The organism is Rathayibacter sp. AY1A7, from assembly GCF_002930845.1.
GTDB lineage: Bacteria > Actinomycetota > Actinomycetes > Actinomycetales > Microbacteriaceae > Rathayibacter.
Genome location: NZ_PSTL01000019.1, coordinates 1 through 55,672, shown reverse-complemented (window position 1 = coordinate 55,672; position 55,672 = coordinate 1). Strand labels below are relative to the sequence as shown.

The following is a 55,672-nucleotide window of genomic DNA, read 5'->3' as shown; positions in this document are numbered from 1 at the left end:
TGATGGCACGGACTCCCGCGTGTCGCGCGGCCGATCGCCGGACTGACGCGGAGGGCCGTCGACTCGATCCTCGTCGACCTCCCGTTCACGGATCCGGAGCGCTCGAGGGCGTTCTCCACGGCGCTCGGCCGGAGCCTGAATCCTCTGTTCAGGCCTGAATCCTCTGTTCAGCGACGACGCCGCCTGCTCCGTCGCCTCCGAGCACGTGTCCGCGATGGTCGTCCCGCACCCCTCCTTCTCGACCTCCAGGTCGAGGGGGATCATCGACGCGCGCTCCCGGGTGCAGAGCCTCTTCGCGGTGAGCGTCGGCAGCCGGGAGGAGGTCGGCGAGGTACTCGGGAACGGGCCGGCCTCCGGCGGCGCCGAGCCGGTCGCGGTGCAGGACCTCGGCTCCATGCGGGCGCGGCCTCGAGGACCCTGACGGGCACGTCCGGGAGTCCCTGTACACGGATCCGGCCGCGGCCGAGGCCGGTCCGCCCCGGGAGTGAGGGGTCGGCGCGCTCAGCAGGAGCGGGTGTCGGGGTCTCCGAGCGAGGAGCGCACGGCGTCGACCGTCATCCTGCCCTCGGGGTCGAGCCGGGCGAGCATGCGCGACATGATGTCGGCCAGCTGCGGGATCTGCTCGGCGTCGAGCGGATCGATGACGTCGGCCAGCACGGTCGCGACGTGACCGGGCGCCGTGTCGACGATCTTCTGGAGGCCGGCGTCGGTGAGCACCGCGTTCGTGGCGCGGCCGTCGGAGGCGCAGGGGCGGCGCTCGAGGTAGCCGCGGGCGACGAGGCGGGTCACCACGTGCGAGAGCCGGGGCAGGGTCGCGTTGGTGCGGGCGGCGAGCGTGGTCATCCGGAGGGCGCGGTCGGGCGCCTCGGACAGCATCGCCAGCGTCAGGTACTCGAAGTGCGTGAGCCCCGCGTCGCGCTGCAGCTGCGTGTCGAGGGCGCCCGGCAGCAGTTCCACGACCGCGATGAAGCGCAGCCAGGCGTCGAGCTGATCGGGCGTCAGCCAACGTGTCTCGGGCGCACTCATCCCCCCACCCTACCCACTACTTGCCGCGACAAGTAAGTCCCCCGCGCCTCGTCGAGCCGCGTCCCGGGGCTCCGTCGGGAGGCCGACCCGCGCCAGCCTGATCCCACCATCGTCGCGAGCACCGCCCCCGAGGCGAACCAGCGATCCGCGTACCAGCGGATCGCAGTAGCCGAACGCACCCCGCCCCTCAGAACGCACCCCGTCGCGAAGCCGACCGCGCCACGCCCGTTCACACCATCCCCGCGAGCACCGCCCCCGAGGCGAACCAGCGACCGCATACCAGCGGATCGCTGCAGCCGTACGCACCCCGCTCCTCAGAACGCACCCCGTCGAGAAGCCGACCGCGCCACACTCGATCCACACCATCCCCGCGAGCACCGCCCCCGAGGCGAACCAGCGATCCGCGTACCAGCGGATCGCTGTAGCCGAACGCCCCCCGCTCCTCAGAACGCACCCCATCGAGAAGCCGACCGCGCCACGCCCGTCAGGGACGGGCGTGGAATCGACTACAGCACGTCGTCGCTCAGATCGATCGGGTTGCCGAAGCGGTGGTTCGTGATCGAGATCGCCTGCTCGCGGAGGAAGGGCAGCAGTTCGACGCGGCCGGCGGGGGTGACCGGGTCGGCGTAGACGGCGGTGTCGAGGGCGCCGCCGAGGGCTTCGGCGAGGGCGGTCGCGAGGGGGACGCGGGATCCGTCGGCGCGGGTGAGCGGGACCGGCGTGCCCGTGCTGCCGCGGGTCATGCCGGCGACGACGTCGGTGAAGGAGCCGGTCGAGTCGGACGATCGGCGGACGACGGCCTGCTGTCCGTGGGTCGGACTGCCGGGGGCCTGCGGGCCCGCGTAACCGTCGACGCGGTCGGAGACGATGTCGCCGATGATGCGGATGCGCGGCGCCGTGATGCGGCCGGCCGCGGCGCGCTCGAGCCACTGGGCGTCGGTCTCGACGACGATGCGCGGGACGAGGCCCGCCATCTCGGCGAGCTCGTCGCCGCCGAGCATCTCCTGGACCCGCGGCGGGAGCGGGAGGGACGTGGAGATGTCCATTCGGGAGCGGGTCAGCAGGCCGGCGGCGATGACGCGGAGGAGCTCTCCGAGGTCGCCGCCGTCGGCCAGGCGCAGCGCGATCGGCACGCGGAGGTAGCGGAACAGGTTCCGCTCGACGCCGACCTTCGAGATGTCGGTGACGACTCCGAACTCGGTCGCCCAGGCGAGCTGGTCGGAGAGTGCGGAGCGGCGGAGCAGGTCGAACTGCTCGAACCGGAGCGAGGACTGGGCCGCCTCGATGAACTGGCGCGCGCGGTCGTCGAGGCCGCGCAGGTGCAGTGTCGAGGAGGAGCGCGCGGGCGAGGGCTTCCAGGAGCCGAGGCCGATGAGGTGGTTGGGTCCGCCCGCCTTCGCGCCGCCGCCGACGGACGAGCGCTTCCAGCCGCCGAAGGGCTGGCGCCGGACGATCGCTCCGGTGATGCCACGGTTGACGTAGAGGTTGCCCGCCTCGACCGAGTCGATCCAGAGGGCGAGCTCGTCGGCGTTCAGGGAGTGGAGCCCGGCCGTGAGCCCGTACTCGGTGCCGTTCTGCATCCTTACGGCGTCCTCGAGGGTCGCCGCGTGCATGATCCCGAGCACCGGGCCGAAGAACTCGGTGAGGTGGACGTAGCTGTCCTCGGTGACGCCCTCGCGGATCCCGGGCGACCAGAGCGTGCCGCTCTCGTCGAGGCGCTGCGGCTCGACGAGCCACGACTCGCCTCCGCCGAGCGTGGTGAGCGCGTGCAGGAGCTTGCCGGTGGGCTCCTCGATGAGCGGCCCCATCACCGCCGACGGGTCGTCGGGCCGGCCGACGCGGAGCGACGTGACGGCGTCGACCAGCTGGGCGCGGAAGCGCTTGGAGCGGGCGACCGAGCCGACCAGGATCACCAGGGAGGCGGCGGAGCACTTCTGGCCGGCGTGCCCGAAGGCGCTGCGGACGATGTCGGCGACGGCGAGGTCGTAGTCGGCGTGGGGAGTGACGATGATCGCGTTCTTGCCGCTGGTCTCGGCCTGCAGCGCGAGGCCGGGCCGCCAGGAGCGGAAGAGGCGGGCGGTCTCGTAGGAGCCGGTGAGCAGCACGCGGTCCACGAGGGGGTCGGTGATCAGCGCCCGTCCCAGCTCCTCCTCGTCGAGGTCGACCAGGGCGAGGAGCTCCTGCGGGACGCCCGCGTCCCAGAGCGCCTCGACGAGCACAGCCGCCGAGCGGCGGGCCTGGGGCGCCGGCTTCACCACGACTCCGGAGCCGGCGGCGAGCGCCGCGAGGATCGATCCGGCCGGGATGGCGACCGGGAAGTTCCACGGCGGAGCGACGACGGTGACCCGCGCGGGGACGAAGGTGGCCCCGGTGACGGCGTCGAGCTCGCGGGCGCGGGTGGCGTAGTAGTGGGCGAAGTCGATGGCCTCGGAGACCTCGGGGTCGGCCTCGGCGATCGTCTTGCCGGTCTCGGAGGCCATCACCTCGATCAGGCGGTCGCGGTTCGCGGCGAGGACGAGGCCGGCGCGGTCGAGCACGGCCGCTCGGTCGTAGCCCAGGCGCTCGCCCCAGCGCTCCGCGCGGCGGGACACCGTGCGCAGCACCTCCTGGAGCTCCGCCTCGGTGCTCACGCGTGCGGCGTCGGCCGTGCCCGCTCCGATGGTCGACCCGGCGATGCGCTCGGTGATCAGGCGCGCCCAGCGTCGGTTGCCGGGGAGGGCGGGGTCGGTGTCGGGCTCGTTGTGGAAGCCCGCGGTCGCGGCGGCCGCACCGGAGCCGCGGCTGAGGCCGAGGACGGCCTGCGTCAGGCCCGCGGCGGCCGGGTCCTGCGCCCGCTCGCCGGCGCGGGCGTGCTCCTGCACGAGGCGGCGGCCGGAGCCGGAGGACCACTCCCGCAGGCGGTCCTGTGTGCGGTTCGGCGGCGGGACGGAGTCGTCGAGGGCCTCGAGCGAGGCGCGGAAGCGGCCGAGCTCCCGCTGCAGCACCTCCTCGTCGTCGAGGCGGAACGCGGCCGACAGGAAGTTCTCGGGGCTGCTGTTCTCCTCGAGCCGGCGGATGAGGTACGAGATGGCCACGTCGAACTCGTGCGGGTGCACGACGGGCGTGTAGAGGAGGAGGCGTCCCACGTCCTCGCGGACGGCGCGCGCCTGCCCGGTCGCCATCCCGAGCAGCATCTCGATCTCGACCGCGCCGGTCACCCCGCGCTCGGTCGCCGTGAGCCACGCCCAGGCGAGGTCGAAGAGGTTGTGCCCGGCGACGCCCACGCGCACCGCGTCGACGCGCTCCGGCCGCAGCGCCCGGTCGAGCAGGCGCTTGTAGTTCGTGTCGGCCTCCACCTTGCTGCCGACGGTCGCGAGCGGCCAGTCGTGCAGGGCCGCGTCGACCCGCTCCATCGCGAGGTTCGCGCCCTTCACGACGCGCACCTTGATCGGGGCTCCGCCGCGGGCCCGGCGCTCCTGCGCCCACTCGGTCAGCTCGTCGAGCACGCGGACGGAGTCGGGCAGGTAGGCCTGCAGGACGATGCCCGCCTCGAGGTCGAGCATGCCCGGCTGCTCGAGGAGGCGCCGGAACACGGCGACCGTCAGGTCGAGGTCGCGGTACTCCTCCATGTCGAGGTTGACGAAGGTGGGGTCGGCTCCGGACGCGGCGGCCTGGTAGAGCGGGGTGAGACGCTCCACGACGCGGTCGACCTCCTCCTCGAAGGCCCACATCGACAGCTGGCTGACGACGCTCGAGACCTTGACGCTGACGTAGTCGACGTCCGGCCGCTCGAGCAGGCGGAGGGTCCCCTCGAGGCGGCGGCGGGCCTCGCGCTCGCCGAGCACGGCCTCGCCGAGGAGGTTGAGGTTGAGCCGGTCGCCGCCCTCGCGCAGCGCGGCGACGGCCGCACCGAGACGCGCCTCCGAGGCGTCGACCACGAGGTGCCCGACGAGGCGGCGGAGGACCCGGCGGGCCGCGGGCACGACCACCCAGGGCAGCACGGGGCCGACGGCGCCGCCGGTGCTGATCGCCGCGCGCAGGTAGGAGGGGAGGAAGGCGGGCGTCTTCGCGGTGAGCGCCGCGAGGTTCTCGGCCGCGACCGAGAGGTCCTCGGGCCGGGCGACGCCGTCGACGAACCCGACGGTGAAGTCGAGTCCGTTCGGGTCCTGGAGCACGCCCGCGAGCCGCTGGGCGGCGGGCTCGACCGGGAACTCGCCGCTGCGCGCGATCCAGCGGCGGACCAGGGACTCGACGCGCTCGATCATCGGGCGGTCGTCGACCTCGGGCTCGGCGGCGGCGGGCGCGGCGTGCTCCGACTCCGACGCGGCGTCGGGCCCGCGCACGACCTCGTCCTCAGCATCGCGCACGACCTCGTCGTCGGCATCGGGCTCGCTCACGGCCGCGTCCTGAGCGTCGCGCACGACCTCGTCCTCCTCCTGAACACCGGGCTCGCGCAGGTCCTCGTCCTCAGCGTCGGACTCCTGCTCGTCCTGAGGCTCGGCCACGTCCTCGGACGCGGACTCCGGCGCCGGCACGACCTCGGCCCCGCTCACGGAGTCGCGCGCCTCACCGGCCTCGACCTCGTCGTCCGACCCCGTGCCGCCCTCCGGCGTCCGACCACCGATCGTCGCGTCGACCCCGCTCCGCACGGCCGCGTCGTCGGGCTCGCGCTCCGGGTCGCTGCCGGGCACACCTGGGGTCGTCGACTGCTGCATCCTCCGAGGCTAAGCCCGACCCGCCGCGCGAACGCGGCGTGACGCGGTGGTCGCGCCGACTCGCCCGCGAGCCGCCCCTGTGGAGGAGCGGATCAGTGCCGGCGGTGGTCCTGGATGGTCATCCGCGGGCCGTGCCGCGGCTTCCTCGCTGCGCTGCAGCCGATCAGCCGGATGACCCGCTGCCGGTGCCCGCGCCACGGCTCGAGGAGCTCGAGCATCCCGTCGTCGTCGACCCCGAGCCGGCCCGTGAGCGCGAAGCCGACGGCCGCGGCCAGGTGGTAGTCGCCCACGCTGACCGCGTCCGGATCTCCGTGGGCGCGCATCATCACCTCGGACGCCGTCCACGGCCCGATCCCCGGCACCGACTGCAGCCGGCGGGCGACCTCGTCGCCGCCCCGCCCGAGCGCGAGGGTCCGCTCGAGGCCGGAGGCGACGAGCGCGGCGGTGAGGACGGTCCGCGAGCGCCGCGGATCCACTCCCGCGCGGTGCCAGTCCCACGAGGGCACGCGCCGCCACTGCTGCGCGCTCGGAGCCACGTGCAGAGCGACCGGCCCCGGGGCGAGCTCCCCGTGGAGGCGCACCAGCACCCGGTAGGCGCGCCACGCCTCCGTGCTCGTGACCTTCTGCTCGAGGACCGACGGCGCGAGCATCTCGAACACCAGGTTCGTGCGCGTGAGGCGCAGGCCCGCCGAGCGGCGGAGCACCTCGGCGAGCGGCGCGTGGGCCGACAGGTCGAGCCCGCTCCAGTCGTCGCCGTGGCCGAGGAGCTCGGGGACCGCGTCGATCAGCCACTCCGCTCCCCCGCCCCAGGCGCGCGCGTGGATCGCGCCGTCCGCCGCCTGCCGCAGATGCAGCGTGCCCGGGCCGAGCGGCGTTCGGAACGCCCGCCAGAAGCCGGACGCGTCGAGGAGCATGGTCGGGTCGCCCGAGCCCCGCAGCAGCGTGCGGAGGGTGAGCGCGAGGCTCACGGGCTCCGACGGCGCGTAGACCGTCGCCCAGGAGGGCTCGGGAGCGGGGGCGGGGATCGACACGCAGTGATGCTAACCGGCGGCTCCGACACCGGATCGGACGCTCCTCCGCAGAACCCCCATCCACGACGTGTTCGGAGCGACACACCCGGCGGATTGGTTCAGACGGCGTGAACACATGCGCGGATCCGATCGCCCGTTTCCACTGGTCAGCAGGTCGGTCCCGGGCGTAGCTTCGCGCTGTCGCGGCGGCGCTCCAGCCGCCCGGCACCCGCCTAACACTGGAGATGCGCACATGTTCGACACGACCTTCATCCGCAACGCGATCGTCAAGAGCTCTGAGACCGCTCTCGACCGTCGCCGCTTCTTCGAGGCCACCGGCGTCGCCGGCCTCGGCATCGGAGCCGCGGCCCTCGCCGCGCCCACCGCCTCCGCCGAGGAGGTCGCTGCCAGCGGCCCCAGCGACGCCTCGATCCTCAACTTCGCCCTCAACCTCGAGTACCTCGAGGCCGAGTTCTACCTCCGCGCCGTCTACGGCACCGGCCTCGGCGGCTCGGACGTGACCGGCAAGGGCACGCCCGGCGGCGTCATCGGCGGCCGCCCCGTCGACTTCAAGACCCCGTGGCTGAAGAGCTTCGCCACCGAGGTCGCGAACGACGAGAAGGCCCACGTGCAGTTCCTGCGGGCCGCGCTGGGCACCGCGAAGGTGGCCCGCCCGGCGATCAACCTGAAGGACAGCTTCAACTCCGCCGCCGTTGCGGCGGGGCTGATCAAGGCCGGTCAGTCGTTCGACCCGTTCGCGAGCGAGTCGAACTTCCTGCTCGGCGCCTTCGTCTTCGAGGACGTGGGAGTGACCGCCTACAAGGGCGCCGCCCCGCTCATCCAGTCGAAGACCTACCTCGACGCGGCCGCCGGCATCCTCGCGGTGGAGGCGTACCACGCGGGCGCGATCCGCTCGGCGATCTACGCCGCCGACCTGTCCGACTCGGCGAACAAGCTCTCCGACGCGCGCGACAGCCTCGACGGCAAGACCGACCTCGACCAGGGCGTCAAGGTCAACGGCCAGGCGAACATCGTCCCGACCGACGGCAGCTCCATCGCGTTCAGCCGCACCCCGGGCCAGGTCCTCAACATCGTGTACCTGAACCCCGCGGCCGGCACGCGCACCGGCGGATTCTTCCCCCGCGGCGTCAACGGCGAGCTCGTCACGACCTAATCCCACCAGCACAGAGCACGACGACGGGCCCTTCCTCGAGGCGGCGAGGAGGGGCCCGTCGTCGTCCGCGTGCACATCCGTTCACCGGGTCCTCTAACCTGAGCGGGTGAAGATCGGGATCCTGACCTCCGGTGGCGACTGCCCCGGCCTCAACGCCGTCATCCGCGGTGCCGTCTACAAGGGCATCAAGGTCTACGACCAGGAGTTCGTGGGCTTCCGGAACGGCTGGCGCGGAGTGGCCGACGGCGACCTCCTGCCCCTGGGCCGCCCCGAGATCCAGGGCATCGCCAAGCAGGGCGGCACGATCATCGGCACCAGCCGGACGAACCCCTTCGAGGGCGAGAACGGCGGCCCCGAGAAGATCGCCGAGATGATGGACCGCAACGGCATCGACTCGATCATCGCGATCGGCGGCGAGGGCACCCTGGCCGCGGCCAAGCGCCTCACGGACGCGGGCCTCAAGATCGTCGGCGTCCCGAAGACCATCGACAACGACCTCGGCGCCACCGACTACACCTTCGGCTTCGACACCGCCGTCGGCATCGCGACCGACGCGATGGACCGCCTACGCACCACCGGCGACTCGCACGGCCGCTGCATGGTCGCCGAGGTCATGGGCCGCCACGTCGGCTGGATCGCCCTGCACTCCGGCATGGCCGCGGGCGCCCACGTCATCCTCATCCCGGAGAAGCGCACCTCCCTCGACCAGATCGTCGAGTGGGTGCAGAGCGCGCAGGACCGCGGGCGCGCACCGCTCGTCGTGGTCGCCGAGGGCTTCTCGCTCGACACGATGGACGACGCCCACTCCGAGCGCGGCCTCGACGCCTTCGGTCGGCCCCGCCTCGGCGGCATCGGCGAGCTGCTGGCTCCGCTCATCGAGGAGCGCACCGGCATCGAGACCCGCGCCACCACGCTCGGCCACATCCAGCGCGGAGGCACGCCCACCGCGTTCGACCGCGTCCTCGCGACCCGCCTGGGCATGGCCGCCATCGACTCCGTCGTCGCCGAGCACTGGGGCCGCATGGTCGCCCTGCGCGGCACCGACATCTACCACGTGGACTTCGCCGAGGCGCTCGGCACCCTCAAGACGGTGCCGGACGCCCGCTACGAGGAGGCGCGCACCCTCTTCGGGTAGCGCGCGCTCCCCGCGGAGCGGTCAGTCCTTCGCGCCGTCCGGCGTCGCCGTGGCGACGATCTGCGCCCGCGCGAGGGTGTGGAAGTGCGCGTTGAAGCCGAGGATCGCCGGCGTCGACTCCGGGTCGAGGTCGAGCGACTCGACATCGAGGGCGTGCACCACGAAGAAGTAGCGGTGCTCGCGGTCCGGCGGCGCCGCTCCGACGAACTGGCGCAGCCGCATCTCGTTGGGCAGCGTCTGCGCGCCCGCCGGGAGCAGCTCGAAGCCGGCGGCTCCGGCTCCCGTGGGGAGCTCCGTGGTGTCGGCCGGGAGGTTGTAGACGGCCCAGTGCCAGAAGCCGGAGCCGGTGGGCGCGTCGGGGTCGAACACCGTCACGGCGAAGCTCTTCGTCTCGGCGGGGGCTCCCGACCAGCGCAGGTGCGGCGAGACGTCCTCCCCGCCGGAGCCCTCGCCGTAGTGGCGGGCGGACAGGGGCGCACCGTCGGCGATGTCGTCGCTCTCGAGCGCGAAGGTCGGCACCTCGCCGAGGCGGGCGTAGGGGTCGTAGGTCCAGTCGGACATCCGGTTTCTCCGTTCGGGAAGGGCGGGCGGGGGCCCGCGCCCTCAGCCTAGGAACCCGGCGGTGCGCGCCGAAGGGCTTGCGGAGGGGGTCAGGACCCGAGATAGCGCCCGGGCCGGTGGTTGAACGCCAGGACCAGGTTGAGCACCACCACTCCCGCCGCCGAGATCAGCACGTTCAGCGGAGGCACCACCAGCAGCGCGGCCGCGACCACGCACGCGTCGAGCGCCATCATCACGTAGCCCGCCCGCCAGCCGAGCCGCTCCTGCGCGATCAGGGCGACGATGCTGAATCCGCCCAGGCTCGACCCGTGCCGGAAGAGGATCAGGAGGCCGATCCCCGCGAGCACGTCGCCCGTGAGGACGCCGTAGACGGGCGCGATCCGCAGCTCGCCGAACGCCAGCGGGTGCAGGCCCGCCAGGACCGAGACCAGCACGATCGAGAACATGGTCCGCAGCGTGAAGCGCCAGCCCTTCTTCCACAGCGAGAGGGCGAGGAACGGCACGTTGACCGTGACGAGGATCACGCCGAACGGGATGTCGAGCGGGTACCCCAGCAGCAGTGCGAGACCCGCGGTGCCGCCCGTGACCGCCTGGCTCGCGCGCAGCAGGTAGAGGCCGAGCGACACGACGAACGCACCGGTGACGAGACCGAAGACGTCGTCGAGGCGGGAGTGCGGCACGGGGGCGGAGGCGTCGGGCACCCGACGATGCTGCCACACGCCGCGCCCCGGTCCGGACGTCCTCGTAGGATGTGCCGGTGCTGCCGAAGATCCTCCTGTTCTACCGCTTCGTGCCGCTGGCCGACCCCGAGTCCGTGCGGCTCTGGCAGCGCGAGCTGTGCGAGTCGCTGGGCCTGCGCGGGCGCCTGCTGATCTCGGAGCACGGGGTGAACGGCACGCTGGGCGGCGGAATGGACGCCCTGAAGCGCTACGTCCGCCGCACCCGCGAGTACTCGGCCTTCCGCGGGCTCGAGGTGAAGTGGAGCGACGGCTCCGGCCTCGACGACGCTGGCCGCAGCCTCGACTTCCCCGGTCTCTCGGTGAAGGTGCGCGACGAGATCGTCTCGTTCGGCGCGCCCGACGAGCTGCGGGTGGACGCCGACGGGGTCGTCGGGACGGCTCCGCGGCTCGACCCGGACCAGCTGGACGCCCTGGTCGCCGAGCGCGACGACGTGGTTTTCTTCGACGGCCGCAACGCCTTCGAAGCCGAGATCGGCAGGTTCGAGGGGGCGATCGTGCCAGGGGTCTCCAGCACCCGCGAGTTCGTCGAGCAGCTCGACGCCGGCGTCTACGACCACCTCAAGGGCCGGCCCGTGGTCACGTACTGCACCGGCGGCATCCGCTGCGAGGTGCTGTCGAGCCTGATGACGGCGCGCGGCTTCGGCGAGGTGTACCAGCTCGACGGAGGCGTCGTCCGCTACGCCGAGGCGCGGCGCGACCGCGGTCTGTGGAAGGGGGCCCTGTACGTCTTCGACGGCCGCGGCTCCGTCTCCTTCTCCCCCGACGCCGAGGTGCTGGGCCGCTGCACCTCGTGCGCCGCGCCGACCAGCCGGATGCGCAACTGCACCGACCTCTCCTGCCGCGCCCAGCTCGTCGTGTGCGCGGACTGCGATGCGGCGGCCTGCGTCGCGCACGCGGGCCCTACGCTCGTGCCATGAGCATCGAAGCGCGCGGGCGCACCCTCGTCGACCTCCACACCGCCCCCGAGCTGCTGCAGGTGGTGAACGTCTGGGACGTGATCAGCGCGACCACGATCGCCGCGCTCCCGGAGACCCGGGCGCTCGCGACCGCCAGCCACTCCATCGCGGCGGCGTTCGGCTACGAGGACGGCGAGCGGATCCCGCTGGAGCTGCACCTCGGCATGATCGAGCGCATCGTCGCCGCCGTCGAGGTCCCGGTCTCGGCCGACCTCGAGGCGGGCTACGGCGACGCGGGCGAGACGGTCCGGCGCGCGATCGGGATCGGCGTCGTGGGCGCGAACCTCGAGGATCAGGCGAAGCCGCTCCCGGAGGCGCTGCGGGCGGTCGAGAAGGCCGTCGCCGCGGCCGAGGAGGAGGCGGTGCCCTTCGCGCTCAACGCCCGCACGGACGTGCTCCTCCGCGCCGGCGACCGCGACCGCGATGAGGTCCTGGCCGACGCCGTCGAGCGCGGCCGCGCCTACCTCGACGCCGGCGCCACCTGCTTCTTCGTCCCCGGGCTGCTCCAGGACGCCGAGCTGGAGTCCCTCGTCGCCGCCCTCGGGCGGCAGCGCGTCAGCGTCATCGGCGTCCCCGGATCCCAGTCCCCCGCCCGCTTCGAGGAGCTCGGGCTGGCCCGCGTCTCCTACGGTCCGTGGACGCAGCGCGTCGCCCTGACGGCGCTCCAGGACGCGGCCGCCGCCCTCTACTCCGGCGGATCGCTCCCCGAGGGCACCCGGCCCCTGAACTGACCGCCCGGCCGCGGGCCCGCGGGCGTAGCGTGGGCCCATGTACCGAGCCATCGTCGTCGAGCGGCACTCCGACTCCGACACCGACACCCCCAACCGAGCCCGCCTCCTCGAGCGCGACGATCCCGACCGCTCGCACGGCGACGTGTCGATCGCCGTCGAGTACTCGAGCGTCAACTACAAGGACGCCCTCGCGCTGGCGGGGCGTCCCGGGATCGTGCGCCGCACCCCGCTCGTCGCCGGCATCGACCTGGTCGGCACCGTGGAGTACGCGGACGGCGAGGCGGGCGAGCGCTTCGACTCCGGCGACCGGGTGGTGCTCAACGGCGCCGGCCTCGGCGAGCGCCACGACGGCGGGCTCGCCGAGCGGGCGCGTGTCGACTCCGCGTCGCTGCTCCGGCTGCCCGGCGCCATCTCGGCGGCACGGGCCGGAGCGATCGGCACCGCGGGCTTCACGGCGATGCTGGCCGTGCTGGCGCTCGAGCGGCACGGCGTGCGACCGGGCAGCGGTCCCGTCCTGGTGACGGGGGCCTCGGGAGGCGTGGGGTCGCTCGCCGTCGCGCTCCTGGCGCGCCTCGGCCACGAGGTCGTCGCCTCGACCGGCCGGCTCGGCGAGCACGGCGCTCTGCTCCAGCGCTTGGGCGCCTCCGACGTCATCGACCGCGCCGAGCTGCAGGAGGGCGGGAAGCCGCTGCAGTCCGAGCGCTGGGCGGGAGCGGTGGACTCCGCCGGCTCGCACACGCTCGCGAACGCCCTCGCGCAGACGCGGTGGGGCGGGTCCGTGGCGGCATGCGGTCTCGCGCAGGGGCCGGACCTGCCGGTGAGCGTGATGCCGTTCATCCTGCGCGGAGTGACGCTGGCCGGCATCAACTCGGTGGAGGCGCCGCGCAAGCTCCGCGAGGAGGCCTGGCGCCGCCTGGCTCACGACCTCGACCTGGAGCTGCTCGACGAGCTGACGACGACGGTGCCGCTCGGCGGGGCGGTCGACGCGGCCGAGGACGTGCTCGCCGGCCGCTCGCATGGTCGGACGCTGGTGGACGTCCGCGCCTGAGTGCACGGCGTCGCCGGAGGGCGTCCGCCCGCCTCGAGCGTGGAGGAGGGGGCGCCCCGGCCGGCGCTGCGGGGCGGCTGCTCGTGCGGCGGTGCGCTACTCCGCAGCCTCGGTGGCGCCGCTCGGCTCGGCCGACGCGTGACCGACGGAGGAGTCGGGGCGCGCGGCGCGGGGCTTCGCCGGCGTGCGGGGCTTCGGCGCGGGCTTCGCGGCCGGCCCCGGCTTCGCGGGGGCGGGCTCGGCGGACTCGGATCCGGCGGGCTTCGGCTCGGCGGGCTTCGATCCCGCGGACTTCGGCTCGGCGGGCTTCGATCCCGCGGACTTCGGCTCGGCGGGCTTCGGCTCCGCGGGCTTCGGCTCGGCGGGCTTCGGCTCCGCGGGCTTCACCGGGGCTGCGGACCCGATCGGCTCGGAGCCGATGACGTCCACGGGCGCGGACCCCCCGGACCCGGCCGGCGTGCTCGCGGCGGTCCGAGCACTCGTCTTCGGAGCGGCCTTCGGAGTGGCCTTCGGGCTCTTCGGGGCGGCCCCCGCTGCTGACTCCGTCGGAGCCGCGACGTCCTCCGCGGCGCCGTCCGCCTCCGGAGCCGCGGTCGCCGCTGCCGCCGCGCTCCCGCCGCTCGCAGCCTCCCGGCCCTCGACCACCGTCGCCGGACCCGCCGCCTCCGCGGCCACGGCCGCGGCCTCCGCCGCCTTCGCCTTCTTCTTCGCGCGCTTCTCCGCGGCGGCCGCCTGGGCCCGCTCCGCCTGCTCGGCGACCTCGGGGACGATCACGAGGTCGTCGGTCTCGATCACGGGGATCGCCGCGGTCGTCGTCCCCAGCTGGAGGGCCGCGATCAGCTCGGGAGCGTGCTTGGTGCTCACGATCAGGCGGGAGTAGTCCTCGTCGACCAGGTCGATCACGACGGCCGAGGCGGTGCGCTTGATCAGCAGGAAGTCCTTGCCGCCGTGGAACTTCCACGTGCCGGCCGCGAGCGTGAGCGGCACCGCGGTGCCCGGCGCGCGGATGCCCCGCACCCAGATCCAGGGGTCCTCGGTGACCGTCGCCGAGCGGATGCTCGACCGGTCGACGACGACGTCGCTGCGGTGGAACGCGAGCAGTCGCTCGGCCGCGGTGAGGCGGAGTTCGAGGCGGTCGGGGAGCACGGTCACGACGGGCATGCCTCTAGTCTGCCCCGCCGCCCGCCGCCGGGTCAGCGCCGGATCGCACAACGATGCCCCGCCGCCCGCGTGGGTGGCAGCATGGTCGGATGCCGATGGATCCGGACGAGGCGCGCCTCCTCGACGCGCTGCTGGCCGAGCGGCAGGCCGAGACGCGCGACGAGGCGGCCCGGCTCGAGGCCTCGCTGGCCGAGCTCCTGCGCGACCGTGCCGACGGCACCGCCGATGACGAGCACGACCCGGAGGGCACGCCGCTCTCGGCCGAGTGGTCGCGGATGGCCGGAGTCCGCGACGCTCTCGCCCGCACGGCGCGCGAGCTCGACGCCGCTCGCGCCCGCCTCGGCACCGGCGGCTACGGGGACTGCGCCTCGTGCGGCCGCCCGATCGGGGCCGCCCGCCTCGCCGCCCGGCCCACGGCCGAGCTCTGCATCGACTGCGCCCGTCTGGCGGAGTCGCGCATCCGCTGACGCCCCGCGAGGCGAGCCTGCGGCGCGCCCTCCGCCTGAAGGCCCCCACAGATCCCGGCGTGCGGAAACCCGGTTTCTCCTGCGAGCATTCACATCCGGTCGCGTCCCTCGAACAGGTCTGACGGACCACCCCCTCCCCCCCCTGCTCGAAAGGCACTCCTGCGATGACCGAGACGTCGACCGCCCGATCGACCGGCGCCCCTCCCGCCCCCGACAAGCGCGCCTGGCGCTCGCTGATCGTCCTGCTCGCGGGCATGTTCATCGCCCTGCTCGACACGACGATCGTGAACGTGGCGCTGCCCACCATCCGCACCACGCTCGACGCCTCCGAGTCGACGCTCTCCTGGATCATCTCCGGCTACGCCCTCGCGTTCGGCCTCGCCCTCATCCCCGCCGGCCGCCTCGGCGACCGCTTCGGGCACAAGTGGGTCTTCGTCAGCGGCATCGCCCTCTTCACCGTCGCCAGCTTCGCGTGCGGACTGGCCGCGGACGACACCCAGCTCGTCATCGCCCGCATCGTGCAGGGCCTGGCGGGCGGCGTCTTCGTCCCGGCGGTCAACGCCTACATCCAGCTCCTCTTCCGCGGCCCCTCGCGCGGCAAGGCCTTCGCGGTGATGGGCGCGGTCCTCGGAGTCTCGTCGGCGCTCGGCCCGATCATCGGCGGCCTGATCATCCAGGCCTTCGGCGACGAGAACGGCTGGCGCCTGGTCTTCTGGGTGAACCTGCCCATCGGCGTCGCGACCCTGATCGCCGCCGCGGTCCTCCTCCCCGCCCGCCGCGACCTCGAGGCCGGCGACCGCGCCCCGAGCGGAGGCGTCGACTGGCTCGGCCTCGTCCTCGTCTCCGGCGGCCTGGTCGCCCTGCTCGTCCCGCTCATCCAGGGCGAGGACGAGGGCTGGCCGCTGTGGACCTTCCTCTCGATCGCCGGCGGAGTCCTGCTCCTCGCCGCGTTCGGCGCCTGGGAGGTCCTCCACGTCCGCCGCGGACGCGCTCCCCTGGTGCCGCCGTCGCTGTTCCGCCACCCGGCCTTCACCGGAGGGGTGATCCTCGCGCTGGTCTACTTCGCGGCCTTCACGAGCATCTTCTTCACCATCTCGCTGCTCTGGCAGTCGGGCCTCGGCCATACCGCGCTCGAGTCGGGCCTGGTGTCGATCCCCTTCGCGATCGGCAGCATCATCAGCTCCTCGCAGAGCAACCGGATGACCGCGCGCCTGGGGCGCAACGTCCTGGTGATGGGCAGCGGACTGCTCGCCATCGGGCTCGGCTGGGTCTGGCTGGTGCTGCTGACCGCGACCCCGGACTCGATCAGCAACTGGCAGCTCCTGCCGCCGCTGCTGATCGCGGGCCTCGGCAACGGCTTCTTCATCGCCCCGAACGTGCAGTTCATCGTCTCGACCGTCGACCCGCAGGACGCTGGCGCGGCGAGCGGCGTGATCTCGGCGATCCAGCGCATCGGCTCGGCCGTGGGCATCGCGGTCATCGGCAGCGTGCTGTTCGGGAGCCTCGTCATCACGGGTCCGGACACGGTCGCCTCGGGCTTCCTCGACGCCGCGGCTCCCGCGATGCTCCTCAGCACCCTGATGGCGGTCGCCGCCTTCGCGCTGGTGTTCGTGCTGCCGAAGTCGGTCTCGCGCCGGGGCTGAGGGCCCCTGCCCGGTCGCCGCACGCCGGCGGCCGGGCGCGCGGGACGTCCGCCGCTCCGGTGCGGCGGGCGCCTCCCGCCTGATCCGCGGGCGGCCCGGGAGCCTACGCCCGAGCGGCCGCCGCGGCCTTCGCCGCCGCCGGCAGCGCGTCCACGATGCGCCCGATCGCCGCGTCGTCGTGCGCGGCCGAGACGAACCAGGCCTCGTACACCGACGGCGGCAGCGAGACGCCCGCATCGAGCATCGCGTGGAAGAACGCCGGGTAGCGGAACGACTCCTGCGCCTGGACCTCGGCGTAGTCGCGCACCGGCCGGCCCAGGTCCGTGAACATGAAGCTGAAGAGGCTCCCGGCCGTCTGCACCGTGTGCGCGACGCCCTCGGCCGTCAGCGCCGCCGACACCTCGCGCTGGAGCGTCAGCGCCGTGGCGTCCAGCGAGGCGTAGACCGCGTCGTCGGCCAGCTGCAGCGTCCGGATGCCCGCGGCCACCGCGACCGGGTTCCCGGAGAGGGTGCCCGCCTGGTACACCGGCCCCAGCGGTGCCAGGTGGTCCATGACGTCCGCACGGCCACCGAGAGCCGCGACCGGCATCCCTCCGCCGATGACCTTGCCGAAGGTGTAGAGGTCGGCCCGGTACGGAGCCTCGGCGCCGCGGTTCTCGAGCCCCCACCAGCCGCCGGCGCTCACCCGGAAGCCGGTCAGCACCTCGTCCATGATCAGCAGCGATCCGTTCGCGTGCACGAGCTCAGCGAGGGCCGCGTTGAAGCCCGGGTCCGGAGCGACCACGCCCATGTTGGCGGCCGCGGCCTCGGTGATGACCGCCGCGATGTCGGCGCCACGCTCGGCCAGGACCGCGCGCACCGCCTCGAGGTCGTTGTACGGCAGCACGATCGTCTGGGCCGCGGTCGCGGCCGTGACGCCGGCGGAGGCGGGCAGCGAGAGGGTCGCGAGACCGGAGCCGGCATCGGCGAGCAGCCCGTCGGAGTGGCCGTGGTAGTGGCCGGAGAACTTGATCAGCAGGTCGCGGCCGGTGACGCCGCGGGCGAGGCGGATCGCCGTCATCGTCGCCTCGGTGCCGGTGGAGACCAGGCGGAGCTTCTCGATCGGCGAGACTCCCCCGGCCGTGATCCGCGCCTCGACCAGCTCGGCGAGGTCGGTCTCGGCGGGAGTGGACGCGCCGAACGAGAGACCGCGGGCGGCCGCCTCCTGCACCGCCGCGACGACCTCGGGGTGCGCGTGCCCGAGGACGGCGGGGCCCCAGGAGCAGACGAGGTCGACGTACTCGCGCCCGTCCGCGTCCGTGATGTACGGGCCGGCGGCCGAGACCATGAAGCGCGGGGTCCCGCCGACCGAGCGGAACGCTCTGACGGGCGAGTTGACGCCTCCGGGGATCGCGTGCCGGGCACGCTCGTACAGGGTGTCGTTCGCCGAGGTGGTCACCCCTCCAGGGTACGCGCGCCGCCCGGCGCCCTCGCGCCGGAGGAGCGCTTTCGGACGAGACGCCGAGGCTCGCTCCCAGGAGGAGGAGCGGCTACTTCAGCAGGTCGCGAGCGATCTCGACGGCCCAGTACGTGAGAACCGCGTCGGCCCCCGCGCGGAGGATCCCCGTGACCGACTCCAGGATCGCCGGCTCGCGCGAGATCCAGCCGTTCGCGGCGGCGGCCTCGATCATCGCGTACTCCCCCGACACCTGGTACGCCCAGACCGGCACGTCCGAGACGGAGGCGATGTCCGAGAGCACGTCGAGATAGCTCATGGCGGGCTTCACCATCACCACGTCGGCTCCCTCGGCGAGGTCGAGGGTCGCCTCGCGCAGGCCCTCGCGGCGGTTCGCCGGGTCCTGCTGGTAGGTGCGGCGATCGCCTTCGAGCGTGGACTGCACGGCCTCGCGGAACGGACCGTAGAAGCTGGAGGCGTACTTCGCCGAGTACGCGAGGATCGCGGTGTCCAGGTGCCCGGCGCCGTCGAGAGCGGCGCGGATCGCTCCGACCTGGCCGTCCATCATCCCCGAGAGCCCGAGCAGGTGGGAGCCGGCCTCGGCCTGGGCGAGCGCCATCTCCTCGTAGCGGAGGAGTGTGGCGTCGTTGTCGACGCGCCCGCGGTCGTCGAGCACGCCGCAGTGGCCGTGGTCGGTGAACTCGTCCAGGCACAGGTCGGTCTGCACGACCAGCGCGTCGCCGACCTCCTCCACGACGACCCGCGTCGCGGCGTTGAGCACGCCGTCGGGGTCGGTCGCACCGGAGCCGACCGCGTCGCGCGTGGTGGGCACGCCGAACAGCATCACGCCGCCGATCCCCGCCTCGGCCGCCTCCGTCACCGCTCCGCGGACGCTGTCCAGCGAGTGGTGCATCACCCCCGGCATCGACCCGATCGGCCGGGCCTCGGTGATCCCCTCGGCCACGAAGAGGGGCAGGATCAGCTGCGCCGGGTGGATGCGCGTCTCCTGGACGAGACGGCGGAGTGCGGGGGACGTGCGGAGGCGGCGCGGGCGGATGGCAGTCATGTCCTCCAGCGTAATCCCGCCCCGCCGAGCACCCCCCGGGAGCGCGGACGCCCCACCCCGTGGAGGTGCTCCGGACGCAGGACGTCAGCCGAGAGGCGGGTCCCCGGCCTGTGGGGCGAGGCCCGCCCCTCCCGGCCGACGTCGCGCCGGAGAGGCGGCTCAGCGGGGAGCGCGCTCCGTGGCGACGGCGGCGACCGCGTCGATGAGGGAGGAGGCCGAGCGCTCGTCGGCGACGACGTCGACGCGCAGGCCGAAGGCGCGGGCGTCCTTCGCGGTCTGCGGCCCGATCGCGGCGACGAGGATCGACTCGGGCACCGGGCCGAGCTGCTTCTGGACCTGCTCCGCCACGCTGCCCGAGGTGACGAGGATCGCGTGCACGGCTCCGCCGGCGACATCCGCCACGACGCGCTCCTCCACCGGGACGCCGACCGTGCGGTAGGCGACCACGGAGCGCACGTCGTGCCCGATGCGGGTGAGGCCCTCGGTGAGCAGCGGCTTGGCGATCTCGGACCGCAGCGTCAGCACGCGCAGGGGGTGTCGGCCGCCGGTGGCCTCCTCCCACTCGGCCAGGAGGCCGCGGGCGGAGTTGTCCTCGGAGGGGACGAGGTCGACGGAGTACCCGGCGGCGACGAGCGCGGCCGCCGTGGTCTCGCCGACCGCCGCCACCTTGGTGCTCGCGGGCACGGTGGTGCGCAGGAGGGACAGGACGTCGACCGTGGTGGCGCTCGTGACGGTCATCCAGTCGAAGGCGCCGGCCTCGAGGTCGGCGAGGGCCTGCTCGAGCGCCGGGAAGTCGTCGGTCGGCGCGAAATTGATCATCGGAGCGACGACGGGCGAGGCTCCCTTGGCACGGAGAGCGGCGGCGACACCGTCCCCCCACGGGCCTCCGCGGGGGACGAGGATGCGCCACCCCTGCAACGGCTTCTCCCACTGGGAGTAGGCGGCGGGGACGATCACGAAGGGGCTCCCAGGGGTGCGAGTTCGGCGGCACCCGCACCGAGAAGCGCGTCAGCGAGCAGAGAGCCGCAACGGAACGCGGCTTCGACGACGGGCAGTTCGCGACCACCATACTGCGGATCCGCCCGGTGTCGACCACCGCCGACCGAACCGTTATCGACCGGCTCCGCGACCTCCCGTGCGAGGGACGCCGCGCCGTCGACGGCGAAGACCACGCCGTGCAGGACGACGCGGTCCTCCTCGACGACCGCGGAGGCCCCGATCGGAGCGGCGCACCCGGCCTCGAGGGAGGCGAGGAGCGACCGCTCGGCCGTGATCGCCGCGCGGGTCGGCACGTGCTCGACCGCTGCGAGAGCGGCGCGAAGCTCCTCCGACGGCTCCTCGTCGCGCACCTCGATGGCCAGCGCTCCCTGACCGGGGGCGTGCGGGGAGACGTCGAAGCCGAGCACCTCGGTGATCGCGTCGACCCGGCCGAGGCGGCGCAGGCCGGACAGGGCGAGCACGATCGCGTCCAGCGGCGAGTCGCTGCCGGGCAGCACCCTCCGGAGCCGGGTGTCGATGTTGCCGCGGATGTCCACGATCTCGAGGTCCGGACGGGCGGCCAGCAGCGCCGCGCGCCGGCGGGGCGAGCCCGTGCCCACGCGGGCTCCGACCGGCAGGGTCGCCAGGGTGAGCCCGTCGCGGGCGCAGAGCGCGTCGCGCGGGTCCTCCCGCTCGGGGACCGCTCCGAGCAGCAGGCCCTCCACCGCAGCGGTGGGCAGGTCCTTCAGCGAGTGCACGATCGCATCGCAGCGCCCGGCGAGCAGCGCGTCGCGCAGGGCGCTGACGAACACGCCGGTGCCGCCGAGGGAGGCGAGCGAGCCGCGCATGCGGTCGCCGTCCGACTCGATGCGCACCAGCTCCACGGGGACCCCCGCGGCGGCCGACATCAGATCGGCCGTCATCCGGGTCTGCGCCACCGCGAGCGCGCTCGCGCGGGTGCCGACTCTGATGCTCACGACAGACGACTCCTCATCACGGTGCGACTCCCGCCAGGGCGGGCTTGAACCCCGCTCGCACGTTCTCGCAGCAGCCGGGGCGGCAGACGTCGTACCAGGGGCCGAGCGCCGTCATCGAGAGCCGGTCCTCCGTCGGCACGCCGTTGACGCGCTCGAGGACCAGGTCGATCAGGCCGGAGACGTAGACCGGGTCCGTGCCGGGGGTCGCGACGCGGAGCGCGACGAGTCCGTGCTCCTCCGAGGTCTCGAGGGCCTCGTTGTCGAGGTCCCACATGACCTCCATGTGGTCGGACACGAAGCCGAGCGGGACGATCAGCAGCGCGCGGCGGCCGCGGGCCGGCAGCTCCGCGATGGCGTCGTTGATGTCCGGCTCGAGCCAGGGCTGGGTGGGCGGGCCGGAGCGCGACTGGTAGACCAGCTGCCAGGGCACGTCCTCGTCCGTGGCGGCGGCCATGACGACCTCGGCGACGGCGAGGTGCTGCGCCTCGTAGGCGCCGCCCGGTCCGAACTCGTGCACGTCGACGACGGTGCCGTCGTCGTGGCGCTCGTGGGGTCCGCTGCGCTCGGCGTCGGCCATGGGGATCGAGTGCGTCGAGAACAGCACCTCCACCTCGGACGTGACATCGAGGTCGGGCATCCGCTCGCGCAGCTCGTCGAGCCCGTTGTGGACGGCCTTGATGAACGGCATCACGAAGCCGGGGTGGTCGAAGAACTGGCGCACCTTGTCGATCCGCAGCTCGCCCTCGAGGCCGGTCGCGTCGAGCGCCGCCGCGTAGTCCTCGCGGTACTGCCTGCAGGACGAGAAGGAGGAGTACGCGCTGGTGGCGATGGCGAGCAGGTTGGTGAACCCGCGCTCCTTCGCCTCGGCGACGGCCTCGCTCATGTAGGGCGCCCAGTTGCGGTTGCCCCAGAGCACGGGGAGGTCGATGCCGCGGTTCGCGAGCTCGGCCTCGAGCGCCTTCTTCAACGCGCGGTTCTGCGCGTTGATCGGGCTGACGCCGCCGAAGTGGCGGTAGTGGTGGGCGACCTCCTCGAGGCGCTCCTCCGGGATGCCGCGGCCCCGGGTGACGTTGCGGAGGAACGGGATGACGTCGTCCTGACCCTCGGGCCCGCCGAAGCCGGCGAGGAGGATCGCGTCGTAGGCCACGGGGACCTCGACGTGCTCGGGGCCGGACGCCGCCGCGGGGGTGGCCCCGCGGACGAGGATCGGCTCGCTGGTCGTGTCGCTCATCGGAGCACCTCGGCGATCTGGTCGGCGTCGATGCGCCGGCCTGTGTAGAAGGGGACTTCCTCGCGCACGTGGCGGCGGGCCTCGGTGGCGCGCAGGTCGCGCATGAGGTCGACGAGGTTGACGAGCTCCTCGTCCTCGAGGGCGAGGATCCACTCGTAGTCGCCGAGCGAGAACGAGGCGACCGTGTTGGTCAGGACGGAGCGGAACCGCGAGCCCTGGCGCCCGTGCTGGGCGAGCATCGCCCGGCGCTCCTCCTCGGGGAGGATGTACCACTCGTAGGAGCGGACGAAGGGGTAGACCGTGAGCCAGCGGGCCGGCGCCTTCCCGCGCATGTAGGCGGGGAGGTGGTTCGAGCTGAACTCGGCGTCGCGGTGCACGCCCATCGCGTTCCACGTCGGCAGGAGGCCGACCAGCAGCTCCGTGCGCCGCAGCTCGCGGTAGGCCCGCTGCAGCTCCTCGGGCGCCGGGCCCGTGAGCCACAGCATGATGTCGGCGTCCGCGCGCAGGGCCGAGACGTCGTAGGTGCCGCGGACGGTCACGCCCTCGCTCTCGAGCTGGGCGACGAGGTGCTCGTACTGCTTCACCGCGGGATCCACGGCGTCGCTGGAGAGGGTGAACGGACGTGCGGGATCCCTGCGGAGAACCGCCCAGAGCGTGTATCCCAGGGCCTGATCGGAGTGATCCTGATCGGCGGGGGGCTGCGGCGCCGGAGCGGCGGCGCTCGTGTCGGGGGCGGACTGAACGGGACCCGCCGTGCCGGCGGTCTGATCGGTCATTGATCCATCATCCCTCCGCTCGTGCCGATGCACAAAAGCGGCGGGGGCTCTGGCGCCGGAGGGCCCGGGACGCTAGCGCCCCGGGCCCTCCGGCACTCAGTCCTCGATGATCTGCTTCGCGACGCCCCAGACGACGAGGCCCACGGCGGCGGCGGCGCCGACCGCTCCGGCGATCAGCGCGGAGGGGTTCTGGCGGCGCACGACCTGGAGCTTGCGCTCGATCGTCCGCTGGGCGGTACGCACCTTGCGCGGCACGTTGACCTTGTACTCGATCGCGTCGAGGGTCGCGGCGAGCTCGGAGCGAGCGCGCTCGATGTCGGCCTTCAGCTGGCCGGGCTTCAGCTCCGCCGGGTCGACGAAGCGGGGCGTGGTGCTGCTGACGGATCGCTCAGTTGTCATAGCTGCCCACTCCCTTGAACGCCTGGACGTCCTTCTTGATGCTGTCGATCGAGTCCTGCGGCACCGGCGGCACGGCCTTCTTGATGGTGCGCACGCCGACGAGGGCGAGGATCACGGCCACCAGGAGGAAGAAGACCGTCACGATCAGCGCCGACAGCCAGGCCGGAAGCCAGGAGGCGATGCCGATGATCGCGAAGGCGACCAGCGTCGCCCACGCGGTCAGGAGGAGGAAGGCCGCGACCGCGAACAGGCCGACGGCCAGACCCGCGCTCTTCGCCTTGCCCGCCAGCTCGTTCTTCAGCGAGGCGACCTCGGCCTTGACGAGCTCGATCACGAGGCCGGGCAGGTCGCTGACCAGCTCTCCCAGTGATCGGGCGTTCTTGGGATTGCGTTCGTTCACCACGGGAGCTCCTCGAGGGTCGGACGTGCCGGCCGGCGCGCGCCTGGCACGGCCGGAGGGATGAGCACTAGGCCCTGCTGGTGGAGGTGGACGTCGTCGACCCGCCGGAGCCGGCCGACGCCGCGGCCTCGTCGACCTTCGAGGCCGCCTTGCGGGCGGCGGCCGACGCCTCCGCGTCGCTCGCTCCCTGGGCCTTCCTGCCGCCGGACACGGCCTTGACGACCACCGAGCGCACGACCTCGTACGCCTTGTCCGAGACGCTGCTCAGCTGGGTCTTCGCGGCACCGCCGACGGCGCCCGCGACGTCCTGCACCGGCTGGGTCCGCCAGAAGCGGCCTGCCGCCGAGGCGATCTGCTCGTACCGCTTCCGGCCGGCACGTGCTCCCAGCACGTACCCGGCTGCGGCTCCTGCCACGAAAAGAATCTTGCCCTTCACGCCTACTCCTCGTCCTGGGTCGCTCTCGCGATCGTCCACGCGGTCGGTGACCACTCGTGCCGGGGCACGCCGCACGCTCGCGCGGATGCCTGGGCCTAAGAGTAGCCGTCGGCGTCGCGGGCGTCGCTCGGCAGCCCGACTCCTTGACGCACCAGTCGGCGCCGGATAAGGGCGGCCGTCTCGGCGGCGTGCGGGAGCACCGAGGCGAGGCCCGTGCCCGCGATCCAGGTGCCGGTCACGGCGACTCCCTCGATCGGGAGGAGCGCCTCGCGGAACGCCTCCAGGTGCGCGCGGCGGCCCAGCGCCGCGGCGGGCCGGACGTTGGCCCAGCGCACCCGGGCGGCGTCGACGAGCGAGGCCGGATCGAGGGCGAGTCCGAGCAGCGTCGAGGCGTCGAGCAGGGCGATCGCGGCCGCCTCGGCATCGGTGCGCCCCTCGAGCGGCGGGCGCTCGCCCGGGCGCCCGTAGGAGAGGCGCAGCACGTGGCGGCCGGGAGGGAGGGAGGCGGCCAGCCAGTCCCACTTCGCGGTCGCGTGCGTGATCGCCTTGGCCGTGACGTCGGTGGCGGTGGGCGCCACGAGCACGCCGGAGCCGCGGGGGGCTGCGTCCAGGCGGGCGTCGTCGAGGACCAGGGTCACCAGCTCGACGGAGTCGTGGGGCGCCTCGTCGGCGCGCTCCGCGACGGCGGGAGCGAGGCCGGCGAGCAGCGCCCGGGCGTCGCGCTCCGGCGTCGAGACGATCACCGCTCGGGCGCTCAGAGCGCCGTCGGCGAGGGTCAGGACGAAGTCCCCGTCGGAGCCCTCGAGCCGCTGCACGGAGGCGCCGGTGCGGATCTCGCCGGAGAGGTAGTCGATCCGCTGGACCAGCGCGGCGACCAGGCGGTGCATCCCGCCTTCGAGCCCGCGGACCGCGACTCCGGCCGGGAGGTTCGCGCGGAGGGCGGCCACGGCCCGGGCGAGGGAGCCCGCGCGGGTGAGCGCGCCGTTCAGTCCGGGTGCGGCCAGGTCGACGTCGATGTCGTCCGGCCGGCTCGAGTAGACGCCGGAGACGACCGGCGCGACCAGGTCCTCGAGCACGCGCTCGCCCATCCGGGTGCGCACCAGCTCGGCGAGGGAGTGCGCGCGGCCGATGCGCAGCACCGGCATCAGGGTGTCGAGCCAGGCGCGCCAGGCGCCGCGGCGGCCGATCGCCCGCACGACGTCGGGGGCGAGCGGCGTGCCGGGGATGCCGAGGATGCCGGCCCGGGGCGACGGCACGGAGCGGCCGCCCGAGAGGTGCAGCCACGAGCCGTGCGTCCGGGGCTCGACGATCGACTCGGCGAGCGGGACGCCGTCGAGGGTCAGCGCGGCGAGCGCCCGCTCGACGTGGCCGCCGCGGGTGGCGAAGCTCTCGGCGCCCGCGTCGAGCGCGGCTCCGGCCAGGGCGAGCGGAGAGACGGAGCCGCCGACCCGCTCCCCCGCCTCGAGCACCACGACGCGCAGGCCGATCCGCAGGCACTCCGCGGCGGCGGCGAGCCCCGCCACTCCGCCGCCGACGACGGCGACGTCGTACGACGCCGCGTCGCGGGGGCGCTCCTCGCTCACGGCCGCCAGGCGTGCACGAACGCGACGAGGCGCGTGAGCACGTCGGGGTCGGTCTCGGGCGGCACGCCGTGGCCGAGGTTGAGCACGTGCGCGGGGGCGCTCAGGCCCCGGCGGAGCACGTCGTCGACGTGGGCCTCGAGGACCTCCCACGGCGCGGTCAGCAGCGCCGGGTCGACGTTGCCCTGCACCGGCACGAAGCCGCCGAGGCGGTGGTTGGCCTCGTCGAGCGGGATCCGGTAGTCGACGCCCACCACGTCGGCGCCGATGCCGTGCATCGCTCCGAGCAGCTCGCCGGTGCCGACGCCGAAGTGCACGATCGGGACGTTGCGGCGCGTCTCCCCGTGGTCGAACGCCAGGTCGCGCACGTGGACGAGGGCGCGCGCGGATGCGGGAGCGACGTGGGTCGTGTAGTCCGAGAGCGAGAGCGCCCCGGCCCAGGAGTCGAAGAGCTGCGCGGCGCTGGCCCCGGCGAGCACCTGCGCGCGGAGGAAGCGGCCGGTGACCTCGGCGGTCCACTCCATCAGCTGGGCCCAGGCGGCGGGGTCGGCGTGCATCATCGTCCGCGCGCGCAGGTGGTCCTTGGACGGGCCGCCCTCCACCAGGTAGGCGGCCAGGGTGAAGGGAGCGCCGGCGAAGCCGATGAGCGGGGTGTCGCCGAGGCCCGCGACGGTACGGCGCACGCCCTCGCGGATGGGCTCGAGCGTCTCGTCGAGCACGGACGGGTCGATCGAGGCGAGCTCGGCGACGTCGGCGGCCGTGTGCACCGGCTTCTCGAGCACCGGACCGCGCCCGGGGACGATGTCGACGCCGACGCCCGCGAGCCGCAGCGGGATCACGATGTCGCTGAAGAAGATGGCCGCGTCCACTCCGTGGCGCCGCACCGGCTGCAGGGTGATCTCGCTCGCCAGCGCCGGGTCGAGGCAGGCGTCGAGCATCTTCGTGTCGGTGCGCAGGGCCCGGTACTCCGGGAGGCTGCGGCCGGCCTGTCGCATGAACCAGACGGGCGTCCTCTCGCCCCGCTCGGAGCGGTAGGCGCGCAGGAGCAGCGAGTCGGCCGTGCGGCCGGCGGAGAGGGGGTGCAGCGGATCGAGCAGGCCGTCGGTGGGGGAGGTCACCGCGACATTATTCCAGGCGCATCCGTGCATTCCTCCCCAGTCCGGGGACCCCGCCCCGCAGAGCGCGCGTAGACTGACGTGGTGCTTCTGTGTCTGACGGCGTCGCACAAGAACGCCAGCTTCGATCTCCTCGAGAAGCTCTCCGTCGACTCCTCCGCCGTGACCGCGGCCCTCTCCGAGGGGATCGACTTCGTCTCCGGAGCCGTCGTCGTCGCGACCTGCAACCGATTCGAGGCCTACCTCGACATCGACGAGCCGCTGACCGCCGCGCAGGCCGTCGCCGTCGAGGCCGCCACCGCCGCCGTCAGCGCCGCGACCGGCGTCGAGCAGGACGAGCTGCGCGGGAGCGTCGACGTCGTCTCGGGCGACCGGGTGGCCGAGCACCTCTTCGCCGTCTCCAGCGGGCTCGAGTCCGTCGTGGTCGGCGAGGGCGAGATCGCGGGCCAGGTCCGCCGGTCCCTCGAGGAGGCGCGCCGCCTCGGCACCACCTCCTCCGAGCTCGAGCGGCTGTTCCAGCGCGCCTCGCAGACCTCGCGCGGCATCAAGAACCGCACCGGCCTCGGCAGCGCCGGCCGCTCGATCGTGCGCCTCGCGCTCGACCTCGCCGCGAGCCGCGTCACCGACTGGCGGGCCGCCCGCGTCCTCCTCGTCGGCACCGGCAGCTACGCGCGGGCGACCGTCGCGGCCCTGCGCGACCGCGGAGTGGTGGACATCGCCGTGCACTCCCCCTCCGGCCGCGCCGAGGGCTTCGCCGCCCGCCGCTCGCTCCGGCCCATCGCCGCCGCCGATCTCGCGCTCGAGGCGGTCTCGGCCGACATCGTCATCACCTGCACCACGACCCAGGAGCCGGTGCTCGACGCCGCCCTGCTCGCCGCCGGGCGCCTCCAGGGCTTCTCCCGCGAGCGCCAGCTCGTGATCGACCTGGGCCTGCCGCGCAACGTCGCCTCCGACGTCACCTCGGTCGCCGGCGTCGAGCTCCTCGACCTCGAGACGATCAGCCTGCACGCGCCTCTCGATGTGCTCGACGCGTCGCAGCAGGCGCGCGCGCTCGTCGACAAGGCGGCCCGGAAGTTCTCGGACGTCGCCGACGAGAAGAGCCTCACTCCGGCCGTCGTCGCCCTGCGCGCCCACGTGTTCGACGCGCTCGACGCCGAGATCGAGCGGGCCCGCTCGCGCGGCGACGAGGACGGCCGCACCGAGCAGGCGCTCCGCCACCTCGCCGGCGTGCTGCTGCACACCCCGAGCGTCCGCGCCCGCGACTACGCGCGCGCCGGAGCGCAGGAGGCGTACCTCACCGGGCTCGAGGCGCTCTTCGGCATCGAGGTCCCGGCCGAGCCCGCCGCCGCGCGCCCCGACTCTGACGCCGCCACCGCGTGAGCCTCCGGCTCCCCTTCGACGCGGAGCCGCTGCGCTCCGCGCCGCTGCTCACCGAGCGCCTGCTCCTGCGTCCCCTCGGACCGGAGGACGCCGAGGACCACGCGCGCTACCAGGGCGACGCCGACGCCGTCCGGTTCCTCCGCTGGCCGGTGCGCACCCCCGAGGAGTCGCGGGCGCACCTGCAGCGCCGCCTCCCCTCGACACGGCTCGCCGCTGACGGCGACGTGGCCGTGCTGGCGATCGTCCCCCGGGAGGGCGTCCTCGCCGGGCGGATGATCGGCGACCTCACGCTCATCGCGACGTCCGTCGAGCAGGAGGCGGTCGAGATCGGCTGGGTGCTGCACCCGGAGGCGCAGGGGCGCGGCTACGCGACCGAGGCCGCCCGAGCGCTGCTCGACCTCGCGTTCGACACCCTCGGCGCGCACCGCGTGATCGCGCAGCTCGACGCTCGGAACACCGCGTCCGCCCGCCTCTGCGAGCGCCTCGGGATGCGCCTCGAGGCGCACCACCGGGAGGACGAGTTCTGCAAGGGCGAGTGGACCTCGACCCTCGTCTTCGCCCTGCTCGCCCGCGAGCGCTGACCGCAGGGCCGGCTGGTCCGCGCCCGGCGGGACGCCGCCGACCCGTCCGGTCGGCGGAGTCCCGGGAGGAGCGTCAGGCCCCGCGGAGCCCGGTGAAGAGGTACGACTCGAGCTGCTCGAGCGGGATGCGCTCCTGCTTCATCGTGTCGCGGTCGCGGACGGTCACGGCGTCGTCCTCGAGCGAGTCGAAGTCGACGGTCACGCAGTACGGGGTGCCGATCTCGTCCTGGCGGCGGTAGCGGCGGCCGATCGCTCCGGAGTCGTCGAAGTCGACGTTCCAGAGCTGGCGCAGCTGGTCGGCGACGCGGCGCGCGAGCGGCGAGAGGGCCTCATTGCGCGAGAGCGGCAGCACGGCCACCTTCACCGGCGCCAGGCGCGGGTCGAGGTGCAGCACGGTCCGCGTCTCGACCTTGCCCTTGGCGTTCGGCGGCAGCTCCTGCTCCTCGTAGGCGTCGACGAGGAACGCCATGAGTGCGCGGGTGAGGCCGAACGACGGCTCGATCACGAACGGCACGTAGCGCTCGTTCTTGTTCTGGTCGAAGAACGAGAGGTCCTTGCCCGAGTGCTCGATGTGCGTCTTGAGGTCGTAGTCGGTGCGGTTCGCGACTCCCATCAGCTCGCCCCACTCGCCCGAGGCGAAGCTGAAGCGGTACTCGATGTCGACGGTGCGCTTGGAGTAGTGGGAGAGCTTGTCCTTCGGGTGCTCGTACTGCCGGATGTTCTCGGGGTTCATCCCGAGCCCGACGAACCAGTCCCAGGCGAGCTGCATCCAGGTCTCCTGCCACTCCTCGTCCGTGCCGGGCTCGACGAAGAACTCGAGCTCCATCTGCTCGAACTCGCGGGTGCGGAAGATGAAGTTGCCGGGGGTGATCTCGTTGCGGAACGCCTTGCCGATCTGGCCGATGCCGAAGGGCGGCTTGCGACGGGCGCTCTGCAGCACGTTCGCGAAGTTGGTGAAGATGCCCTGGGCGGTTTCGGGACGCAGGTAGTGAAGCCCCGACTCGTCGTCGACGACGCCGAGGTAGGTCTTCATCAGGCCCGAGAACTGCTTGATCTCGGTCCACTGGCCGACCTTGTCGGGGTGCTCCGGGTCCGGGATGTCGGCGAGGCCGTTCACGGGCGGGTGGCCGTTGACCTCCTCGTACTTCTCGAAGAGGTGGTCGGCTCGGTAGCGCTTGTGGGTGATCAGCGACTCGGTCAGCGGGTCCGAGAAGACGCCGACGTGTCCCGAGGCGTGCCAGATCGCCGTGGGCAGGATGACCGCGGAGTCCAGGCCGACGACGTCGCCCCGGCCCTGCACGAAGGTCTTCCACCACTGGCGCTTGATGTTCTCCTTGAACTCCACACCGAGCGGCCCGTAGTCCCACGCGGAGCGGGTGCCCCCGTAGATCTCACCCGAGGGGAAGACGAATCCCCTGTGCTGCGCGAGGGTGATGACTTTGTCGAGGGTGGTGGGTTCTGCCACGGGTTGCTCCTCAGCTGTTCGGGCGCACGGGGCCCCGGCGCGCGCCGGCTGCGCGCGTCCTTCTGGTGTGCCCCCATGGTAGCCGCGGGGGCGCCGCGACGGTCCGCCCGCGGCGGGCATGATGAGCGGATGAGCACCCTCCCGCCGATCGTCGTGTCCGCCGTCGCCGTCCTCCGCGACCGGCGCGTCCTGATGGTCACGGCGCGGGGCCGCGACGTCCTCTACCTCCCCGGCGGCAAGGTCGACGAGGGCGAGAGCGGGATCGAGGCGGCGGCCCGCGAGGCCCGCGAGGAGCTCGGCGCCGTCGCGCTCGGCCTCGAGCCCCTGTTCACCGTCCGCACCCAGGCGCACGGCGAGCCGGAGGGGCGGGAGGTCCACATGAGCGTCTTCGCCGCCGAGCTCGACCGCGAGGCGCGCCCGAGCGGCGAGATCGACTCGCTGCACTGGGTCGACGGCTCCGATGCGGGCCGCTGCCCGCCCGCCGGGGTCGAGACCCTCCGGCTGCTGCGCGGTCTCGATCTCGTCGACTGACCCTCCGGCGCCGGGCCGACCGCGGGGCGGCTAGCCTCGTGGCGTGGAGACGAGACGGCGTGCACGGGACCGGTCGAGCGCGGAGGAGCCGGACCGGCTCGAGCCGGTGCGACTGGAGGCGGCCGTGCCGATCCTGCGGATCTTCTCGGTCGCCAAGGCGGGCGAGTTCTACGTCGACTACCTCGGCTTCGAGGTGGACTGGGAGCACCGCGCCGCGCTCGACGCCCCCCTCTACCTGCAGGTGTCGCGCTCGGGGCTCCGCCTGCACCTCAGCGAGCACCACCGCGACGGCAGTCCCGGCGCCGCGGTGCACGTCGCCCTCCGCGGTGTCCGCGAGCTGCACGCCGAGCTCGACGCGAAGGCGTACCCCTACCTCAACCCGCGGATCACCCGCACGCCGTTCGGCTTCGCGCTCGACGTGATCGATCCGTTCGGCAACCAGCTGCGCTTCGCGGAGCCGGCCCCGGTGCCGCGCCTGCCCTGATCGGTGCGCGTGCGGGTCCTTGTACAACCTGAGCGCCGACTGATCAACCGTTCACCGGCCGTCCATGCACTTCGGAGTCCCATCCTTTAGCGTGGCTCCGATGGCTTCACGGGGGACGATCGAGCGGCCGGACACGGCCCGGGCAACGGGACGGCAGCGCCGACCGCGGCTCCGCTTCATGGAGGCCGCACCGCTGGCGACGGGCCTGCTGGGCTCGATCGCGATCCTCCTCGGCTCGCTCGGCGTGGGCTACCTGCCCGCCGGCTCGCCCATCCGCGACTGGCCTCTCGTCGCCTCGATCCGCGCCACGGGCTGGCTCACCGAGTCCAGCGGCGCCCTCGTCGTGGGCGGCGGGATGCTGCTGCTGATCGCGTGGCTCCGCCTGCGCACGGTCGCTCTCGCGGCGGGCCCCGGCTCCGTCCGCACCATCGTGGTGGCGGCCCTCGCCTGGACCGCTCCGCTCCTCGTGACGGTGCCGCTGTTCAGCCACGACATGTTCTCCTACGTGGCGCAGGGTCGCCTGATGACCCAGGGCATCGACCCCTACACCCACGGCGTCGCGACGCTCCCGGGCTGGTTCGACCTCGGCGTCGACCCGCTCTGGGCCGACACGCCCACGCCCTACGGGCCCCTCTACCTCCTGATCGAGCGCACCGCCGTGCAGTTCGCGGGCTACAGCGCACCGGAGCTCTCGATCGCGATGCTCCGCGCCGTGTCGGTCGCGGGCGTGGCCGTCATGGCCGTCTACGCGCTCCGCCTGGCGCGCCTGCGCGGCCTCTCGGTCCCGCTCACCGCCTGGACGATCGTCGCCAACCCGCTGACCCTCGTGCTCTTCGTCGTCGCCGGCCACAACGACTCCGTGATGCTGGCGCTCATCCTCGCGTCGCTCTACTACGCCCAGACCGACCGGCGCATCGCCGCCGTCGTGCTGATGGCCGGAGCGATCGCGATCAAGCCGATCGCCGTGATCGCGCTCCCCGTGCTCGCGCTCCTGTGGCTGCGCCACGACGCGACGTGGCGCGAGCGCACCCGCGGCTGGCTCTGGACGGGCGCCGGAGCGCTCGGCCTCGTGGTCGCCGTCGGGCTGCTCGCGGGCGTCGGGGTCGGCTGGGTCGCGGCGATGGTCGTGCCCGGCTCGATCCTGCACTGGTACGCGCCGATGTCGTTCGTCACGGTCGCGGTCTCCCGCGCCGTCGAGTTCACCGGTCACGACCCCGCCGCGGCGATCGCCGTGGTCAAGATCCTCGCGCTCGGGCTCGCCGGCCTGATCGCTGCGCGCCTCATGCTGTCGCGGCGCTCCATCGATCCGCTCGCCCGCCTGTCCGGTGCGCTGCTCGCGTTCGTGACGGCGTCGACTGCCATCCACCCCTGGTACGCCCTCTGGATCCTGCCGATCGCCGCGCTCGCGCGCCCGTGGAGCCGCTCCCACGTGCACCTGGCGGTATACGCGTCGATCTTCCTCATGTGCGTCACGCTCGCCGAGCCGGTCGACGGCGGAGGCGGCACGATGGACCAGATCCCGGCGCGGGTCGCGACGATCGCCGCGATCGCCGTGGTCGGGATGTACGTCCTCCTCGGCTACACGGACGAGGAGCGGGTCGAGGGCCTGCCCCTCGTGCGCGCGCTGCCGTTCGGCTCCGTGATCCTCGCCCGCCTCAGCGGCGGCCGCCTGGTCGACGCCCGGATGGCCGCGACGCGCCTGCGCGACTAGCCGGAGCCGCGGCTCAGGAGTCGGACTCGTCGCTCCGACGGCGGGTGCGGCGGTCGAGCGCGGCCTGCGCCGTCTCGGCGGCCGAGTCCGGGGAGCCGACCGGCCCGGTGGGTCCGGCGAGGGTGCTCGAGAGCGACGACAGCCAGCCGGAGTCGTCGCGGCCGACGTTCAGCGCCGCCGAGAAGAGGGGGAGGTCGCTGCGGGCGGCGTGGATCGCGTAGGACTCGCGGGAGACCCCGTTGTCGGGGACGACCGGCGTCCGGCGGGACGCGCGCGTGGAGTCCAGGGCCCGCTCTTGTCGCGAGGCGTCCGACGCCTGCTCCTGGGGGGCCTGCTCCTGGGCGGCCTGCTCCCGGCGGGCGTCGCGCTCGTCGCGCGGGGTGCTGCTGTCGTGGTCCACGGCGGTCCTCCTGCTCTCCGCCCCGAGCGGAGCGACGGGCGCCGCGGTGACGGGGCGGCGCCCGGTCAGGCTACCCCTCGTTCAGGGCGCGGCGTCGTCGGTGGCCCCTGATCGTGGCGCGGGGCGCCAGACGACCAGCTCGGTCCGGCGCTGCGCGCGCGTGCCGTGGCGCAGAGTGACCACGTCCCCCTCGAGTCCGGCGGCGAACACGCGGCGGCCCGGCCGGTTGAGGAGCTCGTCGGCGAGGGCCGACTCCAGCTCGCGCACCCGCTGCGAGAGCGACTGCACCTGATTCTCGAGCTGCAGGATGCGCGCGATGCCCTCGAGCGAGACGCCCTCGGAGGAGAGCCGGGCGACCTCGCGCAGCTGCACCACGTCGCGCATCGAGTAGCGGCGCGACTTGCCCGCGGTGCGGGTCGGGCTCACGAGCCCGAGCCGGTCGTACTGCCGCAGGGTCTGCGGGTGCATCGCCGCCAGATCGGCGGCGACGGCGATCGCGAAGACGGGCGTGTTCTCGTCCATGTCTCCTCCTCCGACCGGTTGCGCCGATCCGGTGCTAGTAGCGGGCCTTCTCCAGGATGTCCTCGCGCGGGTCCTCGTCCGGCTCGGCGGCGGCGTAGGCCTCGAGGGCCTCACGGGCGGCGGCGGACAGGTGGCTCGGGACGGCGACCTGCAGGACGGCGAGCAGGTCGCCCGTGCCCTTGGGAGTCGTGACGCCGCGGCCCTTGACGCGCAGGACGCGGCCGCTCGGGGTGCCTGCGGCGACCCGGAGCTTGACGGGCTCGCCGCCGAGGGTCGGCACCTCGATCGTCGCGCCGAAGACCGCCTCGACGAAGGTCACGGGCACCGTCACGCGCAGGTTCAGCCCGTCGCGCTCGAACACCGGATGCTTGCGCACCGAGACGGTGAGCACCAGGTCGCCGGGATCGCCGCCGTCCGGGCTGGGGCGGCCCTTGCCGCGGACGCGGATCTTCTGGTCGTCGGCCACGCCGGCGGGGATGCGCACCGAGAGGGTGCGCCCGTCGCCGGTCTGCAGCTGGACGGTGTCGCCCCGGGTCGCGGTGCGGAAGTCGATGGTGGTGCTGGCGGTGACGTCGGCGCCCTTCTGCGGGCCGCCGAAGCCGCGGTAGCCGCCGCTGGGCTGGCCGAAGCGGCTGCCTCCGCCGCCGAACATGCCGCCGAGGATGTCCTCGAAGCCCGGCGGCGGGCCCTGCTGGGTGCTGTAGGAGGTGCGCCCGCCCTGGCCGAACATGCCGCCGAAGACGTCGTCGAACCCTCCGGGCTGGCCGCCCGCGGTGAAGCGCGCCCCGCCGCCCATGGCGCGGATCTGGTCGTACTCCTTGCGCTGCTCGGCGTCCGAGAGCACGGTGTACGCCTCGCTGATCTCCTTGAAGCGCGCCTCGGCCTTCGCGTCCCCCGGGTTGGAGTCGGGGTGGAACTGGCGGGCGAGCTTGCGGTAGGTCTTCTTCAGGTCCGCGGCGGAGACGTCCTTGGACACGCCGAGGACCTTGTAGAAGTCCTTGTCGAACCAATCCTGGCTGGCCATGTGCCTCTTCCTGTGTCGAATGCGGCGAGGGACCCCGCCCCGGTCCGGCAGCGTGCTGCCGAGCGGGGCGGGGTCCTCCGCGGTGGTGGTGCCGGTGGCGGGGTCAGTCGGCGGGGACTGCCACGACCACCTTGGCGGCCCGCAGCAGCGAGCCTCCGAGGTAGTAGCCCGCCTCGACGACGTCCGCGACCGTGGAGGTCTCGGCGCCGGGGGTGGGCTGCTGGAAGATCGCCTCGTGGATGTTCGGGTCGAACAGGTCGCCCACGGCGCCGGTCTTCACCAGGCCGAGCTTCTCCACTCCGCCGCGCAGCTTCTGCGCGATGGCCGTGAAGGGCCCGCCCTCGGCGAGGTCGCCGTGCTTCTCGGCGCGGTCGAGGTCGTCGAGCACGGGGAGGATGACCTTCACCGCGTCGCCGATCGCCCGCTCCTTGTCGACCTGGCGGTTGGCCTCGGTGCGCTTGCGGTAGTTCGCGTACTCCGCGGTCACCCGCTGGAGGTCGGCGAGGTGCTCGGCCGCGAGCGTCTCGGCGCTGGACTGTCCCGAGAGGAACGAGAGGTCGGCGTCCGAGAGGCTGGTCTCGACGTCGGGCCCCTCGGCCTCGATGAGGCCCTCCTGGTCCTGGGCGTCCTGCGCCGCCTCGGCTCCCGCCTCGCCGCCGGTGGCCGGCTGCTCCTCGGGGAGGTCCTGGGGCTCGTTCTCGGCTGCCATGGCTACTTCGTGTCCTTCGGCTCGTCCTCGTCGATGACCTCGGCGTCGACGATGTCCTCGTCGTCCTTCTTGTCACCGTCGGCCGGAGCGTCCGCGGGGGCGCTCTGCGCGGCCTGGTCCTGGGAGTAGATCGCCTGGCCGATCTTGGTCTGCGAGGCGTTGAGGGCGTCGAACGCGGTCTTGACGGCCGCGTCGTCGTCGCCGGCGAGCGCGGTCTTCAGCGCGTCGACGTCTCCCTGCACCTCGGACTTGACGTCCTCGGGCAGCTTGTCCTCGTTGTCCTTGATCAGCTTGTCGATCGAGTACGCCAGGGTCTCGGCGTTGTTGCGGATCTCGGCCGCCTCGCGGCGGGCCTTGTCCTCGGCGGCGTGCTCCTCGGCCTCGCGGACCATGCGGTCGATGTCGTCCTTGGGCAGCGACGAGCCGCCCGTGATCGTCATCGACTGCTCCTTGCCGGTGCCCTTGTCCTTCGCGGACACGTGGACGATGCCGTTGGCGTCGATGTCGAAGGTGACCTCGACCTGCGGGATGCCGCGCGGGGCCGGCGCGATGCCGGTCAGCTCGAACGTGCCCAGGTTCTTGTTGTCGCGGGTGAACTCGCGCTCGCCCTGGAAGACCTGGATCGCGACGGACGGCTGGTTGTCGTCGGCCGTGGTGAAGGTCTCGGACCTCTTGGTCGGGATCGCGGTGTTGCGCTCGATCAGCTTGGTCATGATCCCGCCCTTGGTCTCGATGCCCAGCGAGAGCGGGGTCACGTCGATCAGGAGGACGTCCTTGCGCTCGCCCTTGAGGACGCCGGCCTGCAGCGCGGCGCCGACGGCGACGACCTCGTCCGGGTTGACGCCCTTGTTGGGCTCCTTGCCGCCGGTGAGCTTCTTGACGAGCTCGGCCACGGCCGGCATGCGGGTCGAGCCGCCGACGAGGACCACGTGAGCGATGTCCTCGACCTTGACGCCCGCCTCGGCGATGACGTCGGTGAAGGGCTTGCGGGTGCGCTCGATCAGGTCGCTGGTGAGCTCCTCGAACTTGGCGCGGGTGAGCGTCTCGTCGAGGTTCGCCGGGCCGTTCTCGGTGAGCGAGAGGTAGGGCAGCTGGATGCTGGTCGAGGTGCTCGAGGAGAGCTCCTTCTTCGCCTGCTCCGCGGCCTCCTTGAGGCGCTGGCGAGCGATCTTGTCCTTCGAGACGTCGACGCCGGTCGAGTCCTTGAAGCGCTTGACCAGGTGGTCGACGACGCGCTGGTCCCAGTCGTCGCCGCCGAGGCGGTTGTCGCCCGAGGTCGCGCGGACCTGGATGGTCGAGAAGTCGTCGTCCTTGCCCACCTCGAGGAGGGAGACGTCGAACGTTCCGCCGCCGAGGTCGAAGACGAGGATGAGCTCGTCCTCCTTGCCCTTGTCGAGGCCGTAGGCCAGCGCGGCCGCGGTGGGCTCGTTGATGATGCGCAGGACGTTGAGGCCGGCGATCTCGCCGGCGTCCTTGGTCGCCTGGCGCTCGGCGTCGTTGAAGTAGGCCGGGACGGTGATGACCGCGTCGGTCACCTTGTCGCCCAGGTACTGCTCCGCGTCGCGCTTGAGCTTGCCCAGGATGCGGGCCGAGATCTCCTGCGGGGTGTACTTCTTGTCCTCCACGCCGAAGGTCCAGTCGGTGCCCATGTGGCGCTTGACCGACGCGATGGTGCGGTCGACGTTGGTGACGGCCTGGCGCTTCGCGGTCTCGCCGACGAGCACCTCCCCGTCCTTGGTGAACGCCACGACGGACGGCGTGGTGCGGAAGCCCTCGGCGTTGGCGATGACGGTGGGCTCGCCTCCCTCGAGGACGGCCACGACAGAGTTGGTGGTTCCCAGGTCGATGCCTACGGCACGGGACATATGCGTTGTTCTCCTTCGCGATCGGCGTCGCGCGGGCGGCTGCCGGTCAGTTGACGGGTGGTGCGGAATCCTCTGCGGGAGTTGAGCCCCGCACGCTCAAGTTTACGCATCCGTCGTCTCGCGTCAAGTCCGGACGCGAGAAGTTGAGTCGCATCGGCTCAACTCTCAGACTCACGGGTCCCGCCGCTTCCGGCCGTTCACCTCCTCCCCCTACGGTGGGCCCATGACGACGCGCACCGGCCGCTGGCCCGTCCTCGCCTGGGGCCTGTGGGACTGGGGCGGATCGGCCTTCAACGCGGTGGTGACCACCTTCGTCTTCACCGTCTACCTGACCACCGACGGGCTCTTCGGCACCTCGAGCGGAGTCTCGGCCGCGCTCGGCTGGTCCCTCGCCGCCGCCGGCGTGGTCGTCGCCGTCATCGCGCCGATCACCGGCCGCCGGGCCGACCTCGGCGGGCGCCGCCGGCTCTGGCTCGGGATTCACTCCGCCGTCGTCGTCCTCTGCATCCTGCTGATGTTCCTCGTGCGCCCCGACCCGGCCCTCCTCTGGCTGGGACTCGGACTGCTCGCGGTCGGCACGGTCTTCTTCGAGTTCGCGAGCGTCAACTACAACGCGATGCTCCTCCAGGTCTCGACCCGGGCGACCATCGGCCGCGTCTCCGGCTTCGGGTGGGGCATGGGCTACGTCGGCGGGATCGTCCTGCTGCTGATCGTGTACTTCGGCTTCATCTCGCCCGAGGTCGGGCTCTTCGGAGTGACGGGGGACGACGGCCTCGACGTGCGCGTCTCGATCCTGGTCGCCGGCGTGTGGTTCGCCGTCTTCGCCCTCCCGGTGCTGGTCGCGGTGCCGGAGACGCCGGCACAGGCGAGCCGGGCGGAGCGCGTCGGCGTGATCGCCTCCTACCGCGCGCTCTTCGCGCAGGTCGCCGCCCTCTGGCGCGAGAGCCGCAGCACCGTGGCCTTCCTCATCGCCAGCGCGGTGTTCCGCGACGGGCTCACCGGGGTCTTCACCTTCGGCGGCGTGCTGGCGCAGGGCACCTTCGGCTTCGACGCCGGCGAGGTGATCCTCTTCGCCATCGCCGCGAACGTCGTGGCCGGAGTGGCGACCATCTCGGTCGGCGCGCTCGACGACCGCATCGGCCCCAAGGCCGTGATCGTCGCCTCGCTCATCGGCCTGGTCGTCTGCGGCACCGCCGTCTTCGTCCTGCACGACGGGGGGAGCACGGTGTTCTGGATCTTCGGCCTGCTGCTGTGCCTGTTCGTCGGCCCGGCGCAGTCGGCGAGCCGCAGCTACCTGGCCCGCCTCATCCCGGAGGGACGCGAGGGCGAGATCTTCGGCCTCTACGCGACCACCGGGCGGGCGGCCTCGTTCCTCGCGCCCGCCGCCTTCGCAGCCGCCGTCTCGATCGCCGCGGCCGTCTCGGGCAGCGGCGAGGCGAACGTGCAGTACTGGGGCATCCTCGGGCTCGTCCTCGTCCTCGCCGTCGGACTGGTGCTGCTCCTGCCGGTGCGCCGCCCGCCGGCCACCGCCCCCGTCGTGCCGGAGCCGCGGGTCGCGCCGCCCGCCCGCCGGGACTGACGGGGCCCGGCCCGCGGAGACGCGGGCGAGGCCCCTCCCCGCGCGCCGCCGGACGCGGATCAGACCGTGGCGATCCAGAACACGATCAGCAGGAGCGTGACGAGGAAGCCGGTCAGGAAGTTCAGCGCGAGGAAGCGCTTCCAGCCCGCGTTCGCCCGCTCCGCCTCGGCGTCCTCGAGCGACCGGTACGGCCAGATGCTCACCGCGTACGGCACCGCGAGGATCGCCGCGAGGGTCCCCGGCCAGGGCAGCAGGAGCAGGAGCAGGCCGCTCGCGACGTAGGCGGCGATGGCGAAGCGCGTGGTCGCCTTCGCTCCGATCACGGTCGCGATCGAGCCGATGCCGCCCGCGCGGTCGGCCAGGATGTCCTGCACCGCGCCGAAGGCGTGGCTCGCGATCCCCCAGAGGAAGAACGCCACGAGGAGCGCCACCAGAGGTCCGGTGACCACGGTGCCCGCGAGGGCGATCCCGTAGACGGCCGGGCTGACGAAGTGGGTCGCCGAGGTCAGCGAGTCGACGAACGGGCGCTCCTTGAAGCGGAGCCCCGGCGCACTGTAGGCGATCACGGCGAAGACGCTGATCGCGAGGACCAGCCACGAGACCGGGGACCCGAGCAGCACGAGCGCCACCAGGAACGGCACGTTCGTGGCCACCGCCGCGATGAGCGTCGCTCGGTGCTCGCTCCGGTCGAGCACGGCGCCCTCGACGCCGCCCTTGCGGGGGTTCCGCAGGTCGGACTCGTAGTCGAAGACGTCGTTGATCCCGTACATCGCGAGGTTGTAGGGGATGAGGAAGTAGATCGTGCCGAGCACGAAGGCGAGGTCGATCTCGCGGGTGGTCAGCAGGTACGCCGCCGCGAACGGGTAGGCGGTGTTGACCCAGCTCAGCGGGCGGCTCGAGACGAACAGCGCGCGCAGCCGGTTCACGGCTCGCTCCGACGACGCGAGGGCAGGAGCACCCAGAGCGCCGGGAGGGCGAGGGCCGCGGCGATCGCGTAGGCGAAGTCCTCGATCGGAGCGACACCGATCCGGATGCCCGAGATCAGGTCGTCGTCGTAGGCGACCAGCAGGCCCACTCCGATCATGATGTTGTCGAACACGGCGGTCATCACCAGCAGCACGGTGAGGGTGCCGAGGACGGCGGGCAGGCGCAGGACGCGTCGGCGCAGCGCGAGCAGCAGCAGCACCAGCACAACCGCGAGGAACACGGCGTTGAGGAGGAGGTAGGTCACGCGCGCGCCTCCGCCCGCCGGGCGACCCGCTGCGAGAGGAAGCCGTGCACGTCCATCGTCAGGTAGCAGAGCAGAGTGAGGAAGAGGACCTCCTCGACCGGGAGCTCCGGCGCGATCTGCAGGCCGGTCATGTAGGAGGTCTCACCGCGGAAGAAGACGCCCAGGCCGATCCCCACGAGGTCCCAGACCAGGAAGAACGCGACTCCCGCGGGCAGCACGATCGCCGCGCGTCGCGCGTCCGCCCAGAAGAACAGCCGGAAGCGGCGGTCGAGCACGATCATCCCGGTGATCGAGACGAGGAGCGCGAGCAGGTAGAGGATCCCCACGCCTACTCCTTCACGGCGACGGGCGCGACCGGAGCCGACGGCGCCTCCCGCACGGGCAGCGGCTCGGTCGACACGTCGCCGCGCACGCGCTTGAGCATGACCTCGGCGCTGATGATGCACATCGGCAGGCCGATGCCGGGGATCGTGGAGCTGCCGGCGAAGAGCAGTCCGTCGACGTGCCTGCTGACGTTCCCGGCACGGAAGAAGGCGCTCTGCGAGAGGACGTGGGCCGGTCCGAGCATCGAGCCGCGCCAGGCGCCGAGGTCGCTCTCGAAGTCGGCCGGGCCGATGGTGCGGCGGACGACGATCCGCTCGGCCAGGTCGGTCGCGCCGGTCCAGGACGCGATCTGCGCGATGGCCTGGTCGGCGATGCCCTCGACGCGCGCATCGCCCGCGCCGTCGACTCCGCCGTGGCCGATCGAGGTGTCGGCCGGGATCGGCACGAGCACGAACAGGTTCTCGTGCCCCTCCGGAGCCGTGCTCGCGTCGGTCGCGCTCGGGCGGCAGACGTAGATCGACGCGGGATCGGGGACGGTCGGGTGCTCGCCGAAGATCTTGTCGAAGTTGTCGCGCCAGTCCTTCGTGAAGAGCAGGGTGTGGTGCTCGAGCTCGGGCAGCTCCCCGCGCACGCCCAGGAGGACGAGGACGGCGCTCGGGCCGGGCTCGCGCTTCTCCCAGTAGGCGGGCGGGTAGGTCCGCAGCTCCTCGGGGAGGAGCGACTGCTCGGTGGTGAAGAGGTCGGAGGCGTTGACGACCAGGTCGGCGGGGATCCGCTCCGTGCCGTCGGGGCCCGTGAACTCGACTCCGACGACCTCGGCGCCGCGGCGTCGGCCGCGGGGCGAGCGGGCGGTGAGGATCCGCGTCGCGGGCGAGGACGTGCGGACGGTGACGCCGGCCTCCTCGGCGACGTCGGCGACGGCCTCGATCAGCTTCGTGAATCCGCCCATCGGGTAGAGCACGCCGTCGGCGAGGTCGAGGTGGCTCATCAGGTGGTACATGCTCGGCGCGGCGAACGGCGAGGAGCCGAGGAAGACGGCCGGATAGCCGAGGATCTGGCGCAGCCGGTTGTCGGTGACCGCCGCCGCCGCGAACGTGTCGAGCGGCGTGAGCAGCAGGCGGCCGAGCCTCCCGGTCCGGCTGAGCACGTCGCGGCGCAGCAGCGGGAGGAAGGACGAGAAGCTCGTGTAGAGGAAGCGGCGCTTGGCCATCTCGTAGGTGTCGCGCGCGGAGTCGAGGTACGCGCGCATCCGCTCGCCCGCTCCGGGCTCGATGCTCTCGAAGAGCGCGAGGTTCGACTCGAGGTCGGCGAGCACGTCGATCGGCTCGTCGACGCCCTCGCTGTAGACCCGGTAGCCGGGGTCGAGCGTGACGAGGTCGAGGCGCTCCTCGGCGCTCGTGCCCATCAGGCGGAAGAAGTGGTCGAACACCTCGGGCATCAGATACCAGGAGGGACCGGTGTCGAAGCGGAAGCCCTCGTGCTCCCACGAGCCGGCGCGGCCGCCGACGGCCTCGCGCGCCTCCAGGAGGGTCACGTCGTAGCCGTCGCGCGCGAGCAGCGCGGCGGAGGCGAGTCCGCCGATCCCCCCGCCGATGACGACGGCGCGGTGCGGGCCGGTCCTCGAGCGGGTCGCGCGGACGGGGCCGGGGCCCAGGCGCGGGCCGAGCGTCGACACGGCCGCCTTCGCCGCGAGCGCCGCCTTGGCGGCCGTGGGCACGCTGACGCGGGCGCGGAGGAGCTCCTCGGCGGGCGTCGCGCGGATCCGGTCGGCCAGGGCGGCGAAGAGGGAGTGGGCCAGCAGGACCGCGCGCCGGCTCGAGCGCGGGAGCTCGGGCACGATGGCTGCGGCCTCGGCGAGGTCGTCGTCGAGGTCGGCGAGCAGCGAGGCCTTGTCGCGCTCGGAGAACGCCCGCGGGTCGACTCCGGGGAAGTAGCTGCGGCCGAGGCCGTCGACGTCGGCGGCGAGATCGCGGAGGAAGTTGACCTTCTGGAACGCGGCGCCCAGGCGGCGCGCTCCGGCCACGAGCCGCGCGCGGGCGGCCTCGGAGACGAGCCCCGCGTCCGGCGCCGCGAGGAACACGTGCAGGCACATCAGCCCGACGACCTCGGCGGAGCCGTAGACGTAGGCCTCGAAGGACTCGGGGGTGTGCTCGGTCTCGCGGAGGTCGGCGCGCATCGACGCGAAGAACGGCCGGGTGAGCTCGGTGCCGAATCCGGTCGCCCGCGCGGTCCGCGCGAAGGCGTGGATCACGAGGTTGGAGCTGTAGCCGGAGGCGAGCGCGCGCTCGGTCTCGGCCTCGAAGGCGTCGAGGGACTCCTCCACCGCGGCCCGGTCGAGACGGGCCTCCGCGGCGACGCCGTCGACGATCTCGTCGGCGACGCGCACGAGGGCGTAGACGTCCTCCACCCGCTCGCGGACGCCCGGGGCGAGCAGGCGAGTGGCCAGCCCGAAGGAGGTGGAGTAGCGGCGGATCACCTGCGCGGACGACTCGTGCGCGACGCGGTCGTACAGTTCGCTCTGGCGGCTCATCGTGCCACCGTACGGGGGCTCGGCCGGGCGGAGCGCATCGTCGCGCGCATCCGCGCGTGGCGGACAGCGCTCATCGGGTGCGCCCGACCACGCTGGCCACGAGCGGGCGGACCTCGTTGCGGAAGGCCTCCGACACCGCGGGCGTCTCCAGAGCCGCCCAGGCGCGATCGGCGAACTGGTTCGCGAGCCCCTCGGCGTAGCTGCGGGCGCCGCACTCCTCGAGGATGCCGCGCACCTTGTCCGCGGTCTCGGGCGCGAGGTGCTCGTCGCCGATCAGCGCCTCGATGTCGGGCCAGCAGTCCGTGCCGGCCGCGTGGGCGATGAGGACGGTGCGCTTGCCCTCGCGGAGGTCGCCCAGCGTGGTCTTGCCGGTCTGCCCCTCCGAGCCGAAGACCCCGAGCAGGTCGTCGACGATCTGATAGGCGATGCCGATCCAGCGGCCGAACTCGCCGAGGGCGTCCACCGCGGCGTCCGAGGCCCCGGCGAGGATCGCTCCGGCCTGCAGCGGCGCCTCGAACGAGTAGACGGCCGTCTTGAGGCGCTCCATCTCGAGCACCTCGTCGACCGAGGGCATGCCCGGCATGAGGGAGAAGTCCACATCGGCCAGCTCACCCGCGGCGGAGGCGAAGACGGCCTCGTCGAGCAGGGTGAGCAGGCGGGCCCGCACGCCGTCGGAGGCGCCGACGCCCTCGACGAGGCGGTGGGCGCCGGTGAGGGCGAGGTCCCCGGCGATCACGGCCACCGAGGTGCCCCGGTGCTCGGCGATCGGGATGGAGAGGCCCGCGGTCGTCGCCTCGTCGCGGTAGCTGCCCGAGACGTTCGGGCCGCCGCGGCGCACGAAGTCGCGGTCGATCACGTCGTCATGCACGATCAGCGCGGTGTGCAGCAGCTCGAACGCCGCGCCGAGATGGGCGGCGGCCTCCGGATCCTGGCCGCCGTGGGCCTCGTACGCGGAGATCACCATCAGCGGGCGGAAGCGCTTACCGCCGCGGGTGTTGGCCTCCAGCGTCTGCCAGAGGGTCAGGTAGCGGGGTCCGAGACGCACCGCCCGGGACCTCGCCAACGAGAAGAACCTGTCCAGGACGGCATCGACGTGCTCCTGCCTCAACCGGGACAGAACCACGGGGTCGCGCGTATCCACATGGGAAGGCTAACAAAGGGGAGAACCAGGACGATAAGCCGGCTGATGTGTTGCGGCGTGCTTGACTTGCGGGTATGACTTCGCCAGCCGCCACTGTGCAGACGGACCGGATCGAGCAGGTGGTCCTCCTCGACGAGGCCGGGAACGCCGTGGGGGTCGCCGACAAGGCGACCGTGCACGACACGGCCACTCCCCTGCACCTCGCGTTCTCCTGCCACGTCTTCTCCCCGGACGGCGCGCTTCTGGTGACCCGCCGCGCACTCGAGAAGCGCACCTGGCCGGGCGTCTGGACCAACTCCTTCTGCGGGCACCCCGCCCCGGGCGAGCGGGTCGAGGACGCCGTCGTCCGCCGGGCCGAGCGCGAGCTCGGCGCCCGGCTGGCCACGCTGGAGGTCGCCCTGCCGGACTTCCGCTACCGCGCGGTCGACGCGTCCGGCGTCGTCGAGAACGAGATCTGCCCCGTCTACACGGCGACGCTGTCGAGCCGCGACGCCCTCGATCCGCGCCTCGACGAGGTCATGGACTACGAGTGGGTCGACGCCGAGGCGACGCTCGCCGCCGTCCGCTCGACCCCCTGGGCGTTCTCCCCCTGGCTCGTGCTGCAGCTCCCCCGCCTGCTGGGCTGACCCCCGCGCCCTGATCCCTGCGCCGGAGTCAGTCGGTGTAGACGTCCGTGCGGTGGAAGCCGAGCGCCGAGCGCGACGCGGTCGGACCGCGCTGGCCCTGGTACCGCGAGCTGTACTCCGCCGAGCCGTAGGGCTTCTCGGCGGGCGAGCTGAGGCGGAAGAAGCACATCTGGCCGATCTTCATCCCCGGCCAGAGCGTGATGGGGAGCGTCGCGACGTTGCTGAGCTCGAGGGTGACGTGGCCGGTGAAGCCCGGATCGATGAATCCGGCGGTCGAGTGGGTCAGCAGCCCGAGCCGTCCGAGAGAGCTCTTGCCCTCGAGGCGCGCCGCGATGTCGTCCGGCAGCGACACCTCCTCGTAGGTCGAGCCGAGCACGAACTCTCCCGGGTGGAGGATGAACGGCTCGCCCTGCGGCGTCTCGACCAGGCGGGTCAGCTCGGGCTGGTCCTCGGCCGGATCGATGTACGGGTAGCGGTGGTTGTCGAACAGCCGGAAGAAGCGGTCGAGGCGCACATCGACGGACGACGGCTGCAGCATCGACGGATCGTGCGGGGCGAGCCCCACGCGGCCGGAGGCGAGTTCGAGCGAGATGTCGCGGTCGGAGAGGAGCACGCTGCGATCCTAGGGCGTGGCGCGACCCGGGGGCATGGGCCGGCTCCGGGCCTTGCTACGATGTCCTGGTGCGCCCGAGCGGCGCCGCGCGAGTGTAGTTCAATGGTAGAACTTCTGCTTCCCAAGCAGATGGCGCGGGTTCGATTCCCGTCACTCGCTCTCCTCCCCCCCTCGTCTGCGGCCGGTCCTCCGGCCCGACGCGAGCGGCTCCTCCTCCGGCCCGACGCGAGCGGCTCCTCCTCCGGCGCTGCAGCGGCGTCCGTCAGCGCATCTGCGTCCGGCAGCCCCGCGGTGTCCGTCAGCCCAGCAGCGGCAGCCGCCCGACGATCCTGTCGATCCGGTTCCTCGGCCCCACCAGGCTGACCGCGAGGTACTGCAGCTCGTCGGAGCCGCTCGCCGCCACCGCCTCCCGGTACTCGTCGTACACCGGGGTGGCCTGCGCCGACGCGGGCATGTCGGCGACGAACGTCCCGTCGTGCGCCTCGGCCTTCGCGCGGATCGCGAGCAGGGTCGCCGCGTCGGCGGCGAGGACCGTGCAGCCGGCCCACGGCAGACCGGGATGCAGCGATCCGGACGCGTCGGCGGGGCTCGGTCCGAGCAGCCCCGCGACGTGCGCGGCCGTCGCGGCGCCCACGCAGATCGCGGCGTTCACGGCGCGGCCGGCGGGGAGGGACTCGTCGACGACGACCACCCACTTGAGGCGGGCCGAGCGGGTGGGCGCGGCGGTGTCGATCTCGTCGGGGTGGAAGCCGACGGCGTCGGGGGCGGGGATGGTCATGATGCTCCTCGGTTCGTGCGCAGTGACGTCACGAACAGTAGGCAGGAGGGCTCCCCTTCGGCAGGATCTCCGTATGAACGACCAGCAGAACGGCCCAGGAGCGGCACTCGACGAACTCGACGTCCGGATCCTGCAGGTCCTGCAGTCGGATGCACGGATCACGAACCGTGACCTCGCAGCCGCCGTGCACGTCTCGCCGACCACCGCCCTCGACCGCACGAGGAGCCTCCGGCGCCGCGGCGTGATCACCGGCGCGACGCTCACTCTCGACTTCGCGGCCCTCGGGCGCGGCGTGCAGGCGCTGATCGCGGTCCGCATCCGTCCGCCGTCGCGCGAGATCATCGAGGCCTTCCGCGACTGGGTCGCCGGCCTCGACGAGACGGTCGGCGTGTTCGTCACCTCCGGCTCGGAGGACTTCATCATCCACGTCGCCGTCCGCGACAACCAGGACCTCTACGCCTTCGTCATCGACGAGCTGACGCAGCGCCGCGAGGTCGCCGACGTGCGCACCTCGGTCGTCTACGAGCACTTGCGCGAGCAGGTCGTCCTGCCGCTGGAGCCGCACGGCCGCGCGGAGCGGTGAGGCGCCCGCGCGGCGTTTCGACGCGACACGCCGGGCGGATCCGCGGCAGCGCGCGGGATCGCGGGACGCAGAGGGCAGGGTGGAGGGGTGACAGAGCTCGTCCAGATCCCGTCGCCGGGCGTCGCCCTCGAGTACGGGCACCCCGGCCGGCCCGTGGTGGTCGTGCTGCACGACGTGTTCGGGCGCCTGCCGTGGCTGGAGCCGTTCGCCGAGGCCGTGGCGAAGCACGGCTACCACGTGCTCGTGCCCGACCTCTACGACGGCTGGGCCACGCTCGCCCCGGAGGACGCGCGCGACCTCGCCGCGATGGCCGCGCAGGACCGCACCCTCGCCGCCGTCGCCGAGGCGGTCGGCGCCGGAGTCGCGGCCGGGGCACCGCGCAGCGCCGTCATCGGCTTCGGCTTCGGCGGCCGCCTCGGGCTGCTCGCCGCGGGCACCGGGCTCGTGGACGCGGTGGTCGCGTACTACGCCACCCTCGGTGCGGAGGAGCACGTGCTGGTCCCGTGCCCCACCCTCCTGCACTACGCGCAGAGCGACGAGTGGCCCGCGGGCGACGACCCGGAGTCGTTCGTCGGACGGCTGAAGGAGTCGGGGACGCCGGTCACGGCGCACACCTACCCGGACACGCAGCGGCACTTCGCGAACGGCAACCTGCGCGACGCGGTCAGCCCCGCCTCCGCGGCGCTCGCCTACGCGAGGACGCTCTCGTTCCTCAATCCGCAGCTCATCGACACCTGAGCTCAGCCCTGCACGTCGTGCAGGTGGTGCTGGACGTCGTGCAGGTAGTAGCGGGCGATCGTGTCGACCGTGAACGCCGCGCCGTCGCTGCGGCGGCCTCGGCGCTGCCACTGGGCACCGGCGACGGAGTCGAACACCTCGGCGATGCGCTCAGCCGCCTCGACCAGCTCGCGGCCGACCGTCGCGGGGTCCTGCTGGTCGTAGCGCTCCTCCACGGCGGTGACGTCCTGGTCCCAGTTGGGGTAGAGCGGGTCGTCGCCGGCGAGCATCAGCTGCACACGGGTGCGGTAGATGCGGTGCACGTCGCGCACGTGCGCGGCGTACTCGAGCGGCGACCAGGTCTCGTCGTCGGGCCGGCCCGCCGCGTCGTCGCGGTCGAGCACGTAGGGCCAGGCGGCGGCGTTCTCGCGGATGAGCTCGGCGACCTCGTCGGCGTCGACGAGCGAGGCGTCGAAACCGCACTCGAGGCACGGGCGCTCGAGGACCCAGGTCCAGTCCTTGGTGTCGGGAGTGATCGGCATGGCACCAGAGTAGGGCGCCGCCGGATCAGCAGCGCGTCGGGGTCCCCTGCACGGCGCCGCGCTCGCCGTCGGCCGTCCACGGGAGCCGGGGCAGGCCCTCGGCTCCCGCCGCGGCTCCCTGCTCGACCGCGATGGCGGCCAGGGTGCGGGCGACCGTCGCGGCGAAGTCCCCGCCGGGCGTCGAGCTGTTGATCGAGACGGCCACGGTCAGGCCCGAGACCGGGTCGGAGTACGCCGCGGTGACGAAGCCGGGCGCGAGGCCCGAGAAGCCGCGGAGGGGTCCCGCCTCGTGCCCGCCGAGCCCGGCGCGGAGGTAGTCGGCGCGGCCCTGGCCCTGGACGACCGGGTCCTGCCACATGGCGTCGCCCGCGGGATCGGCCGCGAGCCCCGTCGCCAGCCGCCGGAGGTCCTCCAGATCGGTCAGCGCTCCGCCCGCGGCGCCGAGCGCGGACGGGGACGCGGCGGTGACGTCGAGCCGCACGTCGCAGCGCTTCTCCCCGGTCGCCGGGTCCAGCGCGACCGCGTAGCCGCGGGGGGACGGAGCGGGCAGGTCGACCTCGGAGGCGCCGGGCAGCTCCGTGCTGCGCAGCCCGTACCGCGGCACCACGTACTGGTCGTAGAGCTCCCCGATGCTCCGACCGGTCACCTGCGCGGCGACGATGCCGGCGAGCAGCGGACCGGTGGCGGAGTCGGACCACGCCGCTCCGGGCTCGGCCGAGGCGCCGCGCACCTGGGCCGCGGCGAGCAGCTCGAGCGTCGGCCACTGCCGCGGGGGGTTCTGGAGCACGGTCGGCCAGAGCGCCGAGCGGAAGTCGGCCAGGCCGGAGGTGTGCGCGCAGAGCTCGCGCAGCGTGAGGCCGTCGATGCCGGGCAGGGAGCGAAGCGTCTCGCCGACGTCGGCGTCGAGGTCGACCCGGCCGGAGTCGGCGAGGGCGAGGACCACGTCGCAGGTCATCGCCTCGGTGCCGCCGGTGCCGAGCCGCAGGTGCGCGTCGGTGGTGAGGGCGGTGGTGCGCTCGTCCGACTCCCAGCCGACCGCGCCCTCCCAGCTGCCGCCCCACGGCGACCAGACGCCGGCGACCGCTCCGGTCGCGCCGGCGACGCCGACCGTCTCGTCGAGGAACCCCGACAGGGCGGAGGCGAGCTCCTCCGACGCCGCCTGCGCGGGCGCCTCCGCCACGCGCGAGGCGGCGGCGGGCGTGCAGCCGGCCAGTGCGAGCACGAGGACCGGGACGACGAGCAGCCCCGTCCGCGTCCGTCTGCGAGATCCCATGCCGTGCGACTCCCCCGTCGTCTGCGAACGGCACCACTGTACGGGGGCTCCGTCGGGCCGGAGAGGGCCGCTGAGCGCCCGATCGCGATTCGTGTCCTGACCGTGACCGGCGGAGTCCACCCCGTTCCCAAACCGGCAGGCGCCCGGTTACGAAGAGAGGGAGTACAGCGCAGAGGCGCTGCTCGAAGGAGGTAAGAGACCATGCGCAGATCCCCCAATCGACTGCTGGCGACTCTCTTCGGAGCCGTCTACGTCGTCGTCGGGCTGCTCGGCTTCGTCGTGACCGGAGGCGTGCAGTTCCTCTCGACCGAAGGCGGGCTCCTGCTCGGCATCTTCGAGGTGAACCCGCTGCACAACATCGCCCACCTGCTCATCGGAGGCGCGCTTCTGATCGCGGGCCTGTCGACCGTCGCCGCGGCGAAGACCGTCAACGTGACCGTCGGAGCGGTGTACCTGCTGCTCGGCATCGTCGGCTTCTTCCTGGTCGACACCGCCCTGAACGTGCTGGCGCTGAACACCGCCGACCACTTCCTGCACCTGGCCAGCGCGCTGGTGCTCCTGGGAGTCGGACTCGGCACCGAGAAGACGGCGAGGACGCGCACCGCCGCGACCGCCTGACCCGGGCGGCACCCGCCGCCCCCCTCTACTCCGTCCGCCGTGGGCCCGCCGTTTTCCGCGGCGGACGGACTGAACGGCCCCGGACGACACGATGCGGTGTGTCGATCCGGGGCCTCCTCTTCTTCCCCGATCCAGCGAAGGAGCCGCCATGACCACCGTGGCCCGCTGCAACGCCGCTTTCGCCGGACTCGGCGCCGGGCTCGTCCACCTCTCGCTCGCCGCCGGCGGCGAGGGCGTGCAGGCCCCGGTGATCGGGGTGCTCGGTGCCGTCGAGATCTTCTGGGCGGTCCTCGTCCTGGCGCGCGGCCGGATCGTCGTGCCGCGCTCCGCGCTGGTCGTCACGGTCGCCTCCCTGGCGGCGTTCGCCCTCGCTCTGGCCCTCGGCGCACTCGCCGAGCCCCTCCCCGCGCTGGCCGCCGCGGTCCTCCAGCTGATCGCGGTCGCCGTGGTGGCCGTCTCGCTCCGCTCTCCGCGCGTCGAGGAGAAGGCCGTCTCGCCGTCGCGAGCTCTCGTCGGACTCCTGGCCGGCGCGCTCACCGTCTCCGCCCTCGCCACCCCCGCCATGGCCGCCTCCTCGGGCGGCTCGGGCGACATGGGCGGGATGATGCACTCCGTCGTCGACGGCGGACACGGGCACTGACGCCTCTGGTCCCAGCGGCTCCGCTCGGCTAAGGTAAGGCAGTCCTCAGTCGCCGAGGGAGGCCACCGTGTCGAACGTCATCCCGTTCTCCGAGGCCCTACGCCTGCGCATCGGGCAGTCCGGCGCGGACGACGAGGGCGCCGCCTTCATGACCTCGCTGATGACCGGCTCCGGCAGCCGCGACGACTACATCGCGCTCATCTCGCAGCACTACTTCGTCTACGAGGCCCTCGAGGCCGTGGCGGAGGACATGGCCGGCGATCCGGTCGCGGAGCCCTTCCTCTCGGCCAAGCTCACCCGGCTCCCCGCGATCGCGGAGGACCTGCGCTTCCTCGTCGGCGAGGACTGGCGCGAGCGCATCCGCCCGCTGCCCTCGACCAGCGCCTACGTCGACCGGATCCGCACCGTGGCCTCGGGCTGGAGCGGCGGCTTCGTCGCCCACCACTACACGCGCTACCTCGGTGACCTCTCCGGCTGCGCGATCGTCCGCGGGCTGCTGCAGCGGCGGTTCGGCTTCGAGACCAACGGCGTCGGCTTCTTCCTCTTCGGCGAGATCGCCGCACCGTCGGCCTTCCGCGCCACCTATCGCGAGCAGCTCGACGCCGCGGGCTGGGACGAGGAGGAGCGCGAGCGGGTCATCGCGGAGGTCGCGGAGGCGTACCGGCTGACGACGGAGCTGTTCCGCGATCTCGCCCGGACCTGCGCGGCGGCCTGAGGGCCTGCTCCGACCTCCTCCGCGGGGCGTCAGTCCGCGGACGCCTCCGCGACGGCAGCCGGCTCGGCTCGCCGTTCGGACATGAAGCGCAGCACGTCCTTGTCGACGATGATGTCGCTCGGCCGGAGCGGCCGCGTCAGGTAGAGCCCCTCGAGGCTCGTGATGCGGCTGAGCGCCACGTAGGTCTGCCCGGGGGCGAAGGCGCGCTGCCCGAGGTCGACCACGGCGGAGTCGTAGGTCTTGCCCTGCGACTTGTGGATCGTGACCGCCCACGCCAGGCGGAGCGGGAACTGCGCGAACTCGGCGACGATCTCGCGGGTGAGCTTCTTCGTCGCGGCGGAGTAGGAGTAGCGGTAGCGCTCCCAGGTCGCGGGCTCGACCTCGTGGACCTCGCCGTCCACCTCGACCCACACCGTCCCCGCGACCTTCGTCACCCGGCCGATCGTGCCGTTCACCCAGCGCTGCTCGGAGTCGTTGCGCAGGAACATCACGTGCGCGCCGATCTTGAGCTCGAGGTTCTGGTCCGCCGGATAGGCGCGCCCGCCGAAGTCGCCGCTGATCTCGGCCGACGCGGTCTTCAGCGGGCCCTTCAGCCGCGCGAGCGCCGCCTGGTTGATGCGGTTGACCGTGTCGTTGCGGGTCGCGAGCGTGATCGCGTCGTCGGCCGGAGGCGTCCGCGCGCCCGCCGCGTTCAGCACGTCGGCGATCTCCTTCGTCACCATGCCGAAGCGGACCGCGTTGAGCATCCACTTGAAGCGCTCGTCGCTCTGCCGATGGATCCGGCCGAGCTCGACGATCCGCAGCGGCGCCTCCTGCCAGACGAGGGCGTCGAAGAACCACAGCGAGCGGTAGCGGTCGGCGAAGTAGGCGCGCTCCTCCGGATCGCCGGGCACGGGTGCGAGCTGGAACGGGTCGCCGAAGAGGACGACCTGCACGCCCCCGAACGGCTCGGAGCGCCGCTGCCGCGCCTGCCGGAGGCTGCGGTCGATCCCGTCAAGCAGGTCGGCGTTGACCATGGAGATCTCGTCGATGACGAGCGTGTCGATGGTGTTGAGGAGCTTGCGCAGCTCGGGCGGCTGGTCGAGGTCGGAGTCGGCGATGACGCCGATCGGCAGTCGGAAGAGCGAGTGGATGGTCTGGCCGCCGACGTTCAGCGCCGCGACGCCGGTGGGGGCGCAGATGACGATCTGCTTGTCGGTGTTCCAGCTCAAGTGGTTGAGCAGGGTGGACTTGCCCGTGCCCGCGCGACCCGTGACGAACAGGTGCTCGCGCGTGTTCTCGATGAGGTCGAAGACCCGCTGCTGCTCGTCGGAGAGGGTCGGCTGAGTCACCGCTCCACTGTACCCGCGGGCCGCCGGGACCCCGGGGCCCGGGCGCGGATCAGCCGCGCTTCTGGAGGGCGGCCAGGCGGTCGTTGTAGGCCGTGAGCTCGGCCTCTCCGGTGCGGTCGGCCTGGCGGTCGCGGCGCTTGGTCTCGCGGGCGTCGGAGCGGCTCCACATCATCGCGACGACGATCGCGAGCGCGAGGGTGGGGATCTCGCCGATGCTCCACGCGATGCCGCCGGCCGCCTGCTGATCGGCGAGCGCGGAGGTGCCCCAGCCCATCGCTCCGTACCAGTCGGCGAGGAGCAGCCCCTCCCCCGTCATCAGTGCGAGGCCGAAGAAGGCGTGGAACGCCATGGTGCCCAGCAGCAGCAGGAGGCGCATCGCGTAGGGCACGCGGTGCACACTCGGGTCCACTCCGATCAGGACGCTGACGAAGAGGTACCCGGTGATCAGGAAGTGGACGATCATCCACTCGTGGCCGATGTGGTCCGTGGTGGCCCAGCGGAACAGCGGGGAGTAGTAGAAGCCCCAGAGCGACCCGACGAACAGCAGCGCGGCGACGATCGGGTGCGAGATCGCGGTGGCGAAGCGCGAGTGCACAGCGAGCAGCACCCACTCGCGGGCGCCGCGGGAGCCGTCGGTGCGGCGGGCGGCGGCGCGGGCGATGAGCGTGACCGGTGCCGCCGGGACGAGCAGCAGCGGCACCGCCATGGTGAGGACCATGTGCGAGAGCATGTGGGCGCTGAACAGGTACTTCTCGTACGCGTTCACCCCGCCGTTAGTGATGTAGGCCAGGAGGAGCATGCCCGCGATCCAGAGGATCGTGCGGTGCAGGGGCCAGCGGTCACCCCGGCGGTGCAGGCGCACCACTCCGGCGACGTAGAAGGCGATGGCGAAGGAGCAGACCAGGAGCCAGACCAGGTCGATGTTCCAGAGCGTGAGGAAGTTCATCGCGCTCGCGGGCGGCGGCAGGGGCTCGCCCGTCAGCAGCTGGGCGGGGGTCGGATCCGTGAGCTGGCTCGCGGCGATCTGGTCGACCGGGGTCGCGGTGCGCGCGAGAGCCGCGGCGACTCCGGACGCGATCCCCATGAAGGCGATCTCGGCGCCGACGAGCCACCAGAAGCTGCGGCCGCCGACACCGCCGGCCTTCCGCATCCGCTCGATGAGGTAGCGGCGCTGCAGCACGCCGAACAGGCCCAGCGCGACCAGCGCCGCGACCTTGACCAGCACGAGGATCCCGTAGCCGGTGAGCAGGTTGTCGAGGGTGGCGAGCCGGAGCTCGGCGCTGACGTAGCCGGACGCCGCGACCACGACGAAGCTCACGAGCGCGAGGCTGGAGTAGCGCTCGATCACGGGCAGCAGGCGGGAGCCGCCGAGCAGGGGCCGCAGGGCGATGACGGTGATGAGGCCGCCCAGCCAGATCGCCGCGAAGACGAGGTGCAGGCCCAGCGCCGTGACGGCGGCGTCGTGCCCGCTCGCTCCCGCCGCGTGCCCCTGCTGCGCCATCGGCAGCAGCGTGAGCAGGGCCAGGCCCGTGACGAAGACGAGCGCGGTCTGGTTGCGGACGGCGAAGCAGAGGACGGTGACGACGGCCGCGAGCAGGGTCGTGATGAGCCAGGCCTGGCCGACCTCGATGCTGCCGATGAAGTAGCTGAGCTTGGTGCCGAAGTCGCGGTCGAGGCTCAGGGGCGTCTGCGTGACGTTGAGGAAGGTGAGGAACCCGGTCACCGCGCTGGCCGCCGCGAAGAACGCGGCGCTGGCGGCGGCGACGTCGAGGGCGATCGAGAACTCGGTGCGCGGCTCGGGCGCGGCCTCGGCGGGCGCGGGGCGCGCGGGCGCGACTGCGGTGCGCGTCGATCCGGCGCGGGAGGAGGACTGGCCGCCGCGCGAGGACTGGCCGCCGCGCGAGGAGGCGTGAGCGGTCGAGGCGCGGGACGAGGACCGGGCGTCGCGGGCGGCGGCGGCGCGGGGGCTCAGCGCGAACAGCGTCAGCACGAGCGAGCCGATCATGCCCGCGGCGCCGAGATTGACGGCCAGCTTGGCGATCGGGAGGCCGTAGCGGACCACGGGGCCGGGATCGTTCAGCAGCGGAGCCGCGGCTCCCCCGCCGAAGGCCAGGGCCGCGAGGAGGGCGACGAGCGCTGCGGCGACGAGCACGAGCGCAGGGCCGACGATCCGGACGGTTCGATTCACCGGTCCAGCCTACGTTCCGCGGCTGATCGGCAGCCGCGTCCGCGGACGATCGGCGGCCGCGTCCGCGGACGACGACGGCCCCGGCGCAGTGCCGGGGCCGTGTCGGAGGGCGCGACTACTTCGCGGCGGCCTTGAGCTTGGTGCCCGCGGAGACCTTGACCGAGTGGCCGGCGGCGATCTGGATGGTCTCGCCGGTCTGCGGGTTGCGGCCGGTGCGTGCGGCGCGGGAGGTGCGCTCGACGGCGATCCAGCCGGGGATGGTGACCTTCACGTCGTTCGACACGGAGTCGGCGAGGGTGGTGAAGAGCGAGTCGAGGACGCCGTTGACGGCGGCCTGGCTCTGGCCGGAGTCGGCGGCGATCTTCGCGACGAGCTCGGTGCGGTTGAGCGACTTGTCAGCCATGGAGTGTCCTCCCAGGACGTTCTCGCTGTCGGAACAGCTGGTTTCGATGGATCGTCCTCGGCCGGGGACGGACGTCCTCAACCGGTCGGACCGTCGGTAACCTACCAGCCCCGCCCCGGATCTCCGGCGATTCCGGCCTCGAGACGCCCGGAACGACGCCGATCGCGCCGGTCGGTCCCTCCACAGGAGGCGCTCGGCGCCTCTCGTCCACCGGTCCGCCGATCGCCTCTCCGCAGAGTCCGCCGCCTGACGAGGATCGGCTCATGACGACGACGGCACTCCTCCCCCTACCCGCTCCGGCCGACGCGGCCCTCCCCCGGCCGCGTCGGCCGGAGGGGGTAGGGGGAGGAGTGCCGTCGTCGTAATAAGCGGATACTCTTCAGACGGCCGACTCTGAGGAGAGGAGCCTAGCAGCTCCCGTGATGTGAC

At 73.0% G+C, this 55,672-nt stretch carries 55 protein-coding genes and 1 tRNA gene; 21 read left to right on the top strand and 35 right to left on the bottom strand.

Translation table 11 applies throughout. The features are described from left to right. Positions 1-205 precede the first annotated feature (205 nt). Positions 206-421: a hypothetical protein gene (locus C5B95_RS13730; protein WP_104349410.1), complete on the top strand. Its 216-nt coding sequence runs from the start codon at positions 206-208 to the stop codon at positions 419-421. An 80-nt stretch (positions 422-501) separates the two neighbouring features. On the opposite strand, the gene C5B95_RS13725 is transcribed toward C5B95_RS13730, so the two are convergent. The 3 genes from C5B95_RS13725 to C5B95_RS13715 form a co-directional block, all read right to left on the bottom strand. Continuing rightward, positions 502-1,026 carry a MarR family winged helix-turn-helix transcriptional regulator gene (locus C5B95_RS13725; RefSeq protein WP_104233099.1) on the bottom strand — a complete coding sequence of 175 codons (525 nt, stop codon included), beginning with the start codon at positions 1,024-1,026 and terminating at the stop codon, positions 502-504. Between the two features lie 506 nt (positions 1,027-1,532). Further along, positions 1,533-5,270 (bottom strand): proline dehydrogenase family protein, encoded by a 3,738-nt coding sequence (locus C5B95_RS13720; protein WP_104349422.1) that lies wholly within the window; start codon positions 5,268-5,270, stop codon positions 1,533-1,535. 542 nt (positions 5,271-5,812) lie between these two features. Continuing rightward, positions 5,813-6,751: a DNA-3-methyladenine glycosylase gene (locus C5B95_RS13715; protein ID WP_258060014.1), complete on the bottom strand. Its 939-nt coding sequence runs from the start codon at positions 6,749-6,751 to the stop codon at positions 5,813-5,815. A gap of 232 nt (positions 6,752-6,983) precedes the next feature. On the opposite strand from C5B95_RS13715, the gene C5B95_RS13710 reads away from it, so the two are divergent. Further along, on the top strand, positions 6,984-7,904 hold the full coding sequence (locus C5B95_RS13710; RefSeq protein WP_104222865.1) for a ferritin-like domain-containing protein: 921 nt from the start codon (positions 6,984-6,986) through the stop codon (positions 7,902-7,904). A 106-nt stretch (positions 7,905-8,010) separates the two neighbouring features. Next, complete coding sequence (locus C5B95_RS13705) at positions 8,011-9,039, top strand: 6-phosphofructokinase (RefSeq protein ID WP_104349409.1); 1,029 nt, start codon at positions 8,011-8,013, stop codon at positions 9,037-9,039. Between the two features lie 21 nt (positions 9,040-9,060). Here C5B95_RS13705 and C5B95_RS13700 read toward each other — a convergent pair whose 3' ends face one another. Together C5B95_RS13700 and C5B95_RS13695 are read right to left on the bottom strand one after the other, a co-directional pair. Continuing rightward, complete coding sequence (locus C5B95_RS13700; RefSeq protein WP_104249897.1) at positions 9,061-9,600, bottom strand: YbhB/YbcL family Raf kinase inhibitor-like protein; 540 nt, start codon at positions 9,598-9,600, stop codon at positions 9,061-9,063. Positions 9,601-9,689: 89 nt separating this feature from the next. Beyond that, entirely contained in the window at positions 9,690-10,301 is a 612-nt protein-coding gene (locus tag C5B95_RS13695; RefSeq protein ID WP_258060013.1) for a YitT family protein, read from the bottom strand. A gap of 59 nt (positions 10,302-10,360) precedes the next feature. On the opposite strand from C5B95_RS13695, the gene C5B95_RS13690 reads away from it, so the two are divergent. Genes C5B95_RS13690 through C5B95_RS13680 form a run of 3 tightly spaced genes read left to right on the top strand, consistent with a single transcriptional unit; the run spans position 10,361 to position 13,075 of the window. Beyond that, a complete protein-coding gene (locus C5B95_RS13690; RefSeq protein ID WP_219813852.1) occupies positions 10,361-11,257 on the top strand; it encodes a rhodanese-related sulfurtransferase in 897 nt (298 codons plus the stop codon). Continuing rightward, entirely contained in the window at positions 11,254-12,027 is a 774-nt protein-coding gene (locus tag C5B95_RS13685; RefSeq protein WP_104257672.1) for an isocitrate lyase/phosphoenolpyruvate mutase family protein, read from the top strand. The genes C5B95_RS13690 and C5B95_RS13685 overlap by 4 nt, the downstream gene beginning before the upstream one ends. 37 nt (positions 12,028-12,064) lie before the next feature. Next, positions 12,065-13,075 (top strand): MDR family oxidoreductase, encoded by a 1,011-nt coding sequence (locus tag C5B95_RS13680; RefSeq protein WP_104295259.1) that lies wholly within the window; start codon positions 12,065-12,067, stop codon positions 13,073-13,075. A gap of 96 nt (positions 13,076-13,171) precedes the next feature. Here the strand turns inward: C5B95_RS13680 and C5B95_RS17960 are convergent, their stop codons facing one another. After that, positions 13,172-14,236, bottom strand: a complete 1,065-nt coding sequence (locus tag C5B95_RS17960) for a hypothetical protein (protein ID WP_258060011.1) — start codon at positions 14,234-14,236, stop codon at positions 13,172-13,174. An 89-nt stretch (positions 14,237-14,325) separates the two neighbouring features. Between C5B95_RS17960 and C5B95_RS13670 the strand changes: the two genes are divergently transcribed. Both C5B95_RS13670 and C5B95_RS13665 read left to right on the top strand, forming a co-directional pair. Then, positions 14,326-14,703 (top strand): TraR/DksA family transcriptional regulator, encoded by a 378-nt coding sequence (locus C5B95_RS13670; RefSeq protein WP_258060010.1) that lies wholly within the window; start codon positions 14,326-14,328, stop codon positions 14,701-14,703. Positions 14,704-14,867: 164 nt separating this feature from the next. Continuing rightward, the gene (locus C5B95_RS13665; protein WP_104233092.1) at positions 14,868-16,346 is read left to right on the top strand and encodes an MFS transporter; all 1,479 of its coding nucleotides are present in this window, start codon (positions 14,868-14,870) and stop codon (positions 16,344-16,346) included. Between the two features lie 103 nt (positions 16,347-16,449). On the opposite strand, the gene hemL is transcribed toward C5B95_RS13665, so the two are convergent. The 11 genes from hemL to hemE form a co-directional block, all read right to left on the bottom strand. Further along, the gene (gene hemL / locus C5B95_RS13660; RefSeq protein ID WP_104246920.1) at positions 16,450-17,784 is read right to left on the bottom strand and encodes a glutamate-1-semialdehyde 2,1-aminomutase; all 1,335 of its coding nucleotides are present in this window, start codon (positions 17,782-17,784) and stop codon (positions 16,450-16,452) included. 91 nt (positions 17,785-17,875) lie between these two features. Continuing rightward, positions 17,876-18,847 carry a porphobilinogen synthase gene (gene hemB, locus C5B95_RS13655; protein ID WP_104349406.1) on the bottom strand — a complete coding sequence of 324 codons (972 nt, stop codon included), beginning with the start codon at positions 18,845-18,847 and terminating at the stop codon, positions 17,876-17,878. Between the two features lie 159 nt (positions 18,848-19,006). Next, positions 19,007-19,801, bottom strand: a complete 795-nt coding sequence (locus tag C5B95_RS13650) for a uroporphyrinogen-III synthase (RefSeq protein WP_104222950.1) — start codon at positions 19,799-19,801, stop codon at positions 19,007-19,009. Then, entirely contained in the window at positions 19,801-20,802 is a 1,002-nt protein-coding gene (gene hemC / locus C5B95_RS13645; RefSeq protein WP_104233089.1) for a hydroxymethylbilane synthase, read from the bottom strand. Before hemC ends, C5B95_RS13650 begins: the two co-directional genes overlap by 1 nt. Before the next feature lie 16 nt (positions 20,803-20,818). Continuing rightward, entirely contained in the window at positions 20,819-22,033 is a 1,215-nt protein-coding gene (locus tag C5B95_RS13640; RefSeq protein ID WP_104349405.1) for a ferrochelatase, read from the bottom strand. Next, positions 22,030-22,809: a hydrogen peroxide-dependent heme synthase gene (gene hemQ / locus C5B95_RS13635; RefSeq protein ID WP_104222878.1), complete on the bottom strand. Its 780-nt coding sequence runs from the start codon at positions 22,807-22,809 to the stop codon at positions 22,030-22,032. The genes C5B95_RS13640 and hemQ overlap by 4 nt, the downstream gene beginning before the upstream one ends. A gap of 96 nt (positions 22,810-22,905) precedes the next feature. Further along, on the bottom strand, positions 22,906-23,208 hold the full coding sequence (locus C5B95_RS13630; RefSeq protein WP_104222879.1) for a DUF3618 domain-containing protein: 303 nt from the start codon (positions 23,206-23,208) through the stop codon (positions 22,906-22,908). Continuing rightward, positions 23,198-23,608 (bottom strand): phage holin family protein, encoded by a 411-nt coding sequence (locus C5B95_RS13625; protein WP_244229489.1) that lies wholly within the window; start codon positions 23,606-23,608, stop codon positions 23,198-23,200. The genes C5B95_RS13630 and C5B95_RS13625 overlap by 11 nt, the downstream gene beginning before the upstream one ends. 67 nt (positions 23,609-23,675) lie before the next feature. Beyond that, positions 23,676-24,044 (bottom strand): hypothetical protein, encoded by a 369-nt coding sequence (locus tag C5B95_RS13620; protein ID WP_146076613.1) that lies wholly within the window; start codon positions 24,042-24,044, stop codon positions 23,676-23,678. Positions 24,045-24,139: 95 nt separating this feature from the next. Further along, a complete protein-coding gene (locus C5B95_RS13615) occupies positions 24,140-25,627 on the bottom strand; it encodes an NAD(P)/FAD-dependent oxidoreductase (protein WP_258060009.1) in 1,488 nt (495 codons plus the stop codon). Beyond that, positions 25,624-26,772 carry a uroporphyrinogen decarboxylase gene (gene hemE / locus C5B95_RS13610; RefSeq protein ID WP_104349404.1) on the bottom strand — a complete coding sequence of 383 codons (1,149 nt, stop codon included), beginning with the start codon at positions 26,770-26,772 and terminating at the stop codon, positions 25,624-25,626. The genes C5B95_RS13615 and hemE overlap by 4 nt, the downstream gene beginning before the upstream one ends. A 51-nt stretch (positions 26,773-26,823) precedes the next feature. On the opposite strand from hemE, the gene C5B95_RS13605 reads away from it, so the two are divergent. Then, positions 26,824-28,119, top strand: a complete 1,296-nt coding sequence (locus tag C5B95_RS13605; protein ID WP_104349419.1) for a glutamyl-tRNA reductase — start codon at positions 26,824-26,826, stop codon at positions 28,117-28,119. Then, positions 28,116-28,700 carry a GNAT family N-acetyltransferase gene (locus tag C5B95_RS13600; protein WP_258059379.1) on the top strand — a complete coding sequence of 195 codons (585 nt, stop codon included), beginning with the start codon at positions 28,116-28,118 and terminating at the stop codon, positions 28,698-28,700. The genes C5B95_RS13605 and C5B95_RS13600 overlap by 4 nt, the downstream gene beginning before the upstream one ends. Before the next feature lie 73 nt (positions 28,701-28,773). Here the strand turns inward: C5B95_RS13600 and C5B95_RS13595 are convergent, their stop codons facing one another. Continuing rightward, on the bottom strand, positions 28,774-30,165 hold the full coding sequence (locus C5B95_RS13595; RefSeq protein ID WP_104226140.1) for a glycine--tRNA ligase: 1,392 nt from the start codon (positions 30,163-30,165) through the stop codon (positions 28,774-28,776). Positions 30,166-30,294: 129 nt separating this feature from the next. Between C5B95_RS13595 and C5B95_RS13590 the strand changes: the two genes are divergently transcribed. The 3 genes from C5B95_RS13590 (at position 30,295) to mptB (ending at position 32,891) form a co-directional block, all read left to right on the top strand. After that, positions 30,295-30,696, top strand: coding sequence for an NUDIX domain-containing protein (locus tag C5B95_RS13590; protein WP_104222884.1), 402 nt, complete (start codon positions 30,295-30,297; stop codon positions 30,694-30,696). 43 nt (positions 30,697-30,739) lie between these two features. After that, positions 30,740-31,180, top strand: a complete 441-nt coding sequence (locus C5B95_RS13585; RefSeq protein WP_208543318.1) for a glyoxalase superfamily protein — start codon at positions 30,740-30,742, stop codon at positions 31,178-31,180. A 100-nt stretch (positions 31,181-31,280) separates the two neighbouring features. Continuing rightward, the gene (mptB, locus tag C5B95_RS13580; RefSeq protein WP_146076612.1) at positions 31,281-32,891 is read left to right on the top strand and encodes a polyprenol phosphomannose-dependent alpha 1,6 mannosyltransferase MptB; all 1,611 of its coding nucleotides are present in this window, start codon (positions 31,281-31,283) and stop codon (positions 32,889-32,891) included. Between the two features lie 13 nt (positions 32,892-32,904). Here mptB and C5B95_RS13575 read toward each other — a convergent pair whose 3' ends face one another. From C5B95_RS13575 to dnaK, 5 genes are all read right to left on the bottom strand, one after another. Beyond that, positions 32,905-33,291 (bottom strand): hypothetical protein, encoded by a 387-nt coding sequence (locus C5B95_RS13575; RefSeq protein WP_104349402.1) that lies wholly within the window; start codon positions 33,289-33,291, stop codon positions 32,905-32,907. 81 nt (positions 33,292-33,372) lie between these two features. Then, positions 33,373-33,813 carry a heat shock protein transcriptional repressor HspR gene (locus C5B95_RS13570; RefSeq protein WP_104349401.1) on the bottom strand — a complete coding sequence of 147 codons (441 nt, stop codon included), beginning with the start codon at positions 33,811-33,813 and terminating at the stop codon, positions 33,373-33,375. A 34-nt stretch (positions 33,814-33,847) separates the two neighbouring features. After that, positions 33,848-34,837, bottom strand: a complete 990-nt coding sequence (locus tag C5B95_RS13565; protein WP_104222888.1) for a DnaJ C-terminal domain-containing protein — start codon at positions 34,835-34,837, stop codon at positions 33,848-33,850. A gap of 103 nt (positions 34,838-34,940) precedes the next feature. Beyond that, positions 34,941-35,546, bottom strand: a complete 606-nt coding sequence (locus C5B95_RS13560; protein WP_104222889.1) for a nucleotide exchange factor GrpE — start codon at positions 35,544-35,546, stop codon at positions 34,941-34,943. A gap of 2 nt (positions 35,547-35,548) precedes the next feature. Further along, positions 35,549-37,411, bottom strand: coding sequence for a molecular chaperone DnaK (dnaK, locus tag C5B95_RS13555; RefSeq protein ID WP_104222890.1), 1,863 nt, complete (start codon positions 37,409-37,411; stop codon positions 35,549-35,551). 223 nt (positions 37,412-37,634) lie between these two features. Between dnaK and C5B95_RS13550 the strand changes: the two genes are divergently transcribed. Further along, a complete protein-coding gene (locus C5B95_RS13550) occupies positions 37,635-38,990 on the top strand; it encodes an MFS transporter (protein WP_104349400.1) in 1,356 nt (451 codons plus the stop codon). Between the two features lie 59 nt (positions 38,991-39,049). On the opposite strand, the gene C5B95_RS13545 is transcribed toward C5B95_RS13550, so the two are convergent. From C5B95_RS13545 to C5B95_RS13525, 5 genes are all read right to left on the bottom strand, one after another. Continuing rightward, positions 39,050-39,916 carry a prenyltransferase gene (locus tag C5B95_RS13545; protein ID WP_104222892.1) on the bottom strand — a complete coding sequence of 289 codons (867 nt, stop codon included), beginning with the start codon at positions 39,914-39,916 and terminating at the stop codon, positions 39,050-39,052. Further along, the gene (locus tag C5B95_RS13540; RefSeq protein WP_104349399.1) at positions 39,913-40,221 is read right to left on the bottom strand and encodes a lycopene cyclase domain-containing protein; all 309 of its coding nucleotides are present in this window, start codon (positions 40,219-40,221) and stop codon (positions 39,913-39,915) included. The genes C5B95_RS13545 and C5B95_RS13540 overlap by 4 nt, the downstream gene beginning before the upstream one ends. Further along, positions 40,218-40,547, bottom strand: coding sequence for a lycopene cyclase domain-containing protein (locus tag C5B95_RS13535; protein WP_104349398.1), 330 nt, complete (start codon positions 40,545-40,547; stop codon positions 40,218-40,220). Before C5B95_RS13535 ends, C5B95_RS13540 begins: the two co-directional genes overlap by 4 nt. Before the next feature lie 2 nt (positions 40,548-40,549). Continuing rightward, positions 40,550-43,075 carry a phytoene desaturase family protein gene (crtI, locus tag C5B95_RS13530; protein WP_104349397.1) on the bottom strand — a complete coding sequence of 842 codons (2,526 nt, stop codon included), beginning with the start codon at positions 43,073-43,075 and terminating at the stop codon, positions 40,550-40,552. 70 nt (positions 43,076-43,145) lie between these two features. Then, on the bottom strand, positions 43,146-44,120 hold the full coding sequence (locus C5B95_RS13525; protein WP_258060007.1) for a polyprenyl synthetase family protein: 975 nt from the start codon (positions 44,118-44,120) through the stop codon (positions 43,146-43,148). Positions 44,121-44,290: 170 nt separating this feature from the next. Here C5B95_RS13525 and idi point away from each other — a divergent pair, with 170 nt between their 5' ends. Then, positions 44,291-44,842 carry an isopentenyl-diphosphate Delta-isomerase gene (gene idi, locus C5B95_RS13520; protein WP_104349395.1) on the top strand — a complete coding sequence of 184 codons (552 nt, stop codon included), beginning with the start codon at positions 44,291-44,293 and terminating at the stop codon, positions 44,840-44,842. A gap of 28 nt (positions 44,843-44,870) precedes the next feature. On the opposite strand, the gene dcd is transcribed toward idi, so the two are convergent. After that, complete coding sequence (gene dcd, locus C5B95_RS13515; RefSeq protein ID WP_104246931.1) at positions 44,871-45,455, bottom strand: dCTP deaminase; 585 nt, start codon at positions 45,453-45,455, stop codon at positions 44,871-44,873. An 88-nt stretch (positions 45,456-45,543) separates the two neighbouring features. Here dcd and C5B95_RS13510 point away from each other — a divergent pair. Next, positions 45,544-45,614 (top strand) — tRNA-Gly (locus C5B95_RS13510). Positions 45,615-45,753: 139 nt separating this feature from the next. Here C5B95_RS13510 and C5B95_RS13505 read toward each other — a convergent pair. After that, positions 45,754-46,233, bottom strand: coding sequence for a DUF2000 domain-containing protein (locus C5B95_RS13505; protein ID WP_104349394.1), 480 nt, complete (start codon positions 46,231-46,233; stop codon positions 45,754-45,756). Between the two features lie 73 nt (positions 46,234-46,306). Here C5B95_RS13505 and C5B95_RS13500 point away from each other — a divergent pair, with 73 nt between their 5' ends. Further along, positions 46,307-46,816, top strand: a complete 510-nt coding sequence (locus tag C5B95_RS13500) for an Lrp/AsnC family transcriptional regulator (protein WP_104255349.1) — start codon at positions 46,307-46,309, stop codon at positions 46,814-46,816. A gap of 87 nt (positions 46,817-46,903) precedes the next feature. After that, positions 46,904-47,554 carry a dienelactone hydrolase family protein gene (locus C5B95_RS13495; protein WP_104349393.1) on the top strand — a complete coding sequence of 217 codons (651 nt, stop codon included), beginning with the start codon at positions 46,904-46,906 and terminating at the stop codon, positions 47,552-47,554. A 2-nt stretch (positions 47,555-47,556) separates the two neighbouring features. On the opposite strand, the gene C5B95_RS13490 is transcribed toward C5B95_RS13495, so the two are convergent. After that, a complete protein-coding gene (locus tag C5B95_RS13490) occupies positions 47,557-48,075 on the bottom strand; it encodes a DinB family protein (protein WP_104222903.1) in 519 nt (172 codons plus the stop codon). A 25-nt stretch (positions 48,076-48,100) separates the two neighbouring features. Beyond that, positions 48,101-49,348 (bottom strand): serine hydrolase, encoded by a 1,248-nt coding sequence (locus C5B95_RS13485; protein WP_104249916.1) that lies wholly within the window; start codon positions 49,346-49,348, stop codon positions 48,101-48,103. A 201-nt stretch (positions 49,349-49,549) separates the two neighbouring features. On the opposite strand from C5B95_RS13485, the gene C5B95_RS13480 reads away from it, so the two are divergent. The 3 genes from C5B95_RS13480 (at position 49,550) to C5B95_RS13470 (ending at position 51,321) form a co-directional block, all read left to right on the top strand. Then, complete coding sequence (locus C5B95_RS13480; protein ID WP_104246935.1) at positions 49,550-49,966, top strand: DUF4383 domain-containing protein; 417 nt, start codon at positions 49,550-49,552, stop codon at positions 49,964-49,966. A 148-nt stretch (positions 49,967-50,114) separates the two neighbouring features. Continuing rightward, a complete protein-coding gene (locus tag C5B95_RS13475) occupies positions 50,115-50,606 on the top strand; it encodes a hypothetical protein (RefSeq protein ID WP_104349392.1) in 492 nt (163 codons plus the stop codon). A 67-nt stretch (positions 50,607-50,673) separates the two neighbouring features. Further along, positions 50,674-51,321, top strand: a complete 648-nt coding sequence (locus C5B95_RS13470; protein WP_104226125.1) for a heme oxygenase (biliverdin-producing) — start codon at positions 50,674-50,676, stop codon at positions 51,319-51,321. Positions 51,322-51,350: 29 nt separating this feature from the next. Here the strand turns inward: C5B95_RS13470 and C5B95_RS13465 are convergent, their stop codons facing one another. The 3 genes from C5B95_RS13465 to C5B95_RS13455 form a co-directional block, all read right to left on the bottom strand. Next, on the bottom strand, positions 51,351-52,652 hold the full coding sequence (locus C5B95_RS13465) for an ATP-dependent RecD-like DNA helicase (protein ID WP_104222908.1): 1,302 nt from the start codon (positions 52,650-52,652) through the stop codon (positions 51,351-51,353). A 49-nt stretch (positions 52,653-52,701) separates the two neighbouring features. Continuing rightward, positions 52,702-54,840, bottom strand: coding sequence for a bifunctional copper resistance protein CopD/cytochrome c oxidase assembly protein (locus C5B95_RS13460; RefSeq protein WP_258060006.1), 2,139 nt, complete (start codon positions 54,838-54,840; stop codon positions 52,702-52,704). A 115-nt stretch (positions 54,841-54,955) separates the two neighbouring features. Beyond that, positions 54,956-55,243, bottom strand: coding sequence for an HU family DNA-binding protein (locus C5B95_RS13455; protein ID WP_056037903.1), 288 nt, complete (start codon positions 55,241-55,243; stop codon positions 54,956-54,958). Between the last annotated feature and the right edge of the window lie 429 nt (positions 55,244-55,672).

Bases quoted from the DNA above. Each gene is read 5' to 3' on its own strand.
- C5B95_RS13725 (WP_104233099.1), bottom strand. From the start codon at position 1,026: ATGAGTGCGCCCGAGACACGTTGGCTGACGCCCGATCAGCTCGACGCC.
- C5B95_RS13720 (WP_104349422.1), bottom strand. From the start codon at position 5,270: ATGATCGAGCGCGTCGAGTCCCTGGTCCGCCGCTGGATCGCGCGCAGC.
- C5B95_RS13710 (WP_104222865.1), top strand. From the start codon at position 6,984: ATGTTCGACACGACCTTCATCCGCAACGCGATCGTCAAGAGCTCTGAG.
- C5B95_RS13700 (WP_104249897.1), bottom strand. From the start codon at position 9,600: ATGTCCGACTGGACCTACGACCCCTACGCCCGCCTCGGCGAGGTGCCG.
- C5B95_RS13685 (WP_104257672.1), top strand. From the start codon at position 11,254: ATGAGCATCGAAGCGCGCGGGCGCACCCTCGTCGACCTCCACACCGCC.
- C5B95_RS13680 (WP_104295259.1), top strand. From the start codon at position 12,065: ATGTACCGAGCCATCGTCGTCGAGCGGCACTCCGACTCCGACACCGAC.
- C5B95_RS17960 (WP_258060011.1), bottom strand. From the start codon at position 14,236: ATGCCCGTCGTGACCGTGCTCCCCGACCGCCTCGAACTCCGCCTCACC.
- C5B95_RS13670 (WP_258060010.1), top strand. From the start codon at position 14,326: ATGCCGATGGATCCGGACGAGGCGCGCCTCCTCGACGCGCTGCTGGCC.
- C5B95_RS13665 (WP_104233092.1), top strand. From the start codon at position 14,868: ATGACCGAGACGTCGACCGCCCGATCGACCGGCGCCCCTCCCGCCCCC.
- hemB (WP_104349406.1), bottom strand. From the start codon at position 18,847: ATGACTGCCATCCGCCCGCGCCGCCTCCGCACGTCCCCCGCACTCCGC.
- C5B95_RS13640 (WP_104349405.1), bottom strand. From the start codon at position 22,033: ATGAGCGACACGACCAGCGAGCCGATCCTCGTCCGCGGGGCCACCCCC.
- hemQ (WP_104222878.1), bottom strand. From the start codon at position 22,809: ATGACCGATCAGACCGCCGGCACGGCGGGTCCCGTTCAGTCCGCCCCC.
- C5B95_RS13630 (WP_104222879.1), bottom strand. From the start codon at position 23,208: ATGACAACTGAGCGATCCGTCAGCAGCACCACGCCCCGCTTCGTCGAC.
- hemE (WP_104349404.1), bottom strand. From the start codon at position 26,772: ATGCACGGATGCGCCTGGAATAATGTCGCGGTGACCTCCCCCACCGAC.
- C5B95_RS13590 (WP_104222884.1), top strand. From the start codon at position 30,295: ATGAGCACCCTCCCGCCGATCGTCGTGTCCGCCGTCGCCGTCCTCCGC.
- mptB (WP_146076612.1), top strand. From the start codon at position 31,281: ATGGCTTCACGGGGGACGATCGAGCGGCCGGACACGGCCCGGGCAACG.
- C5B95_RS13570 (WP_104349401.1), bottom strand. From the start codon at position 33,813: ATGGACGAGAACACGCCCGTCTTCGCGATCGCCGTCGCCGCCGATCTG.
- C5B95_RS13565 (WP_104222888.1), bottom strand. From the start codon at position 34,837: ATGGCCAGCCAGGATTGGTTCGACAAGGACTTCTACAAGGTCCTCGGC.
- C5B95_RS13560 (WP_104222889.1), bottom strand. From the start codon at position 35,546: ATGGCAGCCGAGAACGAGCCCCAGGACCTCCCCGAGGAGCAGCCGGCC.
- dnaK (WP_104222890.1), bottom strand. From the start codon at position 37,411: ATGTCCCGTGCCGTAGGCATCGACCTGGGAACCACCAACTCTGTCGTG.
- C5B95_RS13550 (WP_104349400.1), top strand. From the start codon at position 37,635: ATGACGACGCGCACCGGCCGCTGGCCCGTCCTCGCCTGGGGCCTGTGG.
- crtI (WP_104349397.1), bottom strand. From the start codon at position 43,075: ATGAGCCGCCAGAGCGAACTGTACGACCGCGTCGCGCACGAGTCGTCC.
- idi (WP_104349395.1), top strand. From the start codon at position 44,291: ATGACTTCGCCAGCCGCCACTGTGCAGACGGACCGGATCGAGCAGGTG.
- C5B95_RS13505 (WP_104349394.1), bottom strand. From the start codon at position 46,233: ATGACCATCCCCGCCCCCGACGCCGTCGGCTTCCACCCCGACGAGATC.
- C5B95_RS13500 (WP_104255349.1), top strand. From the start codon at position 46,307: ATGAACGACCAGCAGAACGGCCCAGGAGCGGCACTCGACGAACTCGAC.
- C5B95_RS13490 (WP_104222903.1), bottom strand. From the start codon at position 48,075: ATGCCGATCACTCCCGACACCAAGGACTGGACCTGGGTCCTCGAGCGC.
- C5B95_RS13485 (WP_104249916.1), bottom strand. From the start codon at position 49,348: ATGGGATCTCGCAGACGGACGCGGACGGGGCTGCTCGTCGTCCCGGTC.
- C5B95_RS13480 (WP_104246935.1), top strand. From the start codon at position 49,550: ATGCGCAGATCCCCCAATCGACTGCTGGCGACTCTCTTCGGAGCCGTC.
- C5B95_RS13475 (WP_104349392.1), top strand. From the start codon at position 50,115: ATGACCACCGTGGCCCGCTGCAACGCCGCTTTCGCCGGACTCGGCGCC.
- C5B95_RS13455 (WP_056037903.1), bottom strand. From the start codon at position 55,243: ATGGCTGACAAGTCGCTCAACCGCACCGAGCTCGTCGCGAAGATCGCC.